Here is a 57671-nt window from a genome sequence, read left to right on the forward strand (position 1 = left end):
TCGAGGGTGATCGGCAGCGACGGGAGGTCGACGTTCCCCTCCGACGGTGCAGCAGCATCCGGCCGCGCGTGCATGCGGGGCGCGACGACCGTCACGGTGTGCCCTGCACGCTCCAGGAACGTCCGCTGCAGCCGCATCGACACCTGCGCCCCGCCGAGGGAGTCGAGGTGCTGATCGGCGAAGAAGACGACGTGCATCCGCGTCACTCGGGCAGCGGCTCGTCGCGGTACAGCGCCTCGAAGGTGTCGAGCGTGCGGTTGATATCGTGGATGGCCACGCCGTCGAGGGACGCCTTCTGCATCCGCTCGTACTCGCCGGGGGAGGCGGTCAGGACGGCCGTGAGCTTCGCGGCGAGGTCGTCGACGTCTCCCGGCGTGAACAGGTGGCCGTTCTCGCCGTCGTGCACGAGGTGCGGCAGGGCGACGGCGTCCGCGGCGACGATCGGCAGCGCCGAAGCCATGGCCTCCATCGTCGCGATGGACTGCAGCTCGGCGATCGACGCGATGACGAAGAGGCTCGCACGCGACAGGAGCGCCCGCAGCTCCTCGTCGGTGGTCCGGCCGTGGAAGGTGACCCGGTCCGACAGCCCGAGCTGTGCCGTCAGGTGCTCGAGCTGCTTGCGCTGGTCTCCGCCACCGACGATGTCGAACGTCGTGTTCAGCGCCGGGTCGAGCTTCGTCATCGCCTTGAGGATGACCTCGACCTGCTTCTCCGCCGTCAGCCGGCCCACGAACACGAGCCGGTTCTCCTCGCGCGGGGCGATGACCGGGGTGTACTGGGAGCGGTCGATGCCGCAGCTCACCGGGATGACGCCGCGCACCTCGACCGTCTTCTCCAGGAAGTCGGCGGCCCGACGCGTGGGCGTGGTGATCGCCCGCGTCAGGTCGAAGGTGCGCTTCGCGTCGGCCCAGGCGAGCTTGAGCACCAGGTCGTCGACGAACTTCGGCATGGTCGTGTGGTCGAGGATGTTCTCGGCCATGACGTGGTTCGTCGCGATGACCGGGATACCGCGCTGCTTCGCGATGCGCGCGAGTCCGCGCCCGATGACGATGTGGGACTGGATGTGCACGACGTCGGGCTGCACGGCGTCGAGCACCTTCCGGGCGTAGTGCTTGGAGCGCCACGGCCACACGAAGCGCAGCCAGTCGTGCGGGGCCCAGCGCACGGAGGGCAGACGGTGGAGCGTCATCGGCTCCCCCTCGATGACCTCGGTGCGGGGCGCGGTGCGACGGTAGGCCTGGTTGGGGGCGACCACATGCACCTCGTGTCCGCGCTGCACGAGTCCGGCGGCGAGACGCTCGGCGAAGCGGGCGGCGCCGTTGATGTCGGGGGCGAACGTGTCGCAGCCGAGGAGGATCTTCAGCGGACGGGGCTGTACGGCGGTGGCGTCGCGCGACGCATCGATCGGATCGTCGGAGGAGGTCACAGAGATGCCTAACGGGGTGGCGGCCAAGGAGAAGCCCTGGTCGGGCGGTGGCAACTCTACCCGAGGGCCCTGTCCCCGACGCCGAGCCATACCGGCATCCTTCAGCCTCGGCCGATACCGTGAAGCCATGCGACTGCACGCCGACGCCGACCCCCAGCTGTGGATCCCCGTGACGGACTCGCTCGGGTGGAGGGGACGCCGGCATCGCAAGGCCGCGATCCGGATGCTGCTCGGCCAGGTGAACGCCGCGGTCGGCGCGACGGAGCGCCCCGGTTCGCGGTTCGGAGCCTGGGCGATGAGCCAGGCCGCGCCGATGCTCATGAAGAAGGCCGACGGCCGGGTCCTCGCGTGGACGTGGAAGGCGGAGCCGGACCTCGTCGTGGCGATGGCGACCGTGCAGGCGCTCACTCCTGACATCCGGATCGCCCGCGCGTCGATGCCGATGGAGTACGACGACACGACCTCCTTCCCCACCCGGCTCGGCGTCGGCGAGAAGCTCGTGGTCCCGACCCCGCCCTCGCCTTCGGCACCGCCCTTCGCGACCTACACGTGGGACACCGGTACGCACCTGGTGACCCTGACGGCCGTCTGCAGCGACCGCGAACGCTTCGGCACGCTCATCGGCGCGCTCGACGAACTGGCCCGCAGCCTCCGCATCGCCGACGACCTGACCAGCGGCGAGTCGCCCGACGTCCTCCGCCTTCCGCCCGCCTGAGACCGGATCCCGCCCGGCGGGATGAGAAACGCGCCTCCCCAAGTGCGGGGAGGCGCGTTTCTGATCCGGCACGGAGAGCCCGGCGCGGGGAGGCCGGGGGCTCAGCGTGCGATGCGGAGGGTGCGCACCTCGAAGGGGCGGAGGTGGAGCCCGCCGCCGAGGCGGGGCGCCTCGATCTCGTCCTCGATCAGGCTCACCTCGCGCACCGCGCGGTGCTCGAAGCCGACGGAGAGCTCGCCGACCGCCCGACGCCCGAGCGCCTCATACACACGAACGATGACATCACTGGAGCCGTCGTCGGCGAGCTTCACGGCGGAGACGACGATCCCCTCGCCCGACACCTCCACCAGCGGCTCGACCTCGCGCGCCCCACGGATCACCGTGGGCGTGCTGTTGAGGCGAAGGCCCTCGGCCGTCGCGATCGCGGCGTCGGCGCCGATCACGAAGCCGACCTCGATCTCATGGACCCCGTGGTCCGTGTCCGGGTCGGGGAAGCGCGGCGCCCGCAGCAGGGACAGCCGCACGGTCGTGGTGACCCCGTCCTCGCCGACCTCGCGCGTCGTGTCGTACCCGTAGATCGAGTCGTTCACGAGGGCCGCACCGAAGTCCTGCTCGCGCACCAGCACGAAGCGGTGCATCGAGGTCTCGAACTTCGCCGCCTCCCAGCTCGTGTTCGTGTGGGTGACTCGCGCCTGGTAGCCGAACTGCGTCTCGGCTTCGGTATGCGACGCCTGGATGTCGAGCGGGAACGCGAGCTTGAGCAGCTTCTCGGTCTCGTGCCAGTCGACCTCGTTGCGCAGCAGCACCGTGCGCGAGTCGGGAGCGAGGAGGATGGTCTGCGTGATGGTCGACTCCGAGAACGGACGCACGACGACGATCTGCGCGACACCGTTCACGAGTGATGCCTCGATGGACGACACCGCCGTGAGGTCGTCGACGCTGTTGCGGTAGTAGCGGTCGATGTCCCACGCGTCCCACATGTTCGGGAAGTCCTGGTGCAGCTGGAACAGGTTCGCGGCCCTGCCGGGCGCGACCGTCTCCCGCCCCGTGGGCTTGTCGACGGCGGAGACGATCAGGCCCTCGCCCGAGACGAGCACCGACACGAGCTCGTTCTCGATCCGCCAGCCATCGGCCTCCTCGACGAGCGTCACGGGTGCGACCGTCGACTCCCCCACGAACGAGGCGCCGAGTGCGCGCCCCCGACCCACCGAGGTCGGCTCGAACCGCAGCTCGCGGTCCCCCTCGCCTGCCAGAGAGCGACGTGCCGCGTCGGCGATGTCGCGCGCATCCGACAGCACATCGGACAGCACGGCGACGGCCTCGCGGTGCACCCACGCGATCGAGGTGCCGGGCAGGATGTCATGGAACTCGTGCAGCAGCACGGCCTGCCAGAGCCGGTCGAGCTCCGCCTGCGGGTACGCGGCGCCGGTGCGCACGGCATCGGTCGCGGCCCACAGCTCGGCCTCCACCAGCGCGTGCTCCGCCCAGCGGTGCAGCGCCTTGGTGGCGTGCTGGCTGGTGAGCGTGCCGCGGTGCAGTTCGAGGTAGAGCTCGCCGACCCACACGGCGGGGTTCGGCAGCTCGGCCTTGGCGGCGTCGAAGAACACGTCCGGATGCTCCCACACCACCTGCGCGCTGCCCTCGAGGTCGCGCAGCCGCTCGGCCTTGCCCGTCATCTCGCGCGTCGTGCCGCCGCCGCCGTCACCCCAGCCGACCGGGGCGATCGACCGCGAGCTGAGACGGTTCTCCTTGAACTGTCGAGAGGCCTTCGCGACCTCCATGCCGCTCAGCTGCGAGTTGTAGGTGTCCATCGACGGGAAGTGCGTGAACACCTGCGAGCCGTCGATGCCCTCCCAGAGGAAGGAGTGGTGCGGAAAGACGTTCTGCTGGTTCCACGAGATCTTCTGCGTGAAGAACCACTCGAACCCGGCACGGCGCATCAGCTGCGGCAGGGACGGCGAGTAGCCGAAGCTGTCCGGCAGCCACACGCCCTTCGACCGGATACCGAACTCCCGCTCGAAGAACCGCTGCCCGTGCGAGAACTGCCGCACGAGCGACTCCCCCGTCGGCATCACGGTGTCGGACTCCACCCACATGCCACCCAGGGGCAGGAAGCGTCCGGCGGCGACGGCGGCCTTGACCCGCTCCCACACTTCGGGGCGGTGCTCCTTGACCCAGGCATACTGCTGCGCGCTGGACATGCCGTACTGGAACTCGGGCTGCTCGTCGATGAGCGTGGTCATGGACGAGGTGGTGCGGGCGACCTTGCGGATCGTCTCGCGCACCGGCCACAGCCAGGCGGAGTCGATGTGGGCGTGCCCCACCGCGGAGATGCGGTGCGCACTCGCCTCGGCCGGTGCGGCGAGGACGTCGGCGAGCCGCGCCCGCGCGTCACCCGCGGTCTCCACGATGCGCTGCAGGTCGAGTACGTCGAGCGCGTCGTCCATCGCCTGCAGGATGCGCATGCGGCGCGGCGACGTCGCGGGGAGCTCCGCCTGCAGCTCGAACAGCACCTCGAGGTCGAGGGAGAGGTCGAACACCTCCGGCTCGAACACCGCGAGGTCGAGGCGCCGCAGCCGGTACAGCGGCTCCTTCGAGGAGGTGAGGATGTCGCCCTCCTGCGTCGGCAGGAAGGGGTGGTAATCGAGGAGGACGGGGTTGGAGGCGCCCTCCAGGTAGAGCTCGACGGGCTCATCGCCCTCCGCCGTCTCCACGATCGGCACCCACTGGTTGCGCGGGTTGATGCTCTTGATCGGCGTGCCGTCGGGGCGGTAGGCGAGAGCCTCGCACTGGAAGCCCGTCATGTTCACGTCGAAGCCCAGGTCGATCAGCGCCTCGACCCGGCGGCCTGCCCATTCCGCGGGCACCCGACCGGTGAGCTTGAACCACGTCGTCCCCCAAGCCGGGCCCCACAGCTCGCCGACCGCGGCCGGGGCGAACGAGAGCGCCAGCCCCTCCGCCGGGGCGATGGGCTCTCCGGGGAGCTGGTACGCCTCGACCGTGAGGGGGACCGCGGCCGAGTGGATCGCCGGGCGGATGCGCTCTTCGAGGACCCGCTTGACGCGGCCGACGGTGAGCGAGGTGTCGTCATGCATGGTGGGGTTCTCCGGGCTCGACGGTGAGGAATGGGCTTCGATGCGTGTTGTTACTAAAACGATCTAGCACGGGAGTCTACGGCACGTTCTCCCCTGCTTTCGAGAGGCTAAACCGATCAAGTAGGGTGATGCCTATGGCCCCGGGGAAACGCGTGACGATCGCGGATATCGCGCGCCTGGCCGGCGTCTCCCCCGGCGCCGTCTCGTTCGCCCTGAACGGCCGCCCCGGCGTGAGCGAGGAGACGCGGCAGCGCATCCTCTCGATCATCGAGGAGCACCACTGGCAGCCGAGTTCCGCCGCGCGCGCCCTCGTCGGCGCCCGGGCCAACGCGGTCGGATTCGCCCTCGCCCGCCCGGCGCGCTCCCTCGGCTCCGAGGCCTTCTTCACCGACCTCATCGCCGGCATCGAGTCCCGCCTCTCCGAGAGCAAGGTCGGTCTGCAGCTCCGCCTCGTCGCCGACATCGACGAGGAGATGGAGGTGCACCGGCAGTGGCGCTCGTCCAACCAGGTCGACGGCATCATCCTCATCGACCCGCGCGACGACGACCCCCGCGGCGCGCGCATCACCGCCCTGGATGCGCGCGCCGTGATGATCGGCTCGAAGCCCTCCCCGGACGGCGCGGTGCCCAGCGTGTGGATCGGCGACGACACCGTCGCGGAGACGCTCTTCTCCTACCTCGCCGCCCTCGGCCACACCCGCATCGCCTACGTCGCCGGTCCGGCGGAGCTGGAGCACACCCGCCTGCGCGCCGAGGTGCTGGAGCGGATGGCTGCGGACGGCATCGCCGGCGAGGTCATCACGACCGACTTCTCTCCCGCGCGCGCCTCCGCCGTAACGCGCGCGCTGCTCTCCGGCCGGCTGCGCCCGACCGCGATCGTCTACGACAACGACGTGATGGCCGTCGCCGGCCTCCGCGTGGCGCAGGAGATGGGCCGGGCGGTTCCCCGCGACGTCTCCCTCGCGTCGTTCGACGACTCCGTCATCGCAGGACTCATCAATCCGTCCATCACCGCGATGACCCGCGACACGTTCGAGCTCGGCGAGCAGGCGGCCACGCTCCTGCTGCAGCAGATCGAGGCCGGCACCACGCTGCCGAGCGTCCAGGGCCCGACCCCGGTGCTCACCGCTCGCGAGAGCACGGCACCTCCGCCCCGCTGAGCCCCCGCCTCCCCGCCGACACCCCGGGCTCTCGACGCACGTACCCGGGTTTCGACGACAACCCGGGGTCTCGGCGACTCAGACGGGGAGAGACTCAGACGACGGTGTTGACGGAGGCGTAGCGCGTCACGTCGGACGCGGACGGGACGGGCTGGATGAGACGGCGGATGCCGCGTGCCTCCAGCGCCGCGGGGTCCTGTGCGGTGCGGGAGGTCACCAGAGCGGGGTCGTCGCCCGCGGTGCACGCGTCGACCCAGGCCTGGAAGACGGCGCCGCCAGGGCTCAGGGCGGCTCGACTCACCGGCACCTCCTGCTCGTCGACGTCCACGACGATCGCCGTCGGACGAGCCGGAGCCGCGGTGCGGGTGCGCAGCTCGGGGATGAGCTCCGCGAACCGGCGGCCGAGGGGCTTCGCCGCACCCTCCTGGTCGATCAGCCCGAGGGAGTACTCCAGCTCCGGGAAGTCGGCGAGCTCCCGGCTCACGTCGTGCGAACACCACCAGGTCACGCCCCAGAGATTCTCGGTGCGGAGGGCGGAGCGCACGGTGGCCTCGAGGAAGCCGGGCATCTCGGCCTCGTCGAGACAGTTCGACGGAGCACCGACCTCCTGCAGCCAGATCGGCCGGGCAGGGTCGGACGCGAACGCGCGGGAGAGCTCGATGAGGTACTCCGCATGACGGTCGGCCGCAATCGAGCGACCTCCGTAGCGCTGGGCGGTGCCGTTGAAGATCCAGGAGTGGATGGTCGTCATCGCGCCGAGCCGTGAGGCGTGCGCCGGCGTGAATCCGTGATCGTCCATGTACCAGACCGCGTCGTACTCGCTGTGCACGTGCGGCAGCCCTGGGGCGCCTCGTTCCGCCGCCGCGAGCAGGGCCTCGATCCAGCCGCCCGCCTCGTCGGTCGTGACCGGCCACGGCGAGGGGTGGGTGTGCGCGGAGAACTGGTTCGTCTCGTTGCCGAGGGTGAGCCCGAGGAAGTTCGGCGCGTCCCGCAGGGCGCCGGCGAGCCGCTCCACGAGCTGCGCCTGACCGTCGAGCGCCGTCGGATCGGTGAACATGTTCCGGTCGTGCCAGGTGTACAGCCAGGAGGGCACGAAGTCGAAGCTCGACAGGTGCCCCTGGATCACATCGACGCTCGCGTCCATCCCGAACTCGGCGGCGATGTCGACCATGGTGCGCACGTCATCGATCGCCTTCGAGCGGATGAGGGTGCGGTTCGGCTGCAGGACGGTCCAGAGCGGGAACACGCGCACGTGGTCGAGGCCGAGCGCGGCCAGGGCCGCGAAGTCGCGACGCACGTCGTCCGGGGTGAAGTCGAGCCAGGAGTGCATCCAGTCCTTCGACGGCGTGTAGTTCGCCCCGAAGCGGAGAGGGGCGTCGAGAGCGCCGCGCTGCGTCATGTGTGCACCTTTCGGACCGTGCCCTCCCGCGAGGACATGTCGCACCACTATAACGCTTGAGCATCGCCTTCGACAGGGCACACCTTGACACCGACGGGATCGGATGGTTTCATCTGCTAAAGCGCTGTAGTCCCTTCGTCGGACCACGCCGAATCGCCCGCCTCGAGGAAGAAGCACGATGAAAGTTCCCGCACGCATTGTCGCTCTGGCAACCTTCACGATCGGCGCCCTGGCGCTCGTGAGCTGCACCGGAGGCGGTGCCGCGTCCGACGGCGCCGGCCCCATCGACACCTCCGGCGAGCTCAGCGGAACCATCCAGTTCCAGACCTGGTCGCTGAAGAACGAGAAGTTCACCCCCTACTTCGAAGACCTCATCGCGGCCTTCGAGGAGGAGCACCCGGATGTCACCGTCGAGTGGCTCGACCAGCCCGGCGACGGGTACCAGGAGAAGATCCTGAGCCAGGCGAACGCCGACACCCTTCCGGACGTGCTCAACCTGCCGCCCGACATCGCCTATCCGCTGGTCGCCGCCGGGAAGCTCGTCGACCTCGACACCGCCGACCCCGACCTGAAGACGGCCTACAACGCGGGCGCCTGGGACGCCTACAGCCAGTACCCCGGCGTCGAGGGCACCTATGGCCTGCCCTGGTATCTCTCCAGCGACGCGTCCTGGTGGAACCTCGCCCAGCTCGCCCCGTACGGCGTCACCGAGGAGAACCTCCCGACCACGGTCGACGAGCTGCTCACCCTCGCGAAGGACGTCGCCACGGAGTCCGGCGGCAAGGTCCAGCTCCTCTCCTCGATCCCGGCGCTGGACACCTTCACCGCCGCCGGCATGGAGGTCATCAACGACGAGGGCGAGTTCGACTTCAACACCGATGAGGCCGCCGCGATCATCGAGCAGTACGCCGACGCCTTCGCGGCGGGCGCGATGCCCGCCGAGGCACTGACCGGCGACTACGGCGGGAACGCGGAGGCGTACATCCAGGAGAAGGTCGCCTTCACGACCGGCGGCACCGGCTTCACGACCGATCTGCAGAAGGACGCCCCGGCACTGCTGGAGAACACCGTCGCCACCCCGCGCCTGGGTGTCGCCCCGCTCTATGTCCAGGGCCTCAACGTCTCCGCCGACTCCGACAACAAGGAAGCGGCTCTCGCGTTCGCCGAGTTCGCGACGAACGAGGAGAACCAGATCGCGTTCTCCTCGCTCGCGGTCGGCACCGCCCCCGGTACGGCCGACGGCGGCGACCAGGTCGTCGAGAACATCGCCTCCTCGGTCACGGACGAGAAGCAGCTCGCCGCCATCGACACCGTGTTCGGCGCGATGAAGGACGCCAAGGCGCTGCCGTTCCAGTGGACCTCGGACATGGCCACCTACATGACCCAGCAGATCGCCCTGGCCGTGAACGGCGAAGCCGACGCCAAGACGCAGCTCGACAAGATCGTCGAGTACGCCAACGCGAACCGCGTGGACCAGTGAGCATGCGCGTGGACACCGGCACCCGGCAGCGGAGGTCGACGATGAGATCCCACAAGTGGTTCACCCCGTGGCTGCTCCTCGCCCCCGCCGTGATCTGGGTGCTGGTGTTCGCGCTCTGGCCGTTCCTGAACACCGTCGTCCTCAGCTTCACGGACGCCCGCCCCCTGCGGACCCCGGAGTTCGTCGGCGGCGCGAACTACGAGCGCATGTTCGGCGACGAGATGTTCTGGAACGCGCTGACCACCTGCCTCATCTACGTGGTCGTATGCGTGCCGCTGCTCACGATCCTCCCGCTGCTCCTCGCCCTCCTCGTGCAGAAGAAGCTCCCCGGCATCTCGTTCTTCCGCACCACGTTCTACTTCCCCGTCATCGCCTCGGTCGTCGTGGTCGCCCTCATCTGGACGTGGCTGTTCGACAGCCGGGGCATCATCAACCAGACCCTGGAGTTCCTCGGCCTCATCGATCAGCCCATGGCCTTCCTCGTCGACCGCTGGCTGCTGCTCGGCTGCGCGATCCTGCTCACGGTGTGGAAGGGACTCGGGTACTACATGGTGGTGTACCTCGCCGCTCTGGGGAACGTGGGCAAGGAGCTGCACGAGGCCGCGATGCTCGACGGGGCGAGCTCGTTCCGCCGCTTCCTCTCCGTCACGATCCCGTCGGTGCGCGGGGCGATGCTCCTCATCGCCGTTCTCATCGCGGTGTCCGCCATGCGGGTGTTCGCCGAGCTCGACGTGCTCTCCAAGAGCACGGGCGGCCCCGGCGGCTACGACATGTCCCTCGTGATGCTCATCCGCCAGGTGGGGTCGGGCCTGAACGGCAACATCGGCTACGCATCCGCGATCAGCGTGGCGCTGTTCCTCCTCACGCTCGTGCCGCTCGCGGCGATCGCGTTCATGAACCGCGAGAAGAAGGCGAAGGTCTCCGCATGACGACTCTGACGACGCCCCCGGTGGAGAGCACTCCGCCGGTCCGGGACTCCGCGCGCCCGTCCCGCGAACGCATCTTCCGGCGCCGCGGCTCCGGCGACTTCAGCAAGCCCACACTCGGCGGACTCATCGGCCGGTACGCGCTGCTGCTGTTCGTCCTCTTCCTGGTGATCGGCCCCTTCGTCTGGCAGCTCTCCACCTCGTTCAAGGGCCCGCAGGAGAACATCTACTCCTTCCCGCCCGAGCTCATCCCCCGCGATCCGACACTGCAGAACTACACGAGGGTCGCCGACATCGTCCCCGTCTACCTCTACGCCTGGCACTCGCTGCTCGTCTCGCTCGGCACCGTGCTCAGCAACGTGATCCTGGCCACGTTCGCCGGCTACGCCCTGGGCTGCATGCGCTTCCGCGGGAAGTGGATCGTCATGGGCATCCTGCTGTCCACCCTGCTGTTCCCCGGCGAGGTCACCGTGACGAGCAACTTCCTCACCATCCGCGCCCTCGGGCTCGCCGACACCCTGTGGGGCGTTTTCCTGCCCGGAGCGATCAGCGCCATGAATGTGCTGCTCGTCGCCACCGCGTGCCGGATGATCCCGAAGGACGTGCTCGACGCGGCCACCGTCGACGGCGCGACCACGTGGCAGCGCATCCGGCACATCGTGTGGCCGAACATCCGCGGCATGGTGTCGGTCGTGGCGATCTTCGCCTTCATCGGCGCGTGGGACGACTACCTCTGGCCGCTCATCGTGCTCTCCGACCCGGCCAAGTACACCCTGACCGTCGGCATGGCGTACCTCAACAGCAGCTTCTCGGTCGATCCGCGACTCATCGCCGCCGGCACCATGATCGCGCTCGTGCCCATCGTCATCATGTTCTCGTTCACGCAGCGCTTCTTCTTCAAGGGCGTGCAGGAGGGTGCACTGAAGGGGTGAACGCGCCGCTGCTCCGCCCGGCCTCGGGGCCCGCGGATCCTCCGTCGTCGCGCCCGCACGCCGGGGTGCTCCCCGGAGTCGTGTTCGCGTACTCGTTCGATCCCTCCCACGGCGCGCAGCGGATCGATGTCCCCGGCCTCGACGGCATCGCCTTCACCCCGGACACCGTGCTGCACTGGGCGTTCTACGCCGACGGCCCCGCCGCGACCCTCGCCCCGTGGGCCGCGCTCGCCGTCGCCGTCGACGTGCGGACCCCCGACGGCAGCCGGCTGAGCGACATCGCCGCCGTCCGTGACCGCTACGACTTCCCGCCCACGGCCGAGGGGCAGTTCGCCGCCCGGTGGAGCATGCCCGAGCAGTGGAACGCCGACAGCGTCGCCCTCGCACCCCTCGCCGTCGGGAGGGGCACCGGCACGGGCACGGTCGAGCTCGTCTTCGGCACGGCCGAGCTGGCGACCACGCCGGAGGTGCCCGCCGAAGTCAGCGGCTTCGTCCAGGTCCGCGTCGAGGAGCGCCCTGCCCCCGGCGATCTCCCGCCCGTCGAGCGGGTCGACACCCGGCGCGGCTCCCACTCCGGCCCCCGCTTCTCCCGCGGGAACACGATCCCTGCGGTCGCCGTGCCGCACGGCTTCACCTTCGTCACGCCCGCGACCGACGCGGCGGACCCGCGCTGGCCCTATCGCCCGTTCCTGCACGACGATCCGCCGGGGCGGCGTCTCGAAGCCCTGCAGTTCTCGCACCAGCCCAGCCCGTGGATCGGTGATCGCTCGGTGCTCCAGCTCATGCCGTTCCGGGGGACGCCGAGGTCGGACAGGCAAGCCCGGCGCCGCTGGATCGTCCCCGAGAGCGAGCGCGCCCGCCCGCACGAGTACACCGCGGACCTCGGCGACGGGCTGCAGGTCGAGATGACCGCGACCTCGCATGCCGCCGCGTTCCGCGTGCGGTGCGAGGACCCGCGCGCCGCCGTGGGGTTCGTGATCGACCAGCTCACGGACGATGGCCGACTCACCTTCACGGACGCCGGCTTCGAGGGCTGGATTCCCGAGGGGCCCGAGGACTGGGGGAACGCGCCGCGCTGCTACTTCGCCGGCACGGTGCAGAGCGCCTCGGACGCCGCGCACGGCGCCCTCGACGACGACCGGCGTGCCAGGGTCGCGGGCTTCGTCCGCGCCGTGGGCGCCGTCGAGGTGCGGGTCGGTGTCTCGTTCCTCTCCATCGCGCAGGCTCGGCACAGCCTCGCCCTCGAGGCACCTCCCGCCGTCCCCTTCGACGAGCTCCGCGCCCGCGCGGCCACCGCGTGGAACCGCCTGCTCGGGCGCGTGACGATCCCCGCGCTCCCCGAGGCCGAGCGTCCGTTCCGCGGCCTGGCCGACGAGGAGCAGCGCGCCCGGATCGCCGCCGCACTCCACCGGATGCACCTGTATCCGAACACGGCGGCGGAGAATGCGGGCACCGCGGACGCGCCGGAATGGCGGTTCGCCGACGTGTTCGCGCCCCGGACCACCTTCGGAGAGACCACCACCGGGGCGCCGGTCGCGGAGGGCGAGCTCGTCGTCAACAACGGCTACTGGGACACGTACCGCACGGAGTGGCCCGCGCTCGCGCTCCTCGACCCCGCGCTGGCCGGACGCCTGCTGGACGGGCAGCTCACCCAGTATCGCCGCGGCGGCTGGATGGCCCGCTGGAGCGCCCCCGGGTACGTCGACAGCATGGTCGGCACCTCGAGCGACCAGATCTTCGCCGACGCCGCACGGTGGGACGTGCCCTTCGACCGGGAGACGGCGTTCGAGAGCGGGTGGCGTCACGCGTGCGAACCGGGACCCGATCCGCGACGGGGTCGCAAGGGCATCGGCCGCGGGCGCTTCCTCGGCTTCATCCCGTCCGACGTCCCGGAGGGGATGAGTTGGAGCATCGAGAACGCCGTGAGCGACGCCGCCCTCGGCTGGTTCGCCGCCCGACTCGCGGCATCGGCGACGGCGGCGGACCAGGCCGCGCGCTATCGGGCCTTCGCGCGGTACTTCGCGAATCGCTCCCGCGCGGCGCGCGTGCTCTTCGACCCGGCGTCCGGATTCTTCCGCGGTCGCGCGGCGGACGGCTTGTTCGCTCCGATTTTCGATCCTCGGGTCTGGGGCGGGGACAACGTCGAGACGAACGCCTGGGGCATGTCGGTCGGCACGGTGCACGACGGGCCGGGACTCACGGCGCTGCACGGCGGGCGGACCGGACTCGGCCGGCACCTCGACGCCCTCTTCGCGGAGCCGGAGACCGCCGACGAGCGCTTCGGCGGCGCGTACGGCACGGTCATCCACGAGCAGCGCGAAGCCCGCGCCCAGCGGTCGGGCATGTGCGCCCTGTCGAATCAGCCGGCCCATCACATCCCCTTCATGTACGCCTTCAGCGACCGGCCGTGGCACAGCGCGGGCCTCGTGCACGGCCTCGCACGCCGTCTCTTCGCCGGTGCCCACATCGGCCAGGGCTTCCCGGGCGACGAGGACAACGGGGAGATGAGCGGCTGGTGGCTCTGGGCCGCGCTCGGCCTGTATCCCCTGGAACTCGCGGCGGGGTCTCTGCGCATCGGGTCGCCGCTCTCGGACGACATCCGGGTCGCACGCGGAGACGGCTCGTCGCTGCGCATCCGCTCGCGACGGAGCTCCCCCGGCGCGCACGTGCTGGAGGACGCACGACTGGACGGACGCCGACTGTCCACCGCCGACTTCCCGATCGACGCACTCCAGGGAGATGCGGTGCTCGAGCTCGTGTTCGGCACGGACCCGGCGCGCGCGCTGGAGAGCGGAGAGGACACGCTCGACGCTGCGCCATGGCGCCGCGACCTCACGGGCGGAGAGGGAGAGGCCGTCGCCTCCGCGGATGTCGGCGAGGCGCGGCGCCTGTTCGACGACGGCGACCCGCAGGGTGACGAGGGCGTCCGGCTGCCGGAGGGCTCGTGGGTGGGCTGGCGATTCCCCTCGCCCCGCGGCCTCACCGACATCACCGTCACGAGCCGCGAGCCCGTCGCGGCCGGTGTGCTGCGCGGGGAGGTGGAGGGGGCCGATGGATGCTGGCACCCGCTCACCACGACGCACCTCGAAGACCTGGCGCCCGATCGCACGACACCGTTCGCTCTGGAGACGCGGGTCGTGACCTCGGCCGTCCGCATCCGCGCGGAGGCCGAGGTCACGCTCCGTCAGATCGAGCTCTTCGATCTGGACTGACCGGTACCAATGCCCCCGACCGGCGGCGGATGCTGGCGGCGCACGCGGATTCCGACGATGCTGGACGCATGCGCGCCCTCCGACTCCTCTGGCGATACCCGGTCATCACGCTCACGGTCATCGTCTTCGTCGTGGTCGGGGTGCTGCACGCCACAGGCGAAGCGACCATCGGCCGGTGGATCGCCACGGTCTTCGTGGCTGCGGTGGTCGTGTGGACCCTCGTCGGCATGGTGCGCGACGTGCTCCGCGGTCATGTCGGGCTCGACATCCTCGCCGTCGTCGCCATGGTGGCGACCCTCGCCGTCGGCGAGTACATCGCGGCGCTCATCATCGTCCTGATGCTCTCCGGCGGCGAGGCACTGGAGGACTTCGCGGGCCGCCGGGCCAAGCGCGACCTCTCGGCACTGCTGGACCGCTCACCGCGCAGCGCTCATGTCCTCATCCACCCCGAGGATGCGGACTCGGACGAGGCGAGGGAGGTCCCCGTCGACGATGTGGCCGTGGGCGACGTGCTCCTCGTGCGCCCGGCGGAGATCATCCCCGTGGACGGCGAACTGCTCACCGACAGCGCGTCGTTCGACGAATCCTCGCTCACGGGCGAGAGCCTGCCCGTGACGCGTGGCGCGGGCGACGAGGTGCTGTCGGGCGCGATCAACGGCAGCCGAGCCATCCGTCTCCGCGCCCTGCGCACGGGTGCCGACAGCCAGTACCAGCAGATCGTGGCGCTGGTCGCCCAGGCCGAGTCCTCCCACGCTCCCATCGTGCGTCTCGCCGACCGGTTCGCTATCCCGTTCACCGCCGTCGCGCTCGTGCTCGCGGGGACGGCGTGGGCGATCTCCGGCGACGCCACGCGGTTCGCCGAAGTGCTCGTGCTGGCGACGCCCTGTCCGCTGCTGATCGCCGCACCCGTCGCCTTCCTCGGCGGGCTCTCGCGGGCCGCGAAGTCGGGCGTCATCATGAAGAGCGGTGCGGTGATCGAGCAGATCGCGCGGGTGCGCTCGGCCGCGTTCGACAAGACCGGGACGCTCACCCAGGGGAGGCCGGAGCTCGTCGACGTGCGACCGGCGCCAGGCTTCGATGCGGATGAGATCCTGCGACTCGCCGCCTCGGCCGAGCAGTATTCCTCGCACGTGCTCGCCGACGGCATCCGTCGCGCCGCCTCCGCCCGAGGCCTGTCCCTGCACGGTGCGACCGAGGCGAGCGAGACCGCGACGAACGGGGTGTCCGCGACGATCGGCGGCCGCGCGGTCGTGGTGGGCAAGCCCGCGTACGTCGCCTCTCTCGCCCCCGACACCGTGCGGGCGGAGCTGGCGCCGGGACAGGCCGCCGCCTATGTCGCCGTGGACGGACGGTTCGCGGGGGTCCTGGTCCTCGCCGATGCCGCCCGCCCGGAGGCGTCGGCCGTGATCTCGTGGCTGCGGACGCACGAGGTCGATCGACTCGCGATGCTGACCGGGGATGTGGAGACCACCGCGGCGTCGATCGGACGGCAGGTCGGGATCGACGAGATCCACGCCGAGCTCCTGCCGCCCGAGAAGGTGCGTCTGGCCGCCGAGATGCAACCACGGCCCGTGCTGATGGTCGGCGACGGTGTGAACGACGCCCCGGTGCTGGCAGCGGCCGACATCGGCATCGCGATGGGCGCGAAGGGAGCGACGGCCGCCGGGGACGCCGCCGACGTCGTCATCCTCGTGGATTCGCTCGCCAAGGTCGTCGACGCCGTCGCGATCGGACGGCACACCCTCCGTGTCGCCCTCACCGCCATCTGGATCGGCATCGGTCTGAGCGTGGGGCTGATGGTCGTGGCGATGACCGGTGTCATCCCCGCGGTCGTCGGCGCACTGGTGCAGGAGCTCGTCGACCTCGCGACGATCCTCTACGCCCTGCGCGCGCTGAGCGGTCCGCCGAGCGACCTCCGCCCCTCCGCCTGAGCGCTGTTCGTGCACCGCGCGCGGTGCGCCACTCCCGTCCACAGTTTCCGTGGTCGTGGCTCTGTCGCTGCGGAATACCGTGACAGCCTGAGACCCCGGACTCAGACTGGAGGCATGACCTTGGACGACCCGCAGGTATGGACACTGATCGGCGTCTTCGCCGCCGTGATGCTCGGCGGCATGACGCTCATGACCTCGCAGCTCAGCCGCGTGATCCGTGCGGAGGTGGACCGCATCGACGGCACGCTCTCCGCACGGATCGACCGCATCGACGGCACGCTCTCCGCACGGATCGACGGCCTCGACGCCCGGCTCGGACGCATCGAGACGAAGGTCGACGATCTCGACAGGGAGCTCACGAACCTCGCGACGCGGTTCTGGCGCTCGCAGTGACCGGCACGCAGCCTCAGATCGCCACGTCGCCGACGAGGTTGACCTTGATGCCCATGCCGTCGAACATCGCGGCCTTGGCGATCAGCGCCTTGTCCGCGGTCTCGGCATCGGGGGCGTAGACGAGCTGCGCGTGGTTCGCCTTGTGCCGCGCCATGAACTGGTCGCGCGAGATGCCGTGCAGCACCACGTGGGCGATCGGCCACTCCGGGTTCGTGGCGTCCTTCCGGCGCTGCGTCTCCTCCGCGGGAAGCTCGACGACCGACGCGCGGAAGATGTCCGCCTGCAGGACCCCTTCGGCGATGAACACCCGGGAGAGCACGACCTCGCCGGGCTTCGAGACACCGTTGATCGTGGCGCCGCCCGCAGGGAAGAAGACGTGCCCCTGGCGCCAGCCCTCCGCGTTCTGCCAGCCGCCGAGGTGGGAGGCCGGCACCGAGCCGGAGATCTCGTACACCCAGACGAACTGCCCGTCGTGGTCCTCCCCCCAGCGCACGTCGTGGAGGGTGTTGTCGGGCACGAGCCCCATCGCGCGCCAGACACGGTCGGTCACGAGCGCATCGACGGCGACGCCCTCGTCAGCCTCGTTGAAGTGCGGGAACGCGCGCCCTTCGTGCAGCACGCGGGAGCCGTCGCGCGAGGTCACCGGCGGGCGCTCGGTGGAGTTCAGGATCCCCTCCGCCAGGTCCGACGCCGGGACGAGATCCTTCAAGCCCTGCTGGTACTGGATGCCGACCGCGTCGAGGCCGAAGTCGTCGGCGATGCGGAGGGCGGCGATGTACATCTTTAGCTGCCACTGCACCTGCTCGCGGGTGAGCTCGGTCGCGGCGTCCTCGCCGTAGCGGAAGGTCATGCCGCGCTCGATCAGCCAGTCGTAGGCGGCGTCGGCCTCCTCCTCGGTGACGTTCAGCATCTCCGCGTAGAGAGCCGACTGCGACAGGCGCTCCTTGTAGATGCCGGTCTGGTTGAGGAGCTCGTCGTCGAAGATGGCGTTGTACATGCCCATGCAGCCCTCGTCGAAGACGCCGATGATGGCCTTCTCGGCGCGCAGCTCCGCGGCGAGCGCCTCGCCGAGCTGCTTCTCCGGGCTGTCCGGCAGTGCGGGGAGCGGACGCACGTGGGAGGCATCGTGGGTGATGGTGCCGGTCTCCGTCCACTCCCGGATGCCGTCGCGGAACCAGTCGTCGGTGAAGTCGACCGACCAGATCGTCGCGTACGGCTTGTCCATCTTCGTCAGGCCCGCGTTGAGGCCGAGGAGGCCGACGAGGCCGGGCCAGTCGCCCGCGAAGTTCGCCACCGTGAGGATCGGGCCCTCGTGCGTGCGGAGGCCCGCGAGCACGTGGTGCGAGTACTGCCACACGGCCTCGGCGACGATGAGCGGCGCGTCGACGGGGATGTTCTTGAAGACCTCGAGCCCCATGCGCTGGCTGGAGATGAAGCCGTGACCGGTCTCCGGGTCGACCTCATTGGCGCGCACGACCGTCCAGCCGAGGTCGTTCAGCACGCCGGTGACCCCGGCCTCGAGCTCGACCTGGGTGGGCCAGCCGGCCGTGTTGGCCGACTCTCGGAGGTCGCCGGAGGCGATCAGGTAGGCGGTCTTCGGCGCAGCGGCGGGACGGGAGGCCGGGGTGGGCAGGGTGTAGGCGGTCATGAGTTCTCCGGGGTCGCGGGGGTGGGGGATCCGTCGCGCTGGGCGGCGGCGAGTTCATGGACGACGTTCTTCGAGCCGTCGTAAAGGCGCACGTAGCGGTCGAAGAGGGCGTCGGCGAAGGGGCGCAGAGCCTCGTCCGGGCGGACGGTGTCAGCGATGGGGTTCCAGTCGGTGATCGCGGGCGCGGCACCGTCGGCGGCCGTGGCCGTCGCCGCGAGGAAGGCGGCGCCGTAGCTCGCGCCGATCGTGGTCTGCGGCACCTCCTGCACGAGCCCGGTGATGTCCGAGACGATCTGCAGCCACAGCCGTCCCTGCGTGCCGCCGCCGACCGCCACGATGCGGCGGATGTCGGCGCCGGCGGCTCGCATGGTCTCGACGTTGTGGCGCACGCCCAGCGCGGTGGCCTCGAGGGCAGCGCGGTAGAGGTCTCCTCGGGTGTGCCGGAGGGTGAGCCCGGCGATGACCCCGCGGGCGTCGGGATCCTGGATCGGGGTGCGCTCACCGGCGAAGTACGGCAGCATCAGCAGGCCGTTCGCGCCGGGCCCCGACTCCTCCGCCTCGGCGAGCAGCGCCGGGTAGTCGGCACCGGAGAGGTCCTTCAGCCACGCGGTGAGCGCTCCGGATGTGGACAGCCCGCCGGCGAGGTTGCGCGTGCCCGCGAAGGCGCCGGCCGTCGTCCACATCGAGGGCGTGCGGAGGGTCTGCTCCCCGGTCGCGACGAGGAACATCGTCGTGCCGTACATCAGCATGAGGTCGCCGACCTCGTGGGCGCCGACGCTCACCGCCTCGGTCCAGGCGTCGATCGTGCCGGTGATGACCGGGGTCCCCTCGGGCAGGCCGGTCAAGGCGGCCGCAGCGGTGGTCACGGTGCCCGCGACCTCCCCCGCCCAGCGCAGCGGCGGCTGCTCGATCGTCCCGGCGAACCGCTGCCACCAGGGGTCGTGCCACTGCTCGCCCTCGATGTCGTACAGCGGCGAGACCTGGCTGGCGGACTGGTGGTCGAGGACGTAGGCGCCGGTGAGCTTGCGGACCAGCCAGGAGGCGGGCATGTAGAGCCGCCGTGCGCGCTGCCAGGCTCCCGGCTCCTCCTCGGCGACCCAGGCGATCTTCGGCCCACCGGCCTGCGAGGTGAGCGTCGAGCCGCCCACGCGGGTGATCTCCTCGGCGCCGAGCTCCGCCGTCATGCGCTCGATCTGCGCGGTGGAACGGGTGTCGACACCGTAGAGGATCGCGGGGCGCACGGGCTCGTCGTCCTCGTCGGCGAGCAGGACGCACGGGCCCATGCCGCTCACGCCGACGCCCACGACCTCCGCGTCGGGGACCGCGGCGAGAAGGTCGGTGGCCAGCTCGACGAACTCGTCCCACCAGATCCGGCCGTCCATCTCGACCCATCCGGACTGCGGACGGGAGACGTCGTGCGCGCGGGTCGCCGTCGCGAGGATCGTGCCGGCGGGGTCCACGAGGACGCCTTTGCTGCTGGACGTGCCGATGTCCACCCCGAGGGTGCAGCGCATGGTCTCTCCTTCGATCCCGACGGGCCGTGCGGGCCCGGATCCAGGCTACGCGAAATCGATTTCATGATGCAAGGCACGGACTGATCCTCCACAAGTGATCGTGGCTCCGTGAGACTCCACGATCTGCGTCGTCACCGCGAAAGAAGGGCCGCTCAGCACCGGAATACCGTGACATCCTGACCCCTCCGATCGAGACTGGAGGCATGCCCTTGAACGACCCGCAGGTATGGACGCTGATCGGCATCTTCGTCACGACGATGCTCGGCGGCATGACCCTCATGACGACGCAGTTCGGTCGCGTGCTCCGTGCGGAGATCGGCGGGCTGCGCGGAGAGATCACCGGCGAGATCGGCAGGCTCCGCATCGACATGACCACCGAGACCACACGACTACGCAGTGAGATGGGTGCGCTCCGCATCGACATGACCACCGAGATCTCCGGGCTCCGCACCGATACGAGCACCGAGGCCGCGGGCCTCCGCACCGATGTGACGAACGAGGTCAGCGGACTCCACGGGGCATTGGCGGCGCTGCACGCAGCGATGATGCGCGAGGTCGGAGGGCTGCGCGCGGCGATCGGAGCGCTGCACGGAGCGATGATCGGGCTCCGTGGCGAGATGATCGGCCTCCGTGGCGAGATGACCGCACGGCTCGACGGCCTCGATCACCGCCTCGATCGATTGGAGGTGAAGGTCGACGATCTCGACAAGGAGATGACGAACCTCGCGGCACGATTCTGGCGCTCGCAGTAGAAGCGTCCGGTTCAGGCGCGCGCGGCCGCGCGCTGCACCTCGCCGGAGAGCACGATCGTCCGGGCCGGTTGCTCGTCGCCCTTGATCCGATCCAGCAGCATCCGGGCCGCCGTCACACCCATGAGCCGCGCGGGGAGCCGCACGACGGTGACGGCGGACGGGGACAACGTCGTGAAGGGCAACGATCCGATGACCGCGACGCCGAACTGCGGCGGGGTGAGTCCGCGCTCCGTGAGCACCTGGATCGCGCCGACGCCGATGAGGTTGTTTCCGGCGACCACCGCGTCCGGCGGCTCCGGCAGCGCGAGGAGCTCCTCCATGGCCGCGCGCCCGCCGTCGACACGGAACGTGGCGAAGCGCTGGAGCGAGGAGAGGTCATGATCGGAATCCATCGCCGAAAGGGCTTCCCGCCAGCCTTCCGCCCGCTCGGCCGCGGTATCGATGTGCGCGGGGCCGCCGATGTACGCGATGCGGCGATACCCGGCGTCGAGCAGGCTCTGCGTCGCTGCGGCTCCCGCCTCCCGGTTGGCCATCACCACGCCGTCGATGTCGGTGACCGTGCGACGGTCCACGGCGACCACCGGCCGCCCCGTCGCCCGCACCGGGGCGAGATCCGAGTGCTCATCCGCCGTCGCGATGATCACCCCCGACATGTTCTCGGCGATCGCGATCCGGAGGTACGTCGCCTCCTTCTCGACCTGGGCGTCGGAGTTGCACAGCACGACGGAATACCCCGCTTCGGACGCCGCGTCCTCCACGCCACGGGCCATCTCGGTGAAGTACGGGTTCTCGATGTCCGGGATGACCAGGGCGATGACCTCGGAGCTCTGCGTCCGCAGGGTACGCGCGGTCCGGTTCGGGGTGAAGCGCAGTTCCTCGGCCGCCGCCCGCACGGCCGCCGCCTTCTCCTCCGACACGCTCGTGCCGTTGAAGACGCGCGAGACGGTGGCCGGGGAGACGCCGGCCTGCCGCGCGACGTCGTAGATCGTGGCCATGGGCACCCACTGTAACCGGTTTCAGCCCTCTCAGACCTCCGCAACGAACCGTCAGCGGTGCGCGGCAACCACCTGTGCGACGGCCGCCCGCTCGTCGGCGGAGGGTTCGGCGATCGCCATACGACAGTGCGTGTCCACGACGTCGAGCACGCGGTACGCCTCCTTCATGCGCGCCATGTCGCCGCCGATGAGCGCGACGACATCGTCCACGGCGGTCTGTGCCGCGGCGATGGCGTCCGCATCGCCCGAACGTCCGGCGTCGGCGAGGGCACGGAAGGGCTTTGGCGTCACGGAGGAGACGCCCGAGACGACGCCCTGCGCGCCCGCTTCGACGGCCGCGATGAGGTCACGGTCGGCGCCGGTGTAGAGCTCGAAGTCGGCCGGCACCACCGCGCGGTACGCCGCGATGTCGTCGAGGGGGAGCTCGCTCACCTTGGCCCCGACCACGTTCGGCAGGGCGGCGATGCGCACGAGCAGTTCCGGCGAGACGGGGTTCCCGCTGCGCGCGGGGTAGATGTAGACGTAGAGGCGCCCCTCCCCCACGGCCGCCGAGATGGCGCGATAGTAGTCGAGGATCGCGTCATCCGTGGCACGCAGGTAGTAGGGGGTGAGGGCCGCGAACTCCGTGGCCCCCAGCTCCTTCGCGATGCCCACCAGGCGCACGGCCTCGAAGGTGCTCGGCTGCCCGACGTGCACGATGACGCGCATCCGGTCGGCCAGCTCCTCCAGCGCCGCTCCCACGAGTCCCCGGAACTCATCCGCGTCCACGGCGGGGAACTCGCCCGTGGTGCCGAGGACGAACGCGCCCTCGTTGCCCGAGTCGGCCACGAACCGGAAGATCGCGCGCGACCCCTCGAGGTCGAGGGCACCATCGCGGTGGAACGCGGTCGGGACGGCGGTCAGGATGTCGTAGCGGGTCACTTCTCGGTCTCCTCGGGGGTCGTGCTCTGGCGGTTCTTGCGGTCGGCGCGTCCCCGGCGCGCACCGGCGTCGACGTTGCGGACCGTGGAGGTGAGCAGGTCGGGCTGCGCCGCGAGTTCGTCGTGCGCCTTCTCGATCTGCACGATGCTGTCGGCGTGGAGGATCGAGTCCTCCACCGAGGCCCGCTCTGCCCGGGGCGTGCGGGCGGCACGGATCGCCGGCATCACGATCGACAGCACGGCCAGCGCGAGCAGCACGAGGGCGATGGGACTGACGACCTCGAAGAACGGCCGCGTCGGCAGGATCGCCAGCGTGCGGGCGAGGTTCTCCTCGGCGAGCGGACCGAGCAGGAGGCCGAGCACCACGGGTCCGGCCGGAACCTGCATGCGCTTGAGCAGAACGCCGATCACACCGAAGACGAGCATCGTGACGACCGTCGACAGGCTGTTCGAGGTGGCGTACGTGCCGATGATGCAGAAGATGAGGATGCCGCTCCACAGGTACGGCTGCGGCACGTCGAGCAGCTTGACCATGCCCTTCATCCGTACGAGGCTCAGCGCGAGCGACAGGAGGGTCGCGACGAGCATGATCCCGACGATCGAGACGACGAGGTCGGGACGGTTGGTGAACAGCGTGGGCCCGGGGGTGATGCCCCAGATGATCATCGAGCCGATCATGACCGCCATCACGGAGTCCCCGGGGATGCCGAGCGCCATCGTCGTGGTGAGCGAGCCGCCGAGCGTGGCACTGGAGGCGGTATCGGACGCGGCGACGCCCTCGATCGACCCCTTGCCGAACATCTCCGGGTGCTTCGACGCCTTGCGCGCCCGCTCCCAGCCGATGAGCCCGGCGATGTCGCCGCCGGCCGCCGGAATGAGGCCGACCCCGAGGCCCACCGCCCCGCCGACCGCGGTGGCCCGTCCGCTCTGCTTCAGCTCGGCGCGGTTCGGCCACCACCGGCCGAGGCTCGAGATCGGTCGGATATGCGACTTCCGGTGCGTAAGGAGCTGATCGAACAGCTCGGCGATGCCGAAGAGCCCGATGATGACGGCGATGAAGTTCACGCCCTCGACCAGTTCCAGCACACCGAACGTGAAGCGCTGGTCGGCGGTGGCCGCATAGGTGCCGACGCTGCCGAGCATGAGTCCGAAGAGACCGGCCAGGATGCCCTTGAGCATCGACTTCGACGAGATGCCGATCATGATCGCGATGCCGAAGACGACGAGCGCGAACAGCTCGGGCGACTTGAAGTAGTCCCGGGCGAAGCTGGCGATCGGCACGGCGGCGACCGAGAAGAGCACGAGCGAGGCGAGGATGCCGACGGCCGAGACGATGGCCGAGATGGTCAGCGCGAGCCCGGCCCTGCCTTGCTTCGCCATCGGATAGCCGTCGAGGGTGGTGGCGATGGACGCGGGAGTCCCCGGGGTGTTGATGAGGATGGACGGCACCCGGTCGCCGAAGTTCGCCGCGACGTAGATCGTCAGCAGCACCGCGAGGCCCTGCACCGGTTCGAGGGTCATGGTGAAGCCGGCCGCGAGCGCGACGGCCATGGTCGCGGTGATGCCGGGAAAGGCACCGACCATGAAGCCGAGGACGAGGCCGACCGCCATGTACAGCAGGATCGAGATGTCGAGGAGCGAGTTCAGCCCCTCCAGGAGCGCGTTCACAGGGGGATCCTCAGGAGCATGCCGAAGACGACGTAGACGAACGCCGTGACGGCGGCGGAGTAGATGACGAGGCTCAGCCAGCGGCGGTGGCCGTAGAGGAGCATCAGTGCGGCCATGAGCAGGGCGCAGGCGATCGGGAAGACCTCGATCCGGTAGCCGAAGAGGATGACCGAGCCGAGGGCCCAGAGTGCGATGAAGGCACCGGCGATCGCGATCGTCACGACCACCCGGAGGACGCCGCCCGGCTGGATGCGCTCGAGGTCCTCCCGCGTGGGTGCCGGTCGCGTGATCGCCACGGCGAGCAGGGCGATCGCGATCACGACGCCGGTCACGCCGATGACGAGCGGCCAGAAGCGCGCGTCGATCTGTCCGGGGGCGGCCTCGCGGCGCAGCGGGATCTGCGTGGCGAGGAAGAGATAGCCGGCGGTGATCGCGAGGGCGACGGCGGCGAACGCGATCTCGAGGGGTCGCGAGGCGGTCGCCCCCTCGTAGCCGCCCGGCGCGGCCGACTCGGCCGCGGTGTCGGGGCTGGTCATGGTGCTCCTTCGTCGGAGGGCCCGGTGGGGTCGGCGCGTGCCGACCCCACCGGGGGTGTTCAGCCCAGGAGGTCCTGGAACAGGGCGAACTGGTCGTCGACGAACCCGGTCCACTCCGCGGAGTCGCGGTAGACCACGAGGTTGCCGGCGTCCGCCTGGAACTTCTGGTAGCTCTCGGACTCCACGGCCTCCTTGACGGCGGCCTCGAGGGCGTCGTGCACGTCGTCGGGCAGGCCGCCCGGGGCGTAGATGCCGCCCCAGCCGCCGAAGACGACGTCTTCGCCGATGGCCTCCTCGACCGTCTCGACGTCCTCCGCGTCCGGGTGACGCTCGTCGTTCATGACCGCGAGGATGCGGATAGCCTCGCCCTGCGCGAGGGCCTCGCCGAGTCCGGAGACCGCGGCGACGGTCTCACCGGATGCGGCGGCCGCGACCGCCGTGGCGCCACCGTCGTAGGGGACCGGGGTGAAGTCGGCGTCCGTGGCCTTGCCGAGACCGAGGGTGGCGGCCTCCCAGATCGAGCCGGCGCCGGAGTTCGCGACCGTGACCGCGCCGGACTTCGCCTGGGTCACGAGGTCGTCGAGGGTCTCGATGCCGCTGTTGGCACCTACCGTGATGACGCCGGGGGCGAGCATGATCTGTCCGAGCAGGTCGAAGTCGTCGGGCAGCACGTCGGCGCTCTGGGTCGTGTTGAGCATCGCGATCTCGACGGGCGCGAAGCCGATGACGTAGCCGTCTGGATCCTGCGAGCCGACGTACTCCATCGCGAGGGCTCCCGCAGCACCGGGCATGTTCTCCGGGATCACGCTGACGCCGAGGATCTTCTCGAGCTCGGTGGCGAGCGCGCGGGACGACAGGTCGGAGCCGCCGCCGGGGTTGGCCTGGATGATCAGCCGGATGTCGTCCTCGGGATAGGTCGAGGCGGCCCCCTCGCTCTCGTCGACCTTCGTGCAGGCCGACAGCACCAGAGCGGTGGCGGCGAGGGCGGCGAAGGCAGCGGCCGCCCGAGTGATGCGCATGCGGGGCATCTTTGCTCCTCTACGTGGGTCGACCGTGTTGTCGACACCGCGAGGCTACCAGTGTTGACTGTTAACAGTCAACACTGACGGGGTCACCGCACCCGACACACGGCCAGGAGGTGCGGGCTGAGCTCCCGGATTCCGGGGACGGTGCTCCCGGCTCGCGCCAGCAGGAGAGCCGCCTGCGTGAGCGCCGTCTCCTCGGCGGGCATCCCTTCCAGCAACAGCCCGCCGGGCCCTTCGACGCCATGCACCTCCAGGACGTCGAGTCCGGCGGCGACAGCCTCCTCGGCGAGCGACTCCGCCGTATGGAAGTGCCCCGCCGGGAAGCGACCCCGCGAGGAGGGCGCCCCGTGTTCCAGCAGTGCGCCGTGTTCGTCGTCGAGGTGGAGGTCGGTGACGCCCAGCGCGAGCTGACCGAATCCGATGAACCGCGAGAGGCCGGCCGCGAACACCCATCCGCCGGATCTCACCACCCGTGCGGCCTCGCCGAGCGCCTGGAGACGGTCCGCGCGGTCGGCCAGGTGGTACAGCGGGCCGAGGAGAAGGGCGGCATCGAAGCTATCCGCGGCGAACGGCAGCGAGCGCGCGTCGCCCACGCGGGCGTCCACACCTCGCTCCGCCGCACTCCGGACATGACCCCGCACCGGGTCGACGAGGGTGACCCGATGTCCGCGGTCGAGGAGCGAGCGCGCATGGACGCCCGCCCCGCCTCCGACATCGATCACGCGACCCTCGGCGAGGTGCTCCGCGATCAGCTCCTGGATGCGCTGGTGCTCCAGCGGCCCCTGCGCCGACCGGGTCGTCAACCGCGCCGCTTCGTCGAACTGCTCCTCGTAGTAGTCGCGGATCCGCTCATCGAGCTCGCGCTGGTCCATGGTCGCCCTCCGATCGGTAGGCCTCCATCATCCACGCCCGCCTGCGCGAAGGACGGCGCCAGGCGGGGATGCCCGCCTGGCGCCGTCCCTCCGCGTCTGGCCGGGCTAGCCGGCCGTGGCGTTCTCGTACGCACGCATCGCGGCCTCCTGCGCTTCCTTCAACGCGTCCTCCGGCGACTTGTCCCCGAGCAGCGCCGCCGTGATGGCGTTGTTGAGCTCGTTCTGGATCTCCTGGCCCGCCGGGGAGGAGCCGAACGACTGCCCGTAGTCCACCACGTCGTAGTAGGTGGAGATGACCTGGTCGAAGCCGGCGTTGCCGCTGTCGGTGACGAAGGTCTCTCGGATCGACTGGTCAGCGGACCGCGACCCGGTGAACAGCCCGGTGTTGATCCCGCCGTCGGTCTTCAGGGTCTCGGCACGCGCCTCGCCCGCCGCATTCCACGCGTCGTCGGAGGTGAGGTTGACCATCCACGCGCACGCCGCCGCGGGGTTCTCCGCGCCGGCCGGGATCACGAATGCGGTGCCGGAGGCGACCGAGAACGGCTCCCCGTCGGCGTTCCGGAACGGCACGGCCTCCAGGTCGATCTGGTCGGCGTAGGGGCTGAGCACGTTCGGATACCACTGCGCGTTCACCTGCGCCCCGACCTGCTGGGCGACGAACTGGTTCTGGTCGCCGAAGGCGTCGAACGAGTCGCTGAAGCTCTTGACGGCTGCGAAGCCGCCCTGCGCGTCGGTGATCTGCTTGAGCATCTCGATGCCGGCCACGTTGCTGGGGTCGTCCAGGGTGGGCGCCCCCTTCTCATCGTTGAGCTGGCCGCCCATGCCGAGGATCCACAGCCCGGCCTGGCCGGTCGCGACCGGGTCGAACCCGAGCCGCGTGGGCACGCCGCCTGACTCCTGGTACATCTTCTCGATCGCGCCGAGCAGCACGTCGGGCTTGGAGGTGTCGATCTCGTCCGCCGTCACCCCCGCCTCGTCGAGCACGGCCTTGTTCAGCAGGATCGCCGGCGGCTGGTAGAACTGCGGCACCGCCCACACCGGATCGTCGTAGGTGACGTCGTCGACGACGAAGGGGTACCAGTGGTCGCGCGGCGAGACGTCCTGGGCGGCGAAGCACTCGTCGAGCGGCATGATGAGGTCCTGCGCGGCATAGGTGGTCACGTACCGGCGGTCCATCTGCACGACGTCGGGCACGTCACCGCTCGCGATGCGGGTGGTGAACTTCTGCGCGTCGAAGGCCGTCGCGTCGAGATCGACCTCGACGTCCTTCAGCTGCTCGGCGGCGTAGTCCATGCGCGAGGTCCCGACGTTGTCGGCGTTCTCGAAGCCCCACGCCTTCAGCGTGCCGCTCGGCTCCGCACCGAAGTCGGCGTCGGCTGCCTGGTCGTCTCCCCCTCCCCCGCCGCACCCGGCGAGGACGAGGACGGATGCCGCGGCGACCGCGGTGATTCCCAGCATGCGTGTGCGCATGACTGCTCCTTTCGATCTGTGGTTCGTCATCCCTTGCGCCCCTGGGTCGCGACGCCCTCGATGAAGGCGCGCTGCCCGAAGGCGAAGAGGATGAGCATCGGGAGGGTCACCAGGAGGGAGGCGACCATGACGTACTGGTAGTCGCCGTGACCGCCCGCGGTGGGGCTGTACTTGGTCATGGCGTAGGCGATGCCGAGCGGCGCGGTGAACTCGTCCACCGATCCGGCGTTGAGGTAGATGAGGGCGGCCTGGAGGTTGTTCCAGCTGGCCTGGAACTCGAACAGGAACACGATGACGAACGACGGGATCGACAGCGGCATCGCGATCCGCCAGAACAGTCCCCAGGCGCTGGCCCCGTCGAGCCGCGCCGCCTCGAACAGCTCCCGCGGCAGGCCGAGGAAGAACTGGCGCTGCAGGAAGATGTAGAAGGCCGAGCCGAAGAGGTTCATGCCCCACAGCGGCACCCAGGTGCCGAGGAGTCCGGTCTCCTTCCAGATGAGGTAGATCGGGATCATCGTCACCGCGCCGGGGAGCATCATCGTCGCGAGCACGAGGCCGAACAGCAGCCCGCGCCCCGGGAAGCGGAAGTAGGCGAACCCGAACGCGACGATCGAGCTGGAGATCGCGACGGCACCGGCGGCGAGCAGCGCGATGGCGATGCTGTTGCCCATCCAGTTCAGCAACGGGAGCTGATTCCACACCTCGACGTAGTTCTCCGGCACGAAGGTCTTCGGGATGAGGGCGTTGTCGAACACCTCTCCCCGCGGCTTGAAGCTCGCCGCGATGAGCCATGCGAACGGATACAGGAACAGCAGCGCGAACAGCACGAGGATGACGTTCAGGACGATCCGGGCGACGAGGCTCTTCGGCTGCCGCAGCCGCCGTCGCCAGCGCGAACGGGCGGCGACGGTGGTCGTGAACGTGCCCGGGGCCTTCTCGGACTCCGCCTCGACGGGGACCTGACGCAGGGTCTGGGACATCAGCGGTCTCCCTCGTAGTAGACGAAGCGGTTGCCGACCTTCACCTGGATGAGCGTGATGATCATGATGAGGACGAACAGCAGCCATGCCATCGCCGCCGCGAAGCCGAAGTTGAACTGCCGGAACGCCTGCTGGAACAGGTAGATCGCGTAGAAGAGGGAGGCCTCCGGCGACGAGTTGCTCTGATCCCGCCAGAACAGCAGGTACGCCTGGTCGAAGATCTGGAACGCGGCGATCGACAGCACGATGACGTTGAAGAACATCGCCCCCGAGATCATCGGGAGGGTGATCGAGAAGAACTTCCTGATCGGTCCCCCGTTCCGTCGAGCGAGGCCACCTCGTACAGCTCGACGGGCACGTTCTTCAGCGCCGCGAGGAAGATCACCATGGTTCCCGCGACCGTCCACAGCGTCATGATCACGATGCTCGGCTTGACCCACGCGGGGTCGACGAGCCACTGCGGTCCCTGGATGCCGAACACCCGGAGGAACTGGTTGATCGCGCCGGAGTTGCCGTTCAGGAGCAGGAAGAACACGGCGGCGGTCGCGACGGCCGGCGTCATCTTCGGCAGGTAGTAGAGCACGCGGAAGGCTCCGGCACCGCGCCCGACGCGGTTGAGCAGCAGAGCGAGGATGAGCGCGAACACGATCTCCAGCGGCACCGCCATCACCACGTAGAACAGCGTGTTCGCGAGCGAGACGCCCACCCGGGGGTCCTCGAACAGGTTGGCGTAGTTGTCGATCCCGACGGGGCGGGCGCTGTTCGTGGCGAGGTTGTAGCTGCTGAACGAGATGTACAGGCTGTAGACCATCGCGCCGGCCGTGAAGATGAGGAATCCGAGGAGCCAGGGAGAGATGAACAGATAGCCGGCGAGGGCCTCTCGGCGGTTGTACCGGTCCCGCTGGCGGGTCTTGATCGGCATCCACCTGCCTCCTGTCCGAGGACGCGCAGACACGGCGGTCCCGTCCTGGCGCGATGCTAGGTCCGCAGAAGCGGTTCCCCTCGGGGCTTGCGCAGAACCGTTTCCTGTGGTTCACCTGAATGCCCACTCGGCGCGCTGATTCCCTGGATGACGTTCCTCAATAGGATGTGGGGAATAAACACGGAGGAGGGCCGGGGGAATGTTCGACGAGCGACGGCGACAGGCAGCGCTCGAGGAACTGGGGATCCTTGACACACCACCCGATGAGCGGGTGGATCGGGTGGCACGACTGGCGAAGGAGATGTTCGGCGTGCCGATGGTCAGCGTCTCGCTGATCGACCGCGACCGGCAGTGGCGCAAATCGCAGATCGGCCTCGGGGGGAACGAGGCACCGCGACAGGACTCGTTCTGCGACTACACCGTGTCGCAGGACCGGACGGTGGTGGTGGAGGACGCGAGCACGACCGACCTCTTCGCCGAGAACCCGTTCGTGACCGGCGATCCGCACCTCCGCTTCTATGCGGCCCATCCGCTGCACGCGCCGGGCGGCGAGCCGGTCGGGACGCTGTGCGTGCTCGACACGGAGCCGCACACCTTCACCGACGCCCAGCAGGACCTCCTGCGTGACCTCGCGTTCTGGGTGCAGACGGAGCTTGCCCAGGATGCGGACATCGACCATGCCGCCGTGGTGCAGCGGGCGCTGCGCCCGCGGGTGCACCCGGAGGTCGAGGGCTACACGATCGCCGCCGGGGCCGCCCCCCGAGGGATGCTCGCGGGGGACTACTACGACTTCTCCCGTCACGGCGACGCGATCCGCGTCACCCTCGCGGACGCGATGGGCAAGGGCACCGGGCCGGCCCTGGTCGCGGCCACCGTGCGGGCGTCGCTGCGCACGGCACCGGAGCGCTCGCTGGCCGACGCCGTGATCGAGGTGGACCGCCTGCTCGAGGACGACCTCGCCGACACGTCGATGTTCGTGACCGCGGTCGTCGCGGAGCTGCGACCCGAGACGGGAGAGCTCGAGGTCATCGACGCCGGACACAGCCTGGCGTTCATCGTCCGTTCGGACGGATCGTGGACGCCTCTCCGTTCCACGAACCTGCCGCTGGGAATGGGGATGGGCATCGCCGACCCCCGGGTGCCGATGACCGCGCGACTCGAGGTCGGCGACGCCTTCCTCTGCTGCAGCGACGGACTCCTCGACGTGCTCGACGCCGACGATCCGTTCGGTCACGTCGAGCGCGTGCTCACCGCGATGGGACCCGACGGTGCCGTGCGCGAGGCCCTGCGACTCGCGAACGACGACCGCGCCACCGACGACATCACCGTCGTGGTGGTGCGGAGGGACGCATGACCGCGCGGTTCGCGACCATCCGCGTCCTGGCCCTGCTGTCGGTCCTGCTCGGCGTCAACTACGTCGCCTGGCGGTGGCTGGAGTCGGTGAACTGGTCTGCCTGGTGGATCGCGGTGCCGCTCGTGATCGCCGAGACCTACAGCCTCATCGACACGTTCCTCTTCTGTCTGACGATGTGGCGCGCGAAGGAGCGTCCCGCGCCGGTGTCGCCGCCGCAGGGCACGGTCGACGTGTTCATCACGACCTACGATGAGCCGATCGGGCTCGTCATGACGACGGCGAAGGCGGCGAAGCGGATCGCCTATCCGCACTCCACCTGGATCCTCGACGACGGCTCCCGCCCCGAACTCGAGGCGGAGGCCCGAGCGGCCGGCGTGGGCTACCTCACGCGTTCCGAGGACTGGACCGGCAAACCCCGGCACGCCAAGGCCGGCAATCTCAACAGCGCGCTCTTCCAGACCGATGGCGAGTTCCTCCTCATCCTCGACGCCGACCAGGTGCCGGATCCGCTGATCCTGCACCGCACGCTCGGGTACTTCGCCGATGACCCGGAAGTCGCCCTCGTGCAGACGCCGCAGTGGTTCGTTAACGTCGACGAAGCCGATCCGCTCGGCAGCCAGGCGCCGCTGTTCTACGGGCCGATCCAGCAGGGGAAGGACGGCTGGAACGCGGCCTTCTTCTGCGGGTCGAACGCCGTGCTCCGCCGCGAAGCCCTCATGCAGCTCGGCATCGTCGGCTACGTGCGGAACGTGACCGACTCCGCCGCGCGGGCGCTGAAGACCTCCGAGGCGCTGATCGCCCGCGAGGCCGAGACCGCGACGGACCCGGCCCTCGCCACGGAGCTCGGAGCGCTCCGTATCGCGATCGCGCGCGGCCGCAAGGAGCTCGCCGCGGGGACGTCGGTCGCCGAGGTCGCCGCCCGGGTGGGCGACGCGGTCGACGATGCCTCCCGCATTCTCGTGGCCCACGACCTCGACGGCATCCGCGCCGACCTCGCCGTGATCGAATCCCTGCCGGTGCAGCATGACGCCGATCTCGGACAGGTGATCGTGGACGAAGCGGGGCTCGAAGCCCTCGCCGCCTCCGACCTTTCCCCCCTCACCGCCGTGGAGGCCGTCCGCGGACTGCTCGACGCGCTCCGCCTCGACCGGGCCGATGAGGCGCAGCCGATCCTCCCCCTCGCCACGATCTCGGTGACGGAGGACATGGCGACCGCGATGCAGCTGCACGCCCTCGGCTGGAAGAGCGTCTACCACCACGAGATCCTGGCGCACGGCCTCGCCCCGGAAGACCTCCGGACGATGCTCACGCAGCGCCTGCGGTGGGCGCAGGGGACGCTGCAGGTGATGCTGCGCGACAACCCCCTGGCCAAGCGCGGGCTCTCGGTGGGGCAGCGCCTCATGTACTTCGCGACGATGTGGAGCTACCTCTCCGGCTTCGCGGCGATCGTCTACCTCGCCGCCCCGGTGATCTACCTCGTGTTCGGGGTGCTCCCCGTCACCGCCTGGTCGGTCGACTTCTTCGTGCGGTTCCTGCCGTACTTCCTCGTCAACCAGGCGCTGTTCCTCGTGGTCGCCAAGGGGGTGAAGACCTGGCGCGGTCAGCAGTACTCGCTCGCGCTATTCCCCGTGTGGATCCGCGCATGCTGGACGGCCTTCGCCAACGTCGTGCTCGGTCGGCCGCTGTCCTTCGCCGTGACGCGGAAGGACGGCCGGGATCCGCGCGGCGTCCCGTGGCGGGAGATCTGGCCGCAGCTGACCGCCATGGTCGTGCTCGTGATCGCCCTCGTCATCGGGGTCGCCCGGGTCATCGTCGGCACCGGCGACGGCACCGGAACCCTCGTCAACACGGCCTGGGTCCTGTACGACCTGGTCGTCCTCAGTGTCATCATCCAGGCGGCGCGCTATCGCGGTCCCGCCGCGCAGGTCCTCGAGAAGGAGTCGAATGAACGTCAGCACTGACACCAGGGACGGCTACGCCGTCGTCACGATCACGGGGCGCCTGACCGCCTCGGGGGCGCCGTTGCTGCGCAACGCGGTGAGCGATCTGGTCACCGCCGGGCAGCCGCGCATCGCGATCGATCTGAGCGGCACCGAGTTCGTCGACTCCTCCGGCCTCGGGGCCCTCGTCGGCGGCCTCAAGAGCGCCCGCGTGGCGGGCGGCGATCTGCGCATCGCCGCCGTCCCCGAGGCCGTGCGCACCGTCCTCCACCTCACCAACCTGGACCGCGTGCTCCGCGACTACCCGACGCCGGAATCGGCGTTCGATGGACGCTGAGACCCGGTCCTTCCACATCGACGGGCCCGCCGGGCTCGCCCTCGTCGACCGCGCCCTCGATGAGCTCGACCGGCTCTGGTCTGAGGCTCCGGAGGTTCCGGCTCAGGACCAGGTGCTGTTCGCCCTCGCGCTCAGCGAGGTCACGACCAACGTCGCGCAGCACAACGAGCACGCGGACGTCGTGCTGAGCATCGACGTCCGCGTGACGGCCGAGGAGGCGCGCGCCTACGTCCGCGACAGCGCCCCGCCGGCACCGATCGACTGGGACGCGGTGACGATGCCGGGCGAGGAGGCGGAGAGCGGACGCGGACTCGCGCTGTCGCAGGCGGCGCTCGACGAGTTCACCCACACGGTCACCGATCTCGGCAACACCTGGATCCTCGTGCGGCGCGTGGACCCCGCGCGCGCGGCGGGCGACTAGGCGATCAGACGAGCCAGGCCGGCGCGCGCCCGCGCAGGGCGGCGGCGTCGATGGAGTAGCGCCCCGCCCCCGTGAGTGCGAGCGCAAGAGCCGCCGCACCGAGCACGGCGACGAACTCGTAACCGCCGGCCGTCACCCACAGGCCCGCGGGCAGGTGCACGAGCACGAGCGCGACCAGCATGTCGACGGCGAGGAGGACGCTGACCGGACGCGTCAGCAGTCCGAGGATCAGCAGGATCCCGCCGATGAGCTCCAGGAATGCCACGACGGGCGCGGCGATCTCGGCGAGCGGAACCCCGACATCGGCGAAGCTGCCGATGGTATCGGGGATCGTGATCTCGAAGATCTTCTGAGCGCCGTGGGCGGCGAAGATCGCGCCGACGACGATGCGCAGGACGAGGAGTCCGAGCGACGAGGCGGAGGAGGCGGAGGCTGTGGTGTTCGTCATGAGGAGGTTCTTCCTTCGTGGCAGGACACCCGCGCGGGCGCGGAACAGGGCTCTTGCCCTGGCCCCCACGGTAGGAACCGTTCTTTTCCGTCCGCTGAACGCCTCGGCGATGCGGATCCCCGTCCCGCGCGAGGCGGAACAATGGAGGAATGGGGCTGGATTCGGTGAACCGGGCACTCACCAGCATGAGGGTGGTGTCGGCAGAGCCCCTTACGCTCCCCGGCATCGGAGCCACTCTGACGGGCGACGGCGGCCCCGGCCCCGCTGGACGGCAGCTGCTCGTCCTGGCTGGGGCCGACGGACTGCACCTGCTCCGGGACGGTCGCACGATCGCGGTGAGGCCCCATCAGGTCGCTGTCGTCTGTCTCTCCGCCGAGGAGAGCATCGGGTTTCTCGACGCGGAGGCCGCGGGGATCATCTCCTTCGAAAGTCGCGGCCACGTCTATGCACTGCTCGAACGCGAGCTGCCGCGTCTCATCATCGTGGACGAGACGCCGGTGTTGTCCACGGTCACCGGGCTCCTGAAGGATCAGATCGGCAGTGAAGGGTCCCGTGCGGGGCTCTTCCTCAAACTCACGGAGGTCGCGGCGACCGCTGCCGTCCTCGCGTGGATAGCCGCCTCCCCTGCACCGCCGGGGTGGATCGGCGGGATCGCGCATCCACGCATCGGAGCGGTCCTCACCGCCCTGCACCGAGATCCCGCGCGGTCCTGGACCGTCGCGGAGATGGCGGCCCTGGCTCACCTCTCGCGATCCGCCTTCGCAAGGACCTTCCGGGATGTGGTCGGCACGACTCCCTCCGCCCACCTCGCACGCTGGCGCATGGCGCACGCGATGGAGATCCTCGACGAAGCGCCCGACACTCCGCTCAAGGAGATCGCCGAGCGCCTCGGCTACTCGGACGAGTTCGCCCTCAGCACCGCGTTCAAGCGGCGGTTCGGTGTGAGTCCGCGCCACTACGACACGGCGTCGATCGCATCGCAGGCGGGGTGATCACAGCGCACGGCAGAAACCGCTGATGAGGCGGGCCACGGCCGCCGGTTCGGTGACGAGCGCGTCATGTCCCGCGGTCAGCCGCTGCACCTGCCACTCTCCCGGCCGCGCGCGCACGCGCTCCTTCGATGGCGCGACATCGGCGAACGACGGCTCCGTGCAATCGACGTAGAGCCGCGGGATTGAAGGCCCCGCGCCCTCAAGCGGCACCACGTCCGCCCAACTGCTCCACGGGTGCGCGGTGAGGCGACGCCGCAGCCACGCGACGTCGGGTTCACGGAAGACGCCGAACATCTCGGGATCCCGCGGTTTGGGGACGAAGAAGCCCTCTCCGGCCTGAGCGACCACGGTCGGCAGCGCAGCGCGACTCGACGGGGTGAGGACGTCGAGGACCCGCTCCCCGGGGTCGACGACGACGGCATCCAGATACACGGCCCCGCGCAGGCCGCCGGCGATCCGCTCTGCGACCGCCGAGGCATACGCTCCGCCGATGCTGTGGCCGACGAGGACGACGTTCTCGAGCTCCTCCGCCTCGATGCTCGCCACGATGTCGTCGACTCCGTCCTGGAAGGTGATCCCACGTGCGAGGCGATGCGCGCGATCACCGACCCCGGGAAGGGTGGGTGTGAGGATGCGACCACGCCGGACATCGAGACGCTCCACCACACGCCGCCACGCCCAGCCGCCGTGGGAGCCACCGTGGATGAACACCAGATCGGTGCGGGCTCGAGCCGCCGAAGCGGTGGACACCTGTCCGACGCTCGCAGCGGCGACGGCAGCGGAGACACCGAGCGCGGCGCCGAGCACCGTCCGTCGGCTGACCCCGCGGGGCACGGGACCCCCGACCTCAGCGACAGTCATCGCCGGGACTCCGCAGACCGGTCGACGACCGCCCCGAGCGACTGAGGCGGCACCCCCAGCACCTCCGATACCCCGGGAGACAGATAGGCGTCGCGGCCATCGCGGATCGCCGCGAACAGGTTTCGGAGCGCCCCGACCATTCGCGGCGGCAGGTAGTCCGCCACGGAGGCCGCCCACTCCGCCGGCTCCACGTGGACATATCGCAGCGTCCGGCTGGTACGCCGCGCGACGATCTCGACCGCGTCCGCGAACGTGAGCACCTCGGGGCCGGAGAGCTCGACGTGCGTCGGACCCGTGCGGTCGAGGAACAGGCGCGCCGCCACGCGGGCGATGTCGGCCGCGTCGATGAACGGCTCGCCCCCGTCGCCTGTGGGAAGCCGCAGCTCTCCGGTGGCGTCGAGCTGGGCGGCGAAAAGACCGTCGATGAACCCCTGCGAGAACCAGGATGGGCGGAGGAACGTGGAGGCGGCATCCGCCGCGGCGAAGACCCGTTCGGCGCCTACGGCAATCCCGTCACCGCTCACCTCGGGGTTCCGCGCCGTCAGGACCACGACCTGCGGGACACCCGCACGGTCGAGAGTCTCGATGAACGGATGAAGGTCCATCGGCTCCTCGGGCAGGACGACATACACGCCCGCCGCTCCGGACACGACCGGCCCCCAGCTTGCGGGGTCACCCCAGTCGAAGCGCCATTCCGAGCGGCGCGATGCCCGGCGCACCGCTCGCCCGGCATCCTCGAGAAGTGCCGCCACGCGCGAACCGGTCGTACCGGTGGCACCGAGGACGACGATCGGATTCTCTTTCCTGTCCTGTCCCGTCATGTGCTCCATGCTCGCCCCGCCAGGGAGCGCGGCCCATGTCCGCATGCGCACGGAACATGTGCCCGCGTCTTCGCGTCCCGCGACTCAGCGAGAGCCGACTTCGTGGAGCATCCGCTCGCGGGCACCGTCGAGGTGCGCCGAGAGGACGGCGGCGGCCGCGTCGGGAGACCCCGTGCGCATGACATCCAGCAGCTTCACATGGTCGTCCGCGGACTCGTGGAGGTCTTCGTCGTGGTTGATCGTGACCTCGAGCAGGGCCGTGAACGTGGGGAGGTACTGGTTCCAGGCGCCCTCCAGCCGGGGGTGGTCGGCGAGGGCGTAGATCTGCGAGTGGAAGTCGAGGTCGGCCGTGACGAAGGCCGCATGGTCACCCGCGTCCGCGGCTTCGGCCATGCGCTGGACGGCGTCGGCCATCGGCTGCCACCGCTCGTCGTCGTCGACCCGCATCGCCCGCGAGAGGGCGAGCTGCTCCAATGCGCCCCGGAGGCTGTAGAGCTGGTCGACGTCGTCACTCGTGAGGCCCACGATGTAGACGCCGCGCGGGCGCTGCACCTCGACGAGCTTCTCGAAGCTGAGCTGGGTGAGGGCGTCGCGCACGGGACCGCGGCTGACGGCGAACTCCTCGGCGAGGGCCTCTTCGGTGAGCCGGGCCCCCGGCGCGAGCTCCCCTCGGACGATGCGCTGGCGCAGCACGCGCGCGACCTGCGCTCCGAGCGACTCCCCGCGCGTGACGGTCTGCGTCATGGTGACCTCCTGTTAACAGTTGACAGGATACACACCGGGGTGCGCGGTCAGGCTCCGGAGCGCGGACTCCAGAGCACGAGCTCCGTCGAGCGGCGGATGCGGCGGCCGGTCGGCATGGGCACGACACCCGCGGATCCGGCGGCGAACACCCGCACGCCGGGACGGTTCTCGCGCTCGGCGCGGAGGGCGCTCTCCAGCGCGACGACACGGTCGCGCAGCATCCGGTTCTCGTCCTCCAGGTCGAGGAGCCGGGCGATCGCGGGGAGACTGACCCCTTCAGAGGAGAGCTGGGCCACCTCGCGCAGCTGCTCGATGTTGCGGTGCGAATAACGACGGGAGCCGCCGGGCGTCCGTCCCGGCACCACGAGGCCGATCCGGTCGTACTGACGGAGGGTCTGGGGGTGCAGGCCGGAGAGCTTGGCGGCTGCGGCGATCGCGAAGACCGGAGTGTCCGCGTCCATCACGCCTTCCTTCCTGATTTCACGTCAGGCCGCCGCGCCGGGTCAGGCAACTCCCCTCCGGAAGCGCCTGACCCGACGCGAAAGCCTGTGCTCGTCAACGGCGGGCCTTCGCCATGAGCTCGGCCCGCGGATTCTCCTGGGGCTCCAGCTCCTGGAACCTCTCGAGCGCCTCGCGCGCGGCGTCGTCGAGGTGCGTCGGCACCGCGACCTGGAGCTCGGCGAGCAGGTCGCCGGTCCCCTTGGCGGTCGCGACACCGCGACCCTTGACGCGGAGCACGCGACCCGAGGGGGTCCCGGGGGCCACGCGGAGCTTCACCACGTCGCCACCGAGGGTCGGGACCTCGATGGTCGCGCCCAGCGTCGCCTCGGTGAAGGTCACCGGGACCACGAGGCGGAGGTTGAGACCGTCCCGTGTGAAGACCGGGTGCGGACGCACCGTGATCTGCACCACGATGTCTCCGTTCTCCCCACCGTCGGGCGAGGGACGACCACGGCCACGCAACCGGATCTTCTGTCCGTCGGCGACACCCGCGGGGATCTTCACCTTGAACGGCTTGCCGTCCTCGCCCTGCAGGGTGATGGTCTCGCCCTGCACGGCGGTGCTGAAGTCCAGCGTGGTGCGGGCCGTGACGTCGGCGCCGCGCTGCGGGCCGCCGAAGCCACGGAAGCCGCCGCTCGGCTGCCCGAACCGGCCGCCGCCGAACGAGCTGCCCTGGCCCTGGTTGAACATCGCGAAGATGTCCTCGAAGTCGGCGGTCTGGCCGCGCCCCTGCTGTCCGAACCGGCTGAAGACGTCTTCGAACCCGCCGGCGCCCGAGCCGCTCGCCGTGAAGCGAGCGCCCGAGCCCATGGCGCGGATCTCGTCGTACTCCTTGCGCTGCTCGGCGTCGGAGAGCACCGAGTAGGCCTCGCTGATCTCCTTGAACTTGGCCTCGGCCTTCGCATCGCCCTGATTGGAGTCGGGGTGATACTTCCGCGCGAGCTTGCGGTACGTCTTCTTCAGGTCAGCGTCGCTGACGTCCTTCGAGACCCCGAGGGTCTTGTAGAAGTCCTTGTCGAACCAATCCTGGCTGGCCATCGATCACCTACTCCGCAGGGACGGCGACGACGACCTTCGCAGGACGCAGCTCGACCTCGCCGAGGCGGTAGCCCACCTCGACGACCTCGAGCACCGTGGTCTTCGAGGTGCCGGGGGTCGGCTGCTGGAAGATCGCCTCGTGACGCTGGGGGTCGAACTCCTCCCCCTTCTCGCCGTAGGCGACGACGCCGAGCCGCTCCACGACCGCGCGCACCTTCTCGGCGATCACGGCGAAGGGGCTGCCCTCGACCAGATCGCCGTGCTGCTCGGCGCGGGCCAGGTCGTCGAGCACGGGGATGAGGCCCTTGGCGGCCTCGCCCTTCGCGCGCTCGATCTCGATCTGGCGCTGCTCTTCGGTGCGGCGTCGGTAGTTCGCGTACTCGGCCTGCAGGCGCTTGAGGTCGGTCAGCAGGGCGTTCTCGGCGTCGGCGATCGCGGCGTCGCCGGCGGCGGCGTCCGCCGTCTGCGCGGCGCCGAGGATGTCCTCGACCGTCAGCCCTTCCTCCGTCTCGGCAGCGGCGTCGACCGGGGTCTCATCCGAGCCCTCGGCGGCCTTCGCCTCGCGGGAGTCCTGGTTCTGCGGCACGGGGCCGGATGCCTGAGCATCCGACCCCTCCGGAACCTCGTTCTCGTCGAAGTTCTTGTCCGTCATGATTACTTCTTCTCGTCCTCGTCGTCGACGACCTCGGCGTCGATGACGTCCTCCTCGGAGGAGGGGGCGTCACCGGTCGGGGCCTCGCCCTCGGCCGAAGCGCCGGCGTCCGCCTGCGAGGAGGCGTAGATCGCCTCGCCGAGCTTCGACTGGGACTGGTTGAGCTTCTCGAACGCGGTCTTCACGGCCTCGTCGTCGTCGCCGGCCAGTGCCGTCTTGAGCGCATCGACGTCGGCCTTGACCTCGGTCTTCACGTCCTCGGGGAGCTTGTCCTCGTTCTCCGAGATGAGCTTCTCGATGGAGTAGGCGAGGGTCTCGGCCTGGTTGCGGGTCTCCGCAGCCTCGCGACGCGCCTTGTCCTCGGCGGCGTGCTCCTCGGCCTCGCGCACCATGCGCTCGATGTCCTCCTTCGACAGCGACGAGCCGCCGGAGATGACGATCGACTTCTCGGTGCCGGTGCCCTTGTCCTTCGCGGACACGTGGACGATGCCGTTGGCGTCGATGTCGAAGGTGACCTCGATCTGCGGGATGCCACGGGGAGCCGGCGCGATGCCGGTCAGCTCGAAGGTGCCGAGCGGCTTGTTGTCGCGCGTGAAGTCACGCTCGCCCTGGAAGACCTGGATGGCGACGGACGGCTGGTTGTCGTCGGCCGTGGTGAAGGTCTCGCTCCGCTTGGTCGGGATGGCCGTGTTGCGCTCGATGAGCTTGGTCATCATGCCGCCCTTGGTCTCGATGCCGAGGGAGAGCGGGGTGACGTCGATGAGCAGGACGTCCTTGCGCTCGCCCTTGAGGACACCGGCCTGCAGCGCGGCGCCGACGGCGACGACCTCATCCGGGTTCACACCCTTGTTGGCCTCCTTGCCGGTCTCGCGCTTGACGAGCTCGGCGACGGCGGGCATACGGGTCGAACCACCCACGAGGACGATGTGGTCGATGTCGGACACCTTGATGCCGGCCTCGCGGATGACGTCCTCGAAGGGCTTCTTGGTGCGGTCGAGCAGGTCCTTCGTGAGGTCCTCGAACTTGGCGCGGGTCACGGTCTCGGAGAGCGAGACGGGGCCCGAGTCGGTCAGCGACAGGTACGGGAGGTTGATGCTCGTGGACGTGGAGCTGGAGAGCTCCTTCTTCGCCTGCTCCGCGGCCTCCTTGAGGCGCTGCAGGGCGATCTTGTCACCCGAGACATCGACGCCCGTGGTCTCCTTGAACTGCTTGATCAGGTAGTCGACGAGACGCTGGTCCCAGTCGTCTCCACCGAGACGGTTGTCACCGGCGGTGGCGCGCACCTGGATCGTGGAGAAGTCGTCGTCCTTGCCCACCTCGAGGAGGGAGACGTCGAACGTTCCGCCACCGAGGTCGAAGACGAGGATGAGCTCGTCCTCCTTGCCCTTGTCGAGGCCGTAGGCCAGGGCAGCGGCGGTCGGCTCGTTGATGATGCGGAGCACGTTGAGGCCCGCGATCTCACCGGCCTCCTTGGTGGCCTGACGCTCGGCGTCGTTGAAGTACGCCGGAACCGTGATGACGGCGTCGGTCACCGTGTCTCCGAGGTAGGACTCGGCGTCGCGCTTGAGCTTCTGGAGGATGCGCGCGGAGATCTCCTGCGGCGTCCACTTCTTGCCGTCGACGTCGAAGGTCCAGTCGGTGCCCATGTGGCGCTTGACGGAGGCGATCGTCCGGTCGACGTTGGTGACGGCCTGGCGCTTCGCGGTCTCGCCGACGAGCACCTCCCCGTCCTTGGTGAAGGCGACGACCGAAGGGGTCGTGCGGAAGCCCTCGGCGTTGGCGATGACCTTGGGCTCGCCACCCTCGAGGACGCTGACGACGGAGTTGGTGGTTCCGAGGTCGATACCGACAGCACGTGCCATGTGTTCTCTCCTTTGTTGGGAAGTCTGTAGTGGTCTGGAAACCTGCGGCGATCAGGGAAACCTGAGTCGCGATGGCTCAAGTGTACGCCGAGGCCCGAAGGCTGTCAAATGAACTTGATATGAACAGGCTCAAGTTTTCCCGCCCGGCGGTCAGAACGGCGCGTCCGTCGATTCTTCGGTGAAGGTGACGGTGTTCGACGGTGGCGGGCGGTCGATGTAGACCCTCCCCGTCGGACTCGTCCAGGCATAGAGGCCGTCGCCACGCGCCTCGACATGCCAGGCGGACTGATGTTTCAAGACGTGATGGCGACGGCACAGGTGACCGAGATTCGAGGCAGTTGTCTCCCCGCCGAGCGCGGCGTCCCGGTGGTGGTCGATGTCGCATTTGGCGGGCGGGTACCCGCATCCGGGGAAGCGGCATCGCTGATCTCTGGCCCGCAGATGTCGTCGTAGTTCGGCGTTCGGGCGATACCGGTCGACCGCGAGGACCGCGCCCGACACGGGGTGGGTGAGGATGCGATCCCATCCGGAAGCAGCTCCCGCCAACTTCCGCGCCGTGGCGGGGTCGACAGGGGTGCGGCCGTCGAGCTCCGCCTGCGCCGTTCCCCGACCGAGGAGGGTCATGACGGGCACCGTGACCGCGACTGTGGGCACGATGGCGGCCAGGGCACCGCCGCGGTCGTCATGGCCTGCCGGAGCGCCGGTCAGGAGGAGGTCGAGCGCGAGGTCAGCCCTGGACTGCGCGACAGTTCGGAGGTCCGTCGGGTCATCGCCGGCCTGTGCAGTCTTGGCCATGCTGGTCAGCCGATCGAACACGCCGTGCACCAGTTCCGCCGGCCCCAGGAGTCCGAGCTCAGCCATCCCGTCAGGGGCGTCCCGCACCCACACGCGCCGCCGCTCACGGGCGACCTCGTGACGGTCCGCGAGGGGACGTGGCTGAAACTCCTCCGCGACCCGGCGCGCCATTCGCGCAACACGATTCGGCGCCTCGTCCTCGGCGAAGGCGATCATTCGCGCGGAGAACGCGTCGCGGTCCGCCTCGTCCTCGAGGTGCTCCCCCGCCTCCGCGATGACGCGGGCATGCCGGGCGGTGACCTGCCCCGCGCCCCATGCACCCCACAGCCGGGGAAAGCGTTCGACGATCCAGACCGCATCCGCCATCCGCCGCTGCATCGTCCTGTCGCTCGCCCTCAGCGCGGCACCGAACTCCGCCGCGACCGTGCGCACGCTCAGATCCGCGCCGTCCGGATGGTCGGCCTGTGCCGCGACCTCCACGGCGAGGCGCGATCCCAGAGCCAGGATCCCATCCCGCGCAGCCTGCAGACCACTGATCGTCCGCTCGACACCGACGAGCATCTCCGTGAGCGCTCGGAGCGCCTCCACCTGCTCGATCGTCGCGTCCGCCAGTCCTGTCATACCCCGAGTGAAGCAGGGGCCACCGACATTGAAAGCCCAGTTCAGACGCGGTACACGATATACTGGGATGCACTGTGCGCCACGGCGATATCGCTCGGCTTCGGCCTCGGCGCTATCTCGTCGATCCTCGCGGAGGGCGTCTGCGCCGACCGGATCGCCGCACTGCTGCGCATCCGGCGCGCCGAGGTGGAGCGGGAGCACCGGCTCGCCGCCGCGCGACTCGTCGATGTGGAGCGGCGCCTCCACCTCATCGAGAAGGAGAAGCACACGTCGCAGATCGAGATCGTCCAGAAGCCCCTCCCCGCGCCCTCACCACCCCGATCGCCCAGTACCGGACGCTGCCGGACGGGATGGAGGTCGTCGCCGGATACTCCTACTCCGGCCCCGCCGCCGACGGCATCGAGATCATCGAGCTCGCTGCCGAGGAGGACGCCGTCTGCGGGGTGCACCTGGGCTCGATGGAGCGGATCGCGGAGAGCTGGCACGCCATCCACACGGAGGTGGTGGCCGGGAGGCAGGATGGGGGGATGATCCGCGCCGTGCTCTTCGACCTCGACGGGGTCATCCGTCATTTCGACCACGACACCACCCTGGAGGCACGGCACGGGCTCGCGGACGGCGCGATCGCCCGTACCGCCTTCTCCTCCCCGCTGATCGACGAGGTGACCACGGGACTCCTCACCCGCGAGGAATGGATCATCCGCGTCGGAGAGGCCGCAGGGTCGGCCGCCGCGGCGCAGGAATGGGGACGCACGCCGTTCGCCGCCGACCGGGACGTGCTGGCGCTCGTCGACGCGGTGCGGTCTCACGGGACCACCTGCGCCATCCTCACGAACGGCACCGACACCATCGACGAGGAGCTTCGCGACAGCGGCATCGACGCGCACTTCGATCGCGTGTTCAACTCCGCCGACATCGGACACGCCAAGCCGGACGTCCGGGCTTTCCGCCACGTGGTCGCAGCCCTCGACCTCCCTCCGGAGGAGGTCTTCTTCCTCGACGATTCGCCGGGGAAGCTCAGCGGCGCACGAGCGCTGGGCATGACCACGCACCACTTCACGGGAGTCGCCGCGCTGCGGACGGCCCTCCACGTCGCCGGCGTTCCCGGCGCGACGGCACCGACGCCGATCCCTTAGAGCATCACGCCCTTCGGGGTCGGGTCACTTGCCCCCGGGCGGGCCGACCAGCAGCAGGATCACATACAGCGCGACGATGCCCACGACAAGCAGCACCGCGAGCACCCAGGGGCGACGGAGGAACCAGCGCATCAGGCGGTCGTACCAGCGACCGTCGCGCGGGTCGTCGGTGGCGTCGAGCCGCCAGTCGCCCCGGAGTCGACCGGTGCGGTGCAACCAAATCTCCATCGGGATGGTCGCGTACGGCACGACGGCGCTGAGGACGGCGAGCACGCCGACGCCCGGGTGCCACCGCTGGTTGAGCGCGACGAGGACGGCGGTCGCGGCATAGGCGAGGAACACGAACCCGTGGACTCCGCCGCCGACCGTCACCACGACGCCGGGGGCTCCGACGGCGCGAGCGATGATCGCGGCGATGAGGATGGTCCAGGTGATCGCCTCCGCGATCGCGAGGACTCGGTACAGGCGGCCAGGGGTGCGGAACACGGGACTCCTCGGGTGGGGTACCCCTCCAGCGTATCCCGCTTCGAATCGCCCACTTGGCCCCATCCGCCGCCGAAATGGAGCAAGGTGAGCGATTCGAAGGGGAATAGGGGGACGGCGGCCGACGTTGCCGAAGGCATGGTGACGGTGGATGCGGACGCGCTGTCCTCGGTGCTCGGCACGGTGGACCTGCGCGTGGGGATCGCCCGCCGCTTGCGGCTGACCCCCGGAGGACTCCTCCCGCTGCCGTCCAGCCGGATCACCCTCGCCTACGTCGCCGACGGCGCCGTGCACGGGCATCCGCCTCTGGGCACGGGCTGCCGCCTCGACGTGGACCGTTCCTCGCAGCAGCTCACGGTCGAGGAGCCAGGACACCGCGACCGACTCGTGTCCGGCGACGCCTTCCTGCTGCTCCGCGGCGACGCCTTCGCGCTGGAGGCCGACGCCGAGACCGCGCTCCTCCTCGTCGACATCGAGCTCGCGGACACCGCCTCTCCCCTGCCCGCGCTCCTGCCGCCCTTCCTCGCGGTGACCGGATTCGACGCGCTGGAGCCGGCTGCCGCCGCCCTCGCCGAGAACATGGGCGTGGTCGATGCGCCCGCGTGCCCGGTGCGCCAGGGAGACCCGCTGATCTGCCGGATGATGGCGACCACCGTGCTGCTCTCGGTCATCCGGGCGTGGGCGGCCAACGGATGTGCGCCCGCGGGGTGGCCCTCGTTGTCGAAGGATCCCTTCCTCGACCGGGTGGTGGACGCCATCCACGAGCAGCCGGGACGGGACTGGACGGTCGAGCGCCTGGCCGCCGTCGGGGCCATGTCGCGCTCGGCCTTCGCGGAGCGGTTCCGTCTCACCGTGGGTCGCTCCCCCGCCGACTACGTCACGGAGGTGCGGATCGATGCCGCGAAGCGGATGCTCCAGGCCGGGCAGTCGGTGTCGAGCGTCTCGCGCGAGCTCGGCTACGCCTCGGACGAGGGCTTCAGCCGCGCCTTCCGCCGCCGGACGGGCATGACCCCGTCCTCCTGGCGCGCCTCGCACTCCCTCGTTCCGGCCTGATCCCGCGATCTCCCCCCTCCCGGGGCGGGCACGGCTTCGGAGACCGGCGGCGACATGCCGACCCCGGACCCGAGGCTCCCGGGGACGGCGTGTCGTCGGCCAGCTCCGAAGTTGTGCCCGGAGGTCAGGAGCGGGCGCTGCGGCGGTTCGAGAGTCCGAAGAGGACGGCACCGGCGAGGAGCGAGACCGCACCGATCGTGTAGACGAGCTCGATGCTCAGGGTGTCGACGAGGAGTCCGCCCACGCCCGCCGCGAGCGTGATCGCCCCCTGGAACCCGACGACCACGAGGCTCCCCCCGGCCTCCAGGCGGTCCGGCATGCGGTGGCCCACCCAGGTGTTCACGACGATCAGCCACGACGAGAAGAAGAAGCCCCAGAGGAGCACGACCGCGCCGATGCCGATGATGGATCCGGAGAAGAGCACCATCGAGAGCACCGCGGCGGAGATGACGAGCGGCGCGAATACCGCGAAGAAGGCGAAGGAGCGGTCGATCACGAGGCCGATGGAGAGGTTGCCCAGGAGGCCCCCGACACCGAACAGCGCCAGCAGCACGACGATCGTCGAGGCGTCTACGTCCGGGATGCGCTCCAGCGCGAGGCGGACGTAGGTGTAGGCGAGGAAGTGGCCGAGCACGACCAGCACATGTCCGACCATCCCGAGGCCGATGCCCGGACGCCGCACCGTGTCGACGAGCAGACGCAGGCTCGACGCGCGCTCTGCCGGGACGGTCGGCAACGCCCACCGCAGGGCCACGGCCAGCACCACCATGAGCACTCCCGCGATCGCGAACACGGCGCGCCAGTCGACGACCTCGCTCAGCATGACCCCGAGCGGGACGCCGGCGACCGTGGCGAGCGAGACGCCCGCGGAGGTGAACATCACCCCGCGACCGAGGTGCTCCGGCCCCGCGAGCCGCGCGGCGACCGTGATCGACATCGTCCAGTAGGCGCTGAGCGCCGCTCCCAGCAGGAACCGCGCCAGCAGCACGACGACGAGGTTCGGCGCGATGGCGACCACGAGGTTCGACACGGCGGCGGCGAGCGCCATCCACACCAACAGCGACCGACGGTCCAGACGGGGGAACACGAGGCCGACGGTCGGGGCGACGAAGAGCCCGACGAGCGCGGTGACGGTGACGGTCTGCCCGGCCTGGCCGGGGGTCACCCCGAGGCCGTCCGCCATCTCGGTGAGCACTCCGTTGGGGAGGAACTCGGCGGTCACCAGCAGGAAGCCCATCACCATGAGGGCGATGAGTCCGCCGTAGCGGATGCGGTCACCGCGGCTGGTCGGCAGGGTCGGGACGGGGGCGGTCGTGGTCATGCTTCCAGACTCGCAACGGGGACCGGCCTGCGCCCGACCGGTCGTCCGCCGCATCCGACCGATCGTCCGACCCTGGACAACCCCCGAGGCACCCCCTAGGCTCGACGACGCACCGGGATCCGCCCGGGAAGCCCGAGCGAAGGAGGCGATGAGATGAACGCTGTCGTCGTCGCGCCTATCGCCGACCACCTTCCCTTCGAGGCCACCCGCTCCTGATCGCCGCGTGGCCTCCCTTCCCGGAGCCACACCGTGACCGAATCCCCCGCTTCCTCGGAAGCCGCGTCCTTCGACGCCACCTCCTTCGACTCCCTCGAGACCGCCCTCTCCTTCGCCGAGGTCGAGCCCGGCGCCAACCAGCGCTGGACGACCTGGCCCTCGTCCACCCCCACCGAGCGGGGGCCGGACCCCCGCCCCGCCTGGGTGGTGACCTCCGCCGGCGCCCTGGACACCGAGCTCGGCATCCTGAAGACCGGCAAGGAGGCCGACGTGTTCCTGCTGGAGCGCGCCGTGCCCGACGACCCGACGCAGCGCACCCTCCTCGCCGCCAAGCGCTACCGCGGCATCGAGAACCGGAGCTTCCAGCGCTCCGCCGTCTACACCGAGGGACGCAGCACGCGGAACACCCGCGACACGCGCGCCCTCGCCAAGAAGACCGCCCACGGACGGGAGGTCGCCGCAGCCCAGTGGTCGCTCGCGGAGTTCGAGGCCCTGTGCCGGATGTGGGAGCGCGGTGCCCCGGTCCCCTATCCCGTGCAGGTCAGCGGCACCGAGGTGCTCATGGAATTCCTCGGCGACGAACGGGGCATCGCGGCACCCCGGCTCGCCCAGGTGCGCGGGTCGAACGCCGAGATGCAGGAGTACTTCACGCAGGTGGTCGACCTCATGCGGGTCTTCGCCGTCGCGGGCTTCGCGCACGGCGACCTCTCCGCCTACAACCTCCTCGTGCACGAGGGGCGTGTGCGGGTGATCGACCTGCCGCAGATCGTCGACGTGATCGCGAATCCGCAGGGCCTCGACCTCCTGCACCGCGACTGCGTCAACGTGTGCGACTGGTTCGCACGGCGACGGGTGGAGTGCGACGCCGAGGCCCTGTTCGCCGACCTCCTCGGGACCCTGTTCTGACCCCCGGGGTCAGGAGGCGAGTCGGGCGGCGAGAAGGGTGACCAGCTCGTACACGACGTGGCTCGCGGCGATCCCGGTCATCTGGGCGTGATCGTACGCGGGCGACACCTCCACGACGTCGGCGCCGACGATGTCCCGGTCACGCAGCGCCCGGAGGATGCGCAGCAGCTCGCGGCTCGTGAGCCCTCCGGCCTCGGGGGTCCCGGTGCCGGGCGCGTGCGCGGGGTCGAGCACGTCGATGTCGATCGAGACGTACAGCGGCTTGTCGCCGATGCGGGTGAGGATGCGGTCGATCGCGGCCTCCACCCCGTGCTCCTCGATGTACTCGCTGGAGACGATGGAGAAGCCGAGGCGCTCGTCGTCCTCGAGGTCCTGCTTCGAGTACAGGGGTCCGCGGGTGCCGACGTGGCAACTCGCGGTGAGGTCGATCAGCCCCTCCTCGCTCGCGCGGCGGAAGGGGGTGCCGTGCGTGATGGGGGCCCCGAAGTAGGTGTCCCACGTGTCCAGGTGGGCGTCGAAGTGGAGGACCGCGACGGGTCCGTGCTTCACGGCCACCGCCCGCAGCAGGGGAAGGGCCACGGTGTGGTCGCCGCCGATCGTGACGAGGCGCTGCACCTGCTCACCGAGCGCCAGCGCCGCGCGCTCGACCTCGGTCACGGCCTCGGTGAGGTCGAACGGGTTCACCGGGATGTCCCCCGCATCCACCACCTGGGCGAGCTGGAACGGCGACACGTCCTGTGCGGGGTTGTAGGGCCGGAGCAGCCGGGACGACTCCCGCACGTGCGACGGGCCGAAGCGGGTGCCGGGGCGGTAGCTCACGCCGGAGTCGAACGGGATGCCGACCACCGCGATGTCGGCGCGCGGCACGTCCTCGATGCGGGGCAGGCGGGCGAAGGTGGCGATGCCGGAGTACCGCGGGTTCACGGAGGCGTCGACGGGGCCGATGTTGTCGGTCATTTCTCGTTCCTGTTCGTCGGGAGATGTGGGTCTCAGAGGGCGTGCTGCGGGATGTGCACGAGCTGCACCCCGCCGTCGGCGATGGCCGCGCGGATGCTGGGAGCGATGTCAGCACGCGATGCCACCCGTCGCCCGGTCGCCCCGAAGGCGGTGGCGAGCGCGGCCCAGTCCGGCTGCACGAGGTCGACGCCGACCGGGGTCATGCCCCGGTCGAGCTCATTCTGGCGAATCTCCGCGTACCCGCCGTTGTCGACGCACACCACGGTGACGTCGAGACGCTGCTCGACGGCGGTGACGAGCTCGTTCACGCAGAACATCAGAGCGCCGTCGCCGATGACGGTGACGACCGGGCGTTCCGTCTGCGCGACGGCCGCGCCGATCGCGGCGGGGAGGCCATAGCCGAGCGTGGCGTAGGTCGGCGTGTAGAGGAGGGAGTGCGGCTGCTCCTGCCGCAGCACGCTGCCGAGCGCCATGTACACGATCTGGGAGGAGTCGCCCGCCACGATCGCGTCGGCAGGGAGGGCGTCGGCGATGATCTCGGCCAGCGCGACGGTGTCCGGCGCGGTCTCCCGCGACTCGGCCTCGATCGCAGCCCGCTCGGCCGTGAGGTCACGGGCGGGCCGTGCGGGGTCCGGCAGCAGCGGCAGGAGGGCGTCGGTCACGGCGGCGGCGTCTCCGGTGAGGCCGACCGTCGCGGTGAGGTTCTTGTCCTGCTGCTCCGGAGAGATGTCGACGCGGATCACGGCGCCGCGCGCCTCGAGCCGGGGAGCCCAGAGCTCCGCCTCGCCCAGCTTCGAGCCGACCACGAGCAGCACGTCGGCGTCTTCGGCCACGGCCCGTGCGGCGGCGAGGCGCAGGTTCGAGCCGAGGGACAGCGGGTGCCGTTCGTCGAGCACCGCCTTGCCGTTCAGGCTTGTGAGCACCGGAGCCCCGAGCCGCTCGGCCACGGCGACGAGCTGGTGCGCGGCGTCCACCGCACCCCCACCGGCCACGATCACCGGGCGGCGGGCGGCGGACAGCAGCCGGGCGGCCTCGGCGAGCGCGATCGGATCCCCGGAGACGCGGTCGGGCATCGGGCGCGGTTTCCGGTCCTCCGCGGGCACGGCGGCGGGCGCCTCCAGCACGTCGAGCGGGATCTCGATGTGCACGGGGCGGGGACGGCCGGTGCGGAAGAGGTGGAACGCGTCGTGCACGGCCTGCACCGCCTCCGCCGCGGTCGACACCCGTCGCGACCACTCCGCGATCGCGCCGACCATGGCTGTCGCGTCCTTGGTCTCGTGCAGCGTGCCGACGTCGGCGAACTCCGCCCCGAGCGGCACGCCGGGCGAGAGGACGATGAGCGGCCGAGACTCGCAGAACGCGGTGCCGATCGCGCTCATCGCGTTCTGCAGGCCCGGGCCTGAGGTCGTGATCACCACGCCGGGGAGCCCGGTCTGCTGCGCCCATCCGTCCGCGCCGTACCCCGACCCCTGCTCGTGGCGGTTGGTCACGGCGCGGATGCCGAGGTCGGCGAGGGGCCGGTAGAACTCCAGGTTGTGCGTGCCGGGGATGCCGAAGACGGCGGTCACCCCGTAGGCGCGGATGGTCTCCAGGACCGCACGGCCCGCGGTGTCGGCGTACCGGTCGTCTCCGATGGTGTCGGTGCTCATCGTGTCATCCTCACATCGCGTGCCGACGGACGCCGTCGACCCAGGTCTCGCGCACCTGGATCGCCGCGATCTCCTCGGCCGGCACCGCGAGCGGATCGTCCGAGAGCACCGCGAAGTCGGCGTACTTGCCTGGCTCCAGGGAGCCGAGGTCGTCCTCGCGGCCGATCGAGACCGCACCCTCGATCGTGTGCGCCCGCAGCGCCGCGGTCGCGGAGATGCGCAGGTCGTCCGGGCCGAGCCGGTGTCCGCGACGGGTGACCCGGGTGACCGCGGTCTGGATCGCCTCCAGCGGGATGGGCTCGGCGACCGGGGCGTCGGAGGAGATCGTCATGGGCACGCCCGCACGCTCGAACTCCCCGAGCGGGTTGAATCGCTCACCGGGGGTGCCGATGGCCTCTTCCACGCCCTCGCCCCAGTTGAAGTAGTGCTGCGTCTGGTTCACGGGACGGATGCCGGCGGCCGCCATCCGCTCGATCTGCGCGGGGGTCGGCAGGCCGCAGTGCTCGATGCGGTGCCGGGCATCCGCGTCCGGACGCTCCGCGAGTGCCGCCTCGATCGCCGACACGACCATCTCGATCGCGGTGGGCGACTGGGCGTGGGTCGCGGTCTGGAGTCCGGCCGCGTGCGCCGTGCGGATGAGCTCCGCGTAGTCGGCGGGCTCGTGGTAGAGCTGGCCGGTGCGGCAGGGGTCGCCGACGTAGCCGTCCGGGAAGTACGCGGTCCAGCCCCCGAGAGTGCCGTCGGCGTAGAACTTGATGCCGGCGAAGCTCAGGTGGGCGTTGCCGAACTGCCCGACCAGTCCCATCTCCAGCGCCTCGTCGAGCAGGTGCGACAGCAGGTACATCGACACGCGCAGCTCCAGCCGCCCGGCCTCGGCCAGCCGCAGGTACATGTCGAACTCGCGACGCGTGACCTGGCAGTCGCCGATGGAGGTGACCCCGCCCGCGAGGAACCGCTGCGTCGCCGCGTCGAGCTGGCGCAGGTGCTCCTCCGGCTCGTCCGCGAGGTGGAAGTTCGGACCGTGGTGGCCGATCTTCACCCCGTGGACGCCGGTGAGGATGTTGCACGCCGCGTCGGACAGTTCGCCGGTGAGCTCGCCGTCGGCGTCGCGGAAGAACTCGCCGCCGTCCGGGTTCGGGGTGTCCCGGTCCACGCCGTTGAGCTCCAGCGTGTACGAGTTCACCACCCCGCCGTGGCCGGAGGCGTTCATGAGGTACACCTCGCGGTCGGCGGCCACCTCGTCGAGCTCGAAGCGGGTGGGGTGCCGCTTCTCAGCGAGGTTGCGCTGCTCGTAGCCGTAGCCGCGCACCGGACGGCCGGCGGGGAGTTCGGCAGCCGCGGCCTTCAGCAGCGCCACGATCTCCGGGATGCTCCCCGCCTTCTCCGGACCGCAGTCCACCCAGGTCATCATCTGCCCGAACATCAGCGGATGCGCATGCGCGTCCACGAAGCCGGGGACGACCACCGCCTCGCCCAGATCGACGCGTTCCGGGGTGAGTCCGGCCCGCGCCGCCACGTCCTCGCACGCCGCCGCCGTGCCGAGGGCGACGATGCGCCCCCGGTCGGTCAGCATCGCGGTGACGGTGGTGTCCGCCGGGTCCGCCGTGTGGATGGCTCGTGCGGTGACGAGGACGGGAGCGGCCTGGGCCGAGCGGTCGAAGGGGGTGAGCTTTCTCATGATGCCTGTTCGCGGTGGTGTCGTGCGGAGGAAGAGTGCCGGTCAGGGCAGGCGGTTCGCCGTGGTGTCGGTCCGGGCGGTGAACGACGCCGTGACCGGGGCCTCGTCGGAGTGCTGCGGCGCGAGACGCGTGCAGATCCCGGCGATGACGGCCATGCCCACGAACATCGCGATGACCGACCAGACGCTGCCGGTCCAGGCGATGAGCTGCGTCGCGAACCAGGGCGAGAAGCCGGCCCAGACGGCGGCGCCGACGCCGTACGACAGCGCGATGGAGGTGTAGCGGGCCTGCGGACGGAACATCTGGGCCAGGATCGCCGCGATCGGGGCGTAGGTCGCGCTCATCGCGATGCGCACGAGCGAGGCGAAGAGGAAGATCAGCGGCTCCACGCGGCCCGGCATCAGCAGCAGGAAGGGCGCGAAGGTCAGCACCGAGGTGATCAGGCCGATGTACATCACGTTCTTCCGGCCCCACTTGTCACCCAGCCAGGCGACCGGCAGCGTCACGACGAACTCCACGAAGGAGGCCAGGGTCATCGCGTCGAGGATGACCTGCTCGCTGATAGCGATGGGCTCGCCGGTCGCGTACGCGGTGGCGAAGGTGGTGGCCAGGTAGTAGCCGCCGGTGGAGATGGGCAGGATGCCGATGCCGAGGAGGATCGGCTTCCAGTTCACTCGGAGGGCGAAGGCGAGCGGCATGGACTGCTTGCGACCTTCGATCTTCTCCTCGAAGACCGGCGACTCCTCGACGCGATACCGGACCCACAGACCGACGCCGATCAGCACGATCGACAGCAGGAACGGGATGCGCCAGCCGCCGTCGATGATGAACGTGTCGCCGCCGCGGGCCATGATCGCGAAGATGCCGGAGGCGAGGAGGGCGCCGGCCGGGTTGCCGAGCTGGGTGAAGCCGCCGTAGAACGTCTTCGACTTCTCGGGAGCATGCTCGACGCTCATGAGCACCGCGCCGCCCCATTCGCCGCCGACCGCGAGGCCCTGGATGGCGCGGAGCAGGATGAGGAGGATCGGGGCGAGGATGCCGATGTTCTCGTAGGTCGGGAGGCAGCCGACGAGGACGGTCGCGGCCCCCATCAGCAGCAGCGTGATGACGAGCGAGACACGCCGGCCGAGCTTGTCGCCGATGTGGCCGAAGACGATGCCACCGAGGGGGCGGACGAGGAAGGCGACCGCGAACGTCGCGAAGGCCGCGGCGGTCTCGGCCAGACGGTCACCGCTCGGGAAGAACAGCGGGCCGAACACGAGGGCGGCGGCCGTGGCGTAGACGTAGAAGTCGTACCACTCGATGGTGGTGCCGACGAAGGCGGCGAAGCCGGCGCGGCGCGCGCGGCTGTGGACGCCGCTTCGGGGGGTGGGGGTAGTGGTCATGGACCCGCTCCTTCGCGGATGGTGTCGGATAGCGAAGGATGCTACGGACGTGAAGCATCACGGACAAGGGCAGAACTCCAGCGATACGCAGCATTCACTGGATTTATGTCGTTCCTGCCGCGCACTCCGGGCCTTCCGCTCGGTCGAACAGCGCTCTACGCTGAGATTTTGCGGGTGCGGGCGTGCATCGCGGGGAAATCGACGGAATCGGGTGCGACATGGACTTCGATGCGGAACTCATCCGGGCACTGCAGGAGGACGGCCGCGCCAGCATCCGCTCCCTCGCCGAGCGCGTCGGCCAGTCCCGGGCCGTCGTGGCGGCTCGTCTGCGCACCCTGCTCGCCGACCGCACGGTGCGGGTGGTCGCGGCCGTCGACCCCGTGTTCCTCGGCCAGCACGTGCTCGCCCACGTGTCGATCCGGACCGACGGCGCCGTCGAGGTGGTCGCGGAGCGCCTGCGCGACATGTCCGAGACCGTGCTGGTGTCGGCGGTCGGCGGCGCCCACGACATCGTGACGGAGGTGCGGGTGGGGTCGATGTCGGAGCTCCACGATCTGCTCGCGCGCATTCGCGGGAGCGCCGGCGTGCTCGACATCAACACGATCATCTACTCGACCGTGATCAAGGGCTTCTTCGTCTCGGAGTATCACGGGGGCGTGACCCTCGACGGCATCGACGAGGCCCTCATCGAGCACCTGCAATCCGACGGGCGGATGAGCTTCCGTGCCCTCGGCGAGCAGGTGCGGCTCTCCCCCAGCGCGGTCGCCACCCGGGTGCAGCGGCTCATCGATGCCGGTGTCATCAAGATCAGCGCCGTGGAGGCTCGAGGGCTCGCGCACCGGCAGCTCTCCATGGGCGTGGGCATGACCCTCGGAGACGACGACGAGGCCGTGATCGACGAGTTGCGGCGCGGGCGCGGAGTCGACTTCGCGGCGCGGACCCTCGGGCGGTTCGACGCCGTCGCGACCCTCGTGGAGCCCTCCGCCGGAGCCCTGTACGCGAGTCTCGAGCGGCTGCGCGCGCTCCCCGGAGTGACCCGGATCGAGGCGTGGCTGCATCTCGCGGTGCTCAAGGAGGACTACGCCCGCACCCTCCGCCCCCTCCGCACCGACTGACCCCCCTCCCGTCCGGCCCGTCCCGTCCGCCGCGTGGCGGGACCAAAAGCGCGCCTCCGTCGCCGACTTCCGGCACGTTTCTGCACTCGCACCGGGAGGGGTTCTCGGTGCGGGATGCAAAAGTGGCCTCGGAAGCCGCGTGGAGGAGCGTTTTCGATCCCGCGCCCGGCCGCGGCCGTCGGATCACGGCGGGCGAGTGGGACGAGCCGGAGTCGCTCGCGGTGCCGGACTGGACGGGGCTCGTCGACGCCGACCTCCTCTACCGCTGACCGGCAGCCGCGCGGACGTCAAGGGGATGGCGGCACGGGCGGCCGGCGCGCAGGATGGCCGGTATGACGGACGACGGCCCCGCGCCCACCGCGGACGGACACCACATCGTCGTGAACGGCCGGCGGTGGCGCGCCACCGATCCGTCGATCCCCGAGAACCTGCGGCAGGAGCTCGTCGACGAGCTCATGGCCGCACGGCGCGCGGTCAAGGCGGCCGAGCCCGACGCCCGCCGTCGCGTGCAGGATGCGAAGACCGCCCTCGGCGAGCGGGGTGCCCCATGGTGGGAGGAGCCCTCCGCGGCGCAGGCCGAGGAGCGGATCGCCGCGACGATGCGTGCCCTCACCCGGAAACGCGCGGACTCGTCGATCTGCCCGAGCGATGTCGCCCGCGCTATCGGCGGCGAGGAGTGGCGCGACCGGATGCCCGACGTGCGCCGTGTCGCGGCCGACCTGGCCTCCCGCGAGGTGGTCGTGGTCACACAGAAGGGCGAGCGGGTGAGCATCGCCGACGCCCGGGGCCCCGTCCGGATCCGCCGCGGCCCCGCCCTCTGAACGCCCCGGTCGCCCGACGCCGACGGCGCGCCGTCACCGGGCGTTCACCGTCCGCGGCCAGACTTCGACCATGACCTCACCCGATCCCGCGGCGGGCGCCCCCGAGCCCGTGGCGACAGCGAACAGCGGCGCCGTGGCCGTCGTCGGCCTCGATCTGCGCGGAGACACCCCCGCGCCTCGGAAGCAGGTGTACTCCTGGGCGCTGTGGGATTGGGCGACGCAGCCGTTCAACACCGTCATCCTCACGTTCGTCTTCACCGCGCTGTACCTCGTCAGCGCCTCGTTCCTGCCGCCGGAGATCGTCGCCCTCGACCCGAGCGACCCGGTCCGCGTCGCCGCGGAGGCCGACCTCGCCTCCGGTCTCGGACTGGGTTCGACGATCGCCGCCCTCGGCATCCTCCTGCTCGCCCCCGTCCTCGGTCAGCGCGCGGACGCCGCCGGGCGGCAGAAGCTCTGGCTGGGCATCGGCACCGGCGCTCTCATCCTCTGCATGCTGGGACTGTGGTTCGTCGAGCCGCAGCCGGCCCTGTTCTGGCTCGGCGTCGCGCTGATCTCCGCGGGTTCCGTGTTCGGCGAGATCGCCGCGGTGAACTCCAACGCCATGCTCATCGGCATCGCGAACCCGAAGAACGTCGGCCGCATCTCCGGACTCGGCTGGGGCTTCGGCTACCTCGGCGGCATCATCGCCCTCGTCATCGTCGTCCTGCTCGACACCTTCGACTGGTTCGGCATGTCCACCGACAACGGCCTCGCGTACCGGCTCATCGCCGTGGGGTGCGCGGTCTGGGCGATCGTCTTCAGCATCCCGATCTTCCTCAACGTGCCGGAGCCGTCGCTCGGGCGGCCGGAGCGCAAGGTGGGATTCTTCCGCTCCTACGTCCTCCTCGTGCAGGACGTGATCGGTCTCTACCGCGACCCGCAGACCCGGTCGACGTTCTGGTACCTGCTCGCCAGCGCCGTATTCCGCGACGGCCTCGGCGGGGTCTTCGCGTTCGGCGCCATCATCGGCACCGCCGTGTTCCGGTTCGGCACCCAGGACATCATCGTCTTCGGCATCGCCGCGAACCTCGTCGCCGGCGTCTCGACCATCATCGCGGGACGCCTCGACGACCGCCTCGGCCCCAAGCGGATCATCCTCGGGTCGATCGGATCGATGATCGTCGCAGGCCTCGCCGTGTTCCTGCTCCGCGACGCCGGGTCCCTCGTGTTCTGGATCGGCGGCCTCGTGCTCTGCGCCTTCGTCGGCCCGGCGCAGGCGGCGGCGCGCTCCTTCCTCGCCCGCGTCACCCCGGCCGGCCGGGAAGGCGAGATCTTCGGTCTCTACGCCACGACGGGAAGGGCCGCGAGCTGGATGGCCTCGGCCGCCTGGACCGTGCTCATCGTCGCGACGAGCCAGACCGCCTACGGGATCCTCGGCATCGTCATCGTGCTCATCCTCGGGTTCCTCCTCCTGCTCCCGGTGAAGGCGCCGCGCTGAGCCCGCTCCGGGCGTCGGACAGGTCGGGCGGGAGTAGCCTGACCCGGTGACCGTCGTCCTCGCCTTCCTCGCCAACATCCTCGTCGCGATCGCGAAGACGGTCGCCGCCGTCATC

Annotated in this window: 51 protein-coding genes and 1 pseudogene (2 of these 52 running past the window's edge); 22 read left to right on the top strand and 30 right to left on the bottom strand. The window is 70.2% G+C overall.

The genetic code is table 11. The features are described from left to right. Together BK819_RS11520 and BK819_RS11525 are read right to left on the bottom strand one after the other, a co-directional pair. Positions 1–197, bottom strand: partial view of a glycosyltransferase gene (locus BK819_RS11520; RefSeq protein WP_071329266.1) — the 5' portion only. 1030 nt of this gene lie to the left of the window's left edge; 197 of the gene's 1227 nt are visible here — the first part of the coding sequence; it begins with the start codon at positions 195–197; its stop codon lies beyond the left edge, outside the window. A 5-nt stretch (positions 198–202) separates the two neighbouring features. Further along, positions 203–1432 (bottom strand): glycosyltransferase, encoded by a 1230-nt coding sequence (locus tag BK819_RS11525; protein ID WP_071329422.1) that lies wholly within the window; start codon positions 1430–1432, stop codon positions 203–205. Between the two features lie 121 nt (positions 1433–1553). Between BK819_RS11525 and BK819_RS11530 the strand changes: the two genes are divergently transcribed. Then, on the top strand, positions 1554–2141 hold the full coding sequence (locus BK819_RS11530) for a hypothetical protein (protein WP_071329267.1): 588 nt from the start codon (positions 1554–1556) through the stop codon (positions 2139–2141). 101 nt (positions 2142–2242) lie between these two features. Here BK819_RS11530 and BK819_RS11535 read toward each other — a convergent pair whose 3' ends face one another. After that, entirely contained in the window at positions 2243–5236 is a 2994-nt protein-coding gene (locus tag BK819_RS11535; RefSeq protein WP_071329268.1) for a glycoside hydrolase family 38 C-terminal domain-containing protein, read from the bottom strand. Positions 5237–5388: 152 nt separating this feature from the next. Here BK819_RS11535 and BK819_RS11540 point away from each other — a divergent pair, with 152 nt between their 5' ends. Next, positions 5389–6396 (top strand): LacI family DNA-binding transcriptional regulator, encoded by a 1008-nt coding sequence (locus BK819_RS11540; protein WP_256209453.1) that lies wholly within the window; start codon positions 5389–5391, stop codon positions 6394–6396. A gap of 94 nt (positions 6397–6490) precedes the next feature. Here the strand turns inward: BK819_RS11540 and BK819_RS11545 are convergent, their stop codons facing one another. Then, positions 6491–7795 (bottom strand): glycosyl hydrolase, encoded by a 1305-nt coding sequence (locus BK819_RS11545; RefSeq protein ID WP_071329270.1) that lies wholly within the window; start codon positions 7793–7795, stop codon positions 6491–6493. A gap of 178 nt (positions 7796–7973) precedes the next feature. On the opposite strand from BK819_RS11545, the gene BK819_RS11550 reads away from it, so the two are divergent. The 6 genes from BK819_RS11550 to BK819_RS11575 all read left to right on the top strand — a co-directional run bounded on the left by BK819_RS11550 (position 7974) and on the right by BK819_RS11575 (position 16669). After that, positions 7974–9275 (top strand): ABC transporter substrate-binding protein, encoded by a 1302-nt coding sequence (locus tag BK819_RS11550; RefSeq protein ID WP_071329271.1) that lies wholly within the window; start codon positions 7974–7976, stop codon positions 9273–9275. Between the two features lie 41 nt (positions 9276–9316). Then, entirely contained in the window at positions 9317–10204 is an 888-nt protein-coding gene (locus BK819_RS11555; protein ID WP_025102636.1) for a carbohydrate ABC transporter permease, read from the top strand. After that, a complete protein-coding gene (locus BK819_RS11560; protein ID WP_071329272.1) occupies positions 10201–11133 on the top strand; it encodes a carbohydrate ABC transporter permease in 933 nt (310 codons plus the stop codon). Before BK819_RS11555 ends, BK819_RS11560 begins: the two co-directional genes overlap by 4 nt. Continuing rightward, a complete protein-coding gene (locus BK819_RS11565; RefSeq protein ID WP_071329273.1) occupies positions 11130–14345 on the top strand; it encodes a GH92 family glycosyl hydrolase in 3216 nt (1071 codons plus the stop codon). Before BK819_RS11560 ends, BK819_RS11565 begins: the two co-directional genes overlap by 4 nt. A gap of 68 nt (positions 14346–14413) precedes the next feature. Then, positions 14414–16276 carry a heavy metal translocating P-type ATPase gene (locus BK819_RS11570; RefSeq protein WP_071329274.1) on the top strand — a complete coding sequence of 621 codons (1863 nt, stop codon included), beginning with the start codon at positions 14414–14416 and terminating at the stop codon, positions 16274–16276. A gap of 114 nt (positions 16277–16390) precedes the next feature. Then, the gene (locus BK819_RS11575) at positions 16391–16669 is read left to right on the top strand and encodes a hypothetical protein (protein ID WP_071329275.1); all 279 of its coding nucleotides are present in this window, start codon (positions 16391–16393) and stop codon (positions 16667–16669) included. A 13-nt stretch (positions 16670–16682) separates the two neighbouring features. On the opposite strand, the gene BK819_RS11580 is transcribed toward BK819_RS11575, so the two are convergent. Both BK819_RS11580 and BK819_RS11585 read right to left on the bottom strand, forming a co-directional pair. Continuing rightward, positions 16683–18317: a fucose isomerase gene (locus BK819_RS11580; protein WP_071329276.1), complete on the bottom strand. Its 1635-nt coding sequence runs from the start codon at positions 18315–18317 to the stop codon at positions 16683–16685. Beyond that, positions 18314–19831 (bottom strand): FGGY-family carbohydrate kinase, encoded by a 1518-nt coding sequence (locus tag BK819_RS11585; protein WP_071329277.1) that lies wholly within the window; start codon positions 19829–19831, stop codon positions 18314–18316. The genes BK819_RS11580 and BK819_RS11585 overlap by 4 nt, the downstream gene beginning before the upstream one ends. A gap of 203 nt (positions 19832–20034) precedes the next feature. Between BK819_RS11585 and BK819_RS16565 the strand changes: the two genes are divergently transcribed. Continuing rightward, positions 20035–20583, top strand: coding sequence for a hypothetical protein (locus tag BK819_RS16565; RefSeq protein ID WP_071329278.1), 549 nt, complete (start codon positions 20035–20037; stop codon positions 20581–20583). A gap of 11 nt (positions 20584–20594) precedes the next feature. Here BK819_RS16565 and BK819_RS11595 read toward each other — a convergent pair whose 3' ends face one another. The 9 genes and pseudogenes from BK819_RS11595 to BK819_RS11635 all read right to left on the bottom strand — a co-directional run bounded on the left by BK819_RS11595 (position 20595) and on the right by BK819_RS11635 (position 29971). Then, a complete protein-coding gene (locus tag BK819_RS11595) occupies positions 20595–21578 on the bottom strand; it encodes a LacI family DNA-binding transcriptional regulator (protein ID WP_071329279.1) in 984 nt (327 codons plus the stop codon). 51 nt (positions 21579–21629) lie between these two features. Next, complete coding sequence (locus BK819_RS11600; protein ID WP_071329280.1) at positions 21630–22499, bottom strand: dihydrodipicolinate synthase family protein; 870 nt, start codon at positions 22497–22499, stop codon at positions 21630–21632. Then, positions 22496–24166 carry a tripartite tricarboxylate transporter permease gene (locus BK819_RS11605; RefSeq protein ID WP_071329281.1) on the bottom strand — a complete coding sequence of 557 codons (1671 nt, stop codon included), beginning with the start codon at positions 24164–24166 and terminating at the stop codon, positions 22496–22498. The genes BK819_RS11600 and BK819_RS11605 overlap by 4 nt, the downstream gene beginning before the upstream one ends. Beyond that, complete coding sequence (locus BK819_RS11610; RefSeq protein WP_071329282.1) at positions 24163–24702, bottom strand: tripartite tricarboxylate transporter TctB family protein; 540 nt, start codon at positions 24700–24702, stop codon at positions 24163–24165. Before BK819_RS11610 ends, BK819_RS11605 begins: the two co-directional genes overlap by 4 nt. Positions 24703–24761: 59 nt before the next feature. Beyond that, entirely contained in the window at positions 24762–25721 is a 960-nt protein-coding gene (locus tag BK819_RS11615; RefSeq protein ID WP_256209454.1) for a tripartite tricarboxylate transporter substrate binding protein, read from the bottom strand. Positions 25722–25813: 92 nt separating this feature from the next. Next, complete coding sequence (locus BK819_RS11620; protein ID WP_071329284.1) at positions 25814–26599, bottom strand: bifunctional 2-polyprenyl-6-hydroxyphenol methylase/3-demethylubiquinol 3-O-methyltransferase UbiG; 786 nt, start codon at positions 26597–26599, stop codon at positions 25814–25816. A gap of 105 nt (positions 26600–26704) precedes the next feature. Next, positions 26705–28069: an extracellular solute-binding protein gene (locus BK819_RS11625; RefSeq protein ID WP_071329285.1), complete on the bottom strand. Its 1365-nt coding sequence runs from the start codon at positions 28067–28069 to the stop codon at positions 26705–26707. Between the two features lie 26 nt (positions 28070–28095). Then, a complete protein-coding gene (locus BK819_RS11630) occupies positions 28096–29049 on the bottom strand; it encodes a carbohydrate ABC transporter permease (protein WP_143049285.1) in 954 nt (317 codons plus the stop codon). After that, positions 29049–29971: pseudogene (locus tag BK819_RS11635) on the bottom strand (carbohydrate ABC transporter permease). The gene BK819_RS11630 and the pseudogene BK819_RS11635 overlap by 1 nt, the downstream one beginning before the upstream one ends. A 199-nt stretch (positions 29972–30170) precedes the next feature. Between BK819_RS11635 and BK819_RS11640 the strand changes: the two are divergent. From BK819_RS11640 to BK819_RS11655, 4 genes are read left to right on the top strand one after another with little or no spacing between them, the layout of a single operon-like run. Continuing rightward, entirely contained in the window at positions 30171–31325 is a 1155-nt protein-coding gene (locus tag BK819_RS11640; RefSeq protein WP_071329286.1) for a PP2C family protein-serine/threonine phosphatase, read from the top strand. Next, on the top strand, positions 31322–33286 hold the full coding sequence (locus tag BK819_RS11645; RefSeq protein WP_071329287.1) for a glycosyltransferase family 2 protein: 1965 nt from the start codon (positions 31322–31324) through the stop codon (positions 33284–33286). Before BK819_RS11640 ends, BK819_RS11645 begins: the two co-directional genes overlap by 4 nt. Continuing rightward, positions 33270–33602 (top strand): STAS domain-containing protein, encoded by a 333-nt coding sequence (locus tag BK819_RS11650; RefSeq protein WP_071329288.1) that lies wholly within the window; start codon positions 33270–33272, stop codon positions 33600–33602. The genes BK819_RS11645 and BK819_RS11650 overlap by 17 nt, the downstream gene beginning before the upstream one ends. Next, positions 33592–34023 (top strand): ATP-binding protein, encoded by a 432-nt coding sequence (locus tag BK819_RS11655; RefSeq protein ID WP_071329289.1) that lies wholly within the window; start codon positions 33592–33594, stop codon positions 34021–34023. Before BK819_RS11650 ends, BK819_RS11655 begins: the two co-directional genes overlap by 11 nt. 4 nt (positions 34024–34027) lie before the next feature. On the opposite strand, the gene BK819_RS11660 is transcribed toward BK819_RS11655, so the two are convergent. Further along, entirely contained in the window at positions 34028–34471 is a 444-nt protein-coding gene (locus tag BK819_RS11660) for a DoxX family protein (RefSeq protein WP_071329290.1), read from the bottom strand. Between the two features lie 149 nt (positions 34472–34620). Here BK819_RS11660 and BK819_RS11665 point away from each other — a divergent pair, with 149 nt between their 5' ends. After that, positions 34621–35463: a helix-turn-helix transcriptional regulator gene (locus BK819_RS11665; protein ID WP_071329291.1), complete on the top strand. Its 843-nt coding sequence runs from the start codon at positions 34621–34623 to the stop codon at positions 35461–35463. Here BK819_RS11665 and BK819_RS11670 read toward each other — a convergent pair whose 3' ends face one another. The 8 genes from BK819_RS11670 to BK819_RS11705 form a co-directional block, all read right to left on the bottom strand. Continuing rightward, positions 35464–36324, bottom strand: a complete 861-nt coding sequence (locus tag BK819_RS11670; protein WP_083391761.1) for an alpha/beta fold hydrolase — start codon at positions 36322–36324, stop codon at positions 35464–35466. Then, a complete protein-coding gene (locus BK819_RS11675; RefSeq protein ID WP_071329292.1) occupies positions 36321–37145 on the bottom strand; it encodes a hypothetical protein in 825 nt (274 codons plus the stop codon). The genes BK819_RS11670 and BK819_RS11675 overlap by 4 nt, the downstream gene beginning before the upstream one ends. A gap of 84 nt (positions 37146–37229) precedes the next feature. Further along, positions 37230–37889 carry a GntR family transcriptional regulator gene (locus BK819_RS11680; RefSeq protein ID WP_071329293.1) on the bottom strand — a complete coding sequence of 220 codons (660 nt, stop codon included), beginning with the start codon at positions 37887–37889 and terminating at the stop codon, positions 37230–37232. A gap of 47 nt (positions 37890–37936) precedes the next feature. Beyond that, a complete protein-coding gene (locus tag BK819_RS11685) occupies positions 37937–38350 on the bottom strand; it encodes a heat shock protein transcriptional repressor HspR (protein WP_062637270.1) in 414 nt (137 codons plus the stop codon). A gap of 94 nt (positions 38351–38444) precedes the next feature. Then, a complete protein-coding gene (locus BK819_RS11690; protein ID WP_071329294.1) occupies positions 38445–39428 on the bottom strand; it encodes a DnaJ C-terminal domain-containing protein in 984 nt (327 codons plus the stop codon). 7 nt (positions 39429–39435) lie between these two features. Next, complete coding sequence (locus BK819_RS11695) at positions 39436–40080, bottom strand: nucleotide exchange factor GrpE (protein WP_071329295.1); 645 nt, start codon at positions 40078–40080, stop codon at positions 39436–39438. 2 nt (positions 40081–40082) lie between these two features. After that, positions 40083–41942 (bottom strand): molecular chaperone DnaK, encoded by a 1860-nt coding sequence (gene dnaK, locus BK819_RS11700; protein WP_071329296.1) that lies wholly within the window; start codon positions 41940–41942, stop codon positions 40083–40085. 150 nt (positions 41943–42092) lie between these two features. Next, positions 42093–43358: an HNH endonuclease signature motif containing protein gene (locus BK819_RS11705; protein ID WP_071329297.1), complete on the bottom strand. Its 1266-nt coding sequence runs from the start codon at positions 43356–43358 to the stop codon at positions 42093–42095. 350 nt (positions 43359–43708) lie between these two features. On the opposite strand from BK819_RS11705, the gene BK819_RS11715 reads away from it, so the two are divergent. After that, entirely contained in the window at positions 43709–44494 is a 786-nt protein-coding gene (locus tag BK819_RS11715; protein WP_256209457.1) for an HAD family phosphatase, read from the top strand. Positions 44495–44518: 24 nt separating this feature from the next. Here BK819_RS11715 and BK819_RS11720 read toward each other — a convergent pair whose 3' ends face one another. Further along, positions 44519–44980, bottom strand: a complete 462-nt coding sequence (locus tag BK819_RS11720) for a DUF3817 domain-containing protein (protein ID WP_071329299.1) — start codon at positions 44978–44980, stop codon at positions 44519–44521. An 84-nt stretch (positions 44981–45064) separates the two neighbouring features. Here BK819_RS11720 and BK819_RS16385 point away from each other — a divergent pair, with 84 nt between their 5' ends. After that, positions 45065–46030 (top strand): helix-turn-helix transcriptional regulator, encoded by a 966-nt coding sequence (locus tag BK819_RS16385; protein WP_256209458.1) that lies wholly within the window; start codon positions 45065–45067, stop codon positions 46028–46030. 124 nt (positions 46031–46154) lie between these two features. Here BK819_RS16385 and BK819_RS11730 read toward each other — a convergent pair whose 3' ends face one another. Continuing rightward, complete coding sequence (locus tag BK819_RS11730; protein ID WP_071329300.1) at positions 46155–47351, bottom strand: MFS transporter; 1197 nt, start codon at positions 47349–47351, stop codon at positions 46155–46157. 249 nt (positions 47352–47600) lie between these two features. Between BK819_RS11730 and BK819_RS11735 the strand changes: the two genes are divergently transcribed. Beyond that, positions 47601–48473 (top strand): serine protein kinase RIO, encoded by an 873-nt coding sequence (locus tag BK819_RS11735; protein WP_071329301.1) that lies wholly within the window; start codon positions 47601–47603, stop codon positions 48471–48473. A gap of 9 nt (positions 48474–48482) precedes the next feature. On the opposite strand, the gene speB is transcribed toward BK819_RS11735, so the two are convergent. From speB to BK819_RS11755, 4 genes are read right to left on the bottom strand one after another with little or no spacing between them, the layout of a single operon-like run. Continuing rightward, positions 48483–49430, bottom strand: coding sequence for an agmatinase (gene speB / locus BK819_RS11740; RefSeq protein WP_071329302.1), 948 nt, complete (start codon positions 49428–49430; stop codon positions 48483–48485). A 32-nt stretch (positions 49431–49462) separates the two neighbouring features. Continuing rightward, complete coding sequence (locus BK819_RS11745) at positions 49463–51079, bottom strand: thiamine pyrophosphate-binding protein (protein ID WP_071329303.1); 1617 nt, start codon at positions 51077–51079, stop codon at positions 49463–49465. 10 nt (positions 51080–51089) lie between these two features. Further along, entirely contained in the window at positions 51090–52757 is a 1668-nt protein-coding gene (locus BK819_RS11750; RefSeq protein ID WP_071329304.1) for an amidohydrolase, read from the bottom strand. 42 nt (positions 52758–52799) lie between these two features. Then, positions 52800–54143 carry an MFS transporter gene (locus BK819_RS11755; RefSeq protein ID WP_071329305.1) on the bottom strand — a complete coding sequence of 448 codons (1344 nt, stop codon included), beginning with the start codon at positions 54141–54143 and terminating at the stop codon, positions 52800–52802. 218 nt (positions 54144–54361) lie between these two features. Between BK819_RS11755 and BK819_RS11760 the strand changes: the two genes are divergently transcribed. The 5 genes from BK819_RS11760 to BK819_RS11775 all read left to right on the top strand — a co-directional run. After that, positions 54362–55258, top strand: a complete 897-nt coding sequence (locus tag BK819_RS11760; RefSeq protein ID WP_071329306.1) for an Lrp/AsnC family transcriptional regulator — start codon at positions 54362–54364, stop codon at positions 55256–55258. A gap of 122 nt (positions 55259–55380) precedes the next feature. Continuing rightward, positions 55381–55527 (top strand): hypothetical protein, encoded by a 147-nt coding sequence (locus BK819_RS16860; protein ID WP_177173833.1) that lies wholly within the window; start codon positions 55381–55383, stop codon positions 55525–55527. Positions 55528–55590: 63 nt separating this feature from the next. Then, complete coding sequence (locus BK819_RS11765; RefSeq protein ID WP_071329307.1) at positions 55591–56079, top strand: DUF3253 domain-containing protein; 489 nt, start codon at positions 55591–55593, stop codon at positions 56077–56079. Between the two features lie 70 nt (positions 56080–56149). Beyond that, positions 56150–57556, top strand: coding sequence for an MFS transporter (locus tag BK819_RS11770; protein WP_071329308.1), 1407 nt, complete (start codon positions 56150–56152; stop codon positions 57554–57556). Positions 57557–57602: 46 nt separating this feature from the next. Further along, positions 57603–57671, top strand: partial view of a cation diffusion facilitator family transporter gene (locus BK819_RS11775; protein WP_071329309.1) — the 5' end (the start) only. The gene runs 849 nt beyond the window's last position; 69 of the gene's 918 nt are visible here — the first part of the coding sequence; the start codon lies at positions 57603–57605; the stop codon falls past the right edge of the window.

The sequence above is a fragment of the Microbacterium sp. LCT-H2 genome (assembly GCF_001866135.1).
GTDB lineage: Bacteria > Actinomycetota > Actinomycetes > Actinomycetales > Microbacteriaceae > Microbacterium.

Coding starts and splice junctions, on each gene's coding strand:
- speB (WP_071329302.1), bottom strand. CDS start 49,430: ATGACCGACAACATCGGCCCCGTCGACGCCTCCGTGAACCCGCGGTAC.
- BK819_RS11585 (WP_071329277.1), bottom strand. CDS start 19,831: ATGCGCTGCACCCTCGGGGTGGACATCGGCACGTCCAGCAGCAAAGGC.
- BK819_RS11670 (WP_083391761.1), bottom strand. CDS start 36,324: ATGACTGTCGCTGAGGTCGGGGGTCCCGTGCCCCGCGGGGTCAGCCGA.
- BK819_RS11580 (WP_071329276.1), bottom strand. CDS start 18,317: ATGACCGCCTACACCCTGCCCACCCCGGCCTCCCGTCCCGCCGCTGCG.
- BK819_RS11560 (WP_071329272.1), top strand. CDS start 10,201: ATGACGACTCTGACGACGCCCCCGGTGGAGAGCACTCCGCCGGTCCGG.
- dnaK (WP_071329296.1), bottom strand. CDS start 41,942: ATGGCACGTGCTGTCGGTATCGACCTCGGAACCACCAACTCCGTCGTC.
- BK819_RS11665 (WP_071329291.1), top strand. CDS start 34,621: ATGGGGCTGGATTCGGTGAACCGGGCACTCACCAGCATGAGGGTGGTG.
- BK819_RS11630 (WP_143049285.1), bottom strand. CDS start 29,049: ATGTCCCAGACCCTGCGTCAGGTCCCCGTCGAGGCGGAGTCCGAGAAG.
- BK819_RS11755 (WP_071329305.1), bottom strand. CDS start 54,143: ATGACCACTACCCCCACCCCCCGAAGCGGCGTCCACAGCCGCGCGCGC.
- BK819_RS11680 (WP_071329293.1), bottom strand. CDS start 37,889: ATGACGCAGACCGTCACGCGCGGGGAGTCGCTCGGAGCGCAGGTCGCG.
- BK819_RS11650 (WP_071329288.1), top strand. CDS start 33,270: ATGAACGTCAGCACTGACACCAGGGACGGCTACGCCGTCGTCACGATC.
- BK819_RS11570 (WP_071329274.1), top strand. CDS start 14,414: ATGCGCGCCCTCCGACTCCTCTGGCGATACCCGGTCATCACGCTCACG.
- BK819_RS11655 (WP_071329289.1), top strand. CDS start 33,592: ATGGACGCTGAGACCCGGTCCTTCCACATCGACGGGCCCGCCGGGCTC.
- BK819_RS11620 (WP_071329284.1), bottom strand. CDS start 26,599: ATGGACCAGCGCGAGCTCGATGAGCGGATCCGCGACTACTACGAGGAG.
- BK819_RS11575 (WP_071329275.1), top strand. CDS start 16,391: ATGACCTTGGACGACCCGCAGGTATGGACACTGATCGGCGTCTTCGCC.
- BK819_RS16565 (WP_071329278.1), top strand. CDS start 20,035: ATGCCCTTGAACGACCCGCAGGTATGGACGCTGATCGGCATCTTCGTC.
- BK819_RS11695 (WP_071329295.1), bottom strand. CDS start 40,080: ATGACGGACAAGAACTTCGACGAGAACGAGGTTCCGGAGGGGTCGGAT.
- BK819_RS11750 (WP_071329304.1), bottom strand. CDS start 52,757: ATGAGAAAGCTCACCCCCTTCGACCGCTCGGCCCAGGCCGCTCCCGTC.
- BK819_RS11530 (WP_071329267.1), top strand. CDS start 1,554: ATGCGACTGCACGCCGACGCCGACCCCCAGCTGTGGATCCCCGTGACG.
- BK819_RS11745 (WP_071329303.1), bottom strand. CDS start 51,079: ATGAGCACCGACACCATCGGAGACGACCGGTACGCCGACACCGCGGGC.
- BK819_RS11685 (WP_062637270.1), bottom strand. CDS start 38,350: ATGGACGCGGACACTCCGGTCTTCGCGATCGCCGCAGCCGCCAAGCTC.
- BK819_RS11730 (WP_071329300.1), bottom strand. CDS start 47,351: ATGACCACGACCGCCCCCGTCCCGACCCTGCCGACCAGCCGCGGTGAC.
- BK819_RS11690 (WP_071329294.1), bottom strand. CDS start 39,428: ATGGCCAGCCAGGATTGGTTCGACAAGGACTTCTACAAGACCCTCGGG.
- BK819_RS11610 (WP_071329282.1), bottom strand. CDS start 24,702: ATGACCAGCCCCGACACCGCGGCCGAGTCGGCCGCGCCGGGCGGCTAC.
- BK819_RS11535 (WP_071329268.1), bottom strand. CDS start 5,236: ATGCATGACGACACCTCGCTCACCGTCGGCCGCGTCAAGCGGGTCCTC.
- BK819_RS11640 (WP_071329286.1), top strand. CDS start 30,171: ATGTTCGACGAGCGACGGCGACAGGCAGCGCTCGAGGAACTGGGGATC.
- BK819_RS11550 (WP_071329271.1), top strand. CDS start 7,974: ATGAAAGTTCCCGCACGCATTGTCGCTCTGGCAACCTTCACGATCGGC.
- BK819_RS11675 (WP_071329292.1), bottom strand. CDS start 37,145: ATGACGGGACAGGACAGGAAAGAGAATCCGATCGTCGTCCTCGGTGCC.
- BK819_RS11770 (WP_071329308.1), top strand. CDS start 56,150: ATGACCTCACCCGATCCCGCGGCGGGCGCCCCCGAGCCCGTGGCGACA.
- BK819_RS11625 (WP_071329285.1), bottom strand. CDS start 28,069: ATGCGCACACGCATGCTGGGAATCACCGCGGTCGCCGCGGCATCCGTC.
- BK819_RS11765 (WP_071329307.1), top strand. CDS start 55,591: ATGACGGACGACGGCCCCGCGCCCACCGCGGACGGACACCACATCGTC.
- BK819_RS11615 (WP_256209454.1), bottom strand. CDS start 25,721: ATGCGCATCACTCGGGCGGCCGCTGCCTTCGCCGCCCTCGCCGCCACC.
- BK819_RS11660 (WP_071329290.1), bottom strand. CDS start 34,471: ATGACGAACACCACAGCCTCCGCCTCCTCCGCCTCGTCGCTCGGACTC.
- BK819_RS11555 (WP_025102636.1), top strand. CDS start 9,317: ATGAGATCCCACAAGTGGTTCACCCCGTGGCTGCTCCTCGCCCCCGCC.
- BK819_RS11760 (WP_071329306.1), top strand. CDS start 54,362: ATGGACTTCGATGCGGAACTCATCCGGGCACTGCAGGAGGACGGCCGC.
- BK819_RS11705 (WP_071329297.1), bottom strand. CDS start 43,358: ATGACAGGACTGGCGGACGCGACGATCGAGCAGGTGGAGGCGCTCCGA.
- BK819_RS11645 (WP_071329287.1), top strand. CDS start 31,322: ATGACCGCGCGGTTCGCGACCATCCGCGTCCTGGCCCTGCTGTCGGTC.
- BK819_RS11545 (WP_071329270.1), bottom strand. CDS start 7,795: ATGACGCAGCGCGGCGCTCTCGACGCCCCTCTCCGCTTCGGGGCGAAC.
- BK819_RS11715 (WP_256209457.1), top strand. CDS start 43,709: ATGGAGGTCGTCGCCGGATACTCCTACTCCGGCCCCGCCGCCGACGGC.
- BK819_RS11595 (WP_071329279.1), bottom strand. CDS start 21,578: ATGGCCACGATCTACGACGTCGCGCGGCAGGCCGGCGTCTCCCCGGCC.